This window comes from Flavobacterium maritimum (genome assembly GCF_040049085.1).
GTDB lineage: Bacteria > Bacteroidota > Bacteroidia > Flavobacteriales > Flavobacteriaceae > Flavobacterium > Flavobacterium maritimum.
The window spans coordinates 555,968-613,638 of the sequence record NZ_JBDLZY010000001.1 but is presented as its reverse complement, the minus strand read 5'-3'; the positions used below and the strand labels follow the sequence as shown (position 1 = coordinate 613,638).

The window sequence follows — 57,671 nt, the reverse complement described above, 5'->3', positions numbered from 1 at the left end:
TGCTGCTGCAGCCGTAGCTTGGGCTTTTAAAAACATCCATACTTTTGGTGGAGATGAATCCCTTATTTTTGTATCTGGACATTCCGCAGGAGGTTATTTAGCGAGCATGGTCGGCTTGGACAAAAAATGGCTGAAGGCAGAAGGAATCGATGCAAACAGAATCGCAGGACTGATTCCGTTCAGTGGACAGGCAATTACCCATTTTTTAGTTCGGAAAGAACGCGGTATTCCTGATACCCAACCGGTAGTAGATGAATTCGCTCCCCTTTTTCACGTTCGGGCAGATGCTCCTCCTTTATTACTCATAACCGGAGATCGAGAATTAGAAATGTTAGGGCGTTATGAAGAAAATGCTTATTTGATGCGCATGATGAAAATTGCTGGACACAAAGACACTAAATTATACGAATTAGACGGATTTGGCCACAACATGACAGAACCTGCTTTCCCTTTATTACTGAAGGAAGTGAGACGAATTATTAAGGAAAAGAAGAACTAAAACTAAATCAAATGACAGAACCAATCGTTAGTACTGCATGGCTTCATACTCATCTTGAAGATCCGAAGCTAGTTATACTGGATGCCAGTTTAAAAGACAATCAAGCAAGTTTGAAAACGGATTTAGAAAATATTCAAATTAAGGGTGCGCGCTTTTTTGACATAAAAAACACCTTTAGCGATACAACAAATCCATTACCAAATACCCTTCCGACTCCCCAACAATTCGAAGCTGAAGCTAAAAAATTAGGGATCAACAAGGATAGTACAATTGTCGTTTATGATACTTTAGGCATCTATTCAAGTCCCAGGGCATGGTGGTTGTTTAAAATAATGGGGCACGAAAATGTGGCTGTTTTAGACGGTGGATTACCCGAATGGATAAAAGAAGCCTATCCTACTGAAGAAATACCTCAAAATCAAAACTATACTGTCGGGAATTTTGAAGCCAAATTTATTCCGGAATTGGTAAAATCCAAAGAACAGATTTTAGAAAATATACAAACCAAAGAAGCGGTATTGGTCGATGCACGGGCAGAAAACCGATTCAAAGGAATAGGCGATGAACCCAGAGCCGGTTTAAGAAGCGGACATATTCCCGGTTCCATAAATGTTCCTTACACCCAAGTCCTGCAAAACGGAAAATTTTTACCGAAAGAAGAATTAATTAAAATCTTAAAAACAGAAGACAAACCTCAAATGTTCACTTGTGGATCTGGCATTACAGCCTGCATTGACCTAATTGCCTACGAATTGATTGCTAAAAATCCTAAATCAGTTTATGATGGTTCATGGACCGAATGGGGACAATTGGAAAATCTTCCTATAGAGAAAGCCTAAATTCCTTTTTTAAGTCTTTTTACAAAACTAGAAAAACAGTTATATTTACATCCGTTTAAGTCTACCAAGACGTTATCATACAAATCAGTACGAATGGAACCAAAATTATTAATCCTTCCGGGACTTGGAGACTCTGGAGAGGAGCACTGGCAAAGTTATTGGCTACGTAAATTTGAAAATTCAACCAAGCTTATTCAAGATAATTGGGATGAACCTATACTCAATGACTGGCTCCACAATCTAAATGAAGCAATCCTAAAGTTAGACTCTCCAACCATTTTAGTAGCACATAGTTTAGCAGTTTCGATGGTTATGCATTGGGCTTCCGCCAATAATAATCCGAATATTGTAGGCGCTTTATTAGTTGCCCCTGCCGACGTAGATTCATCTGAGCACGCACCAGAAGTAATTTGGAATTTTGCACCTATACCGACAATACCCTTCGCTTTTCCTTCGATCGTTATAAGTAGTGAAAACGATCCCTATATTTCGATTGAAAGAGCCGAATATTTAGCCCAACAATGGGGAAGTGATTTTGTAAATGTGGGTCAAAAGGGACATATCAACTCCGAATCAAATTTGGAATTTTGGGAAGAAGGACAATTAATCCTTGAACAACTGATTCAAAAAATCAATTCTTAGTTCGATATTGTTTTCAAAACGATTATCTTTTATACAAACCAATCAGATCTCCTGAGGAAATAATATGCCCTTTCATAGCATTTAAGAGTTCCTGTTGATCAGTATTTACCGGTAAATTAAGTTTAGCGTTTAAAGCATACACTTTAAAATGATAATGGTGTGTGCCACGTGGCGGACATGGGCCAAAATAATTATTTTCACGCATACTGTTTTTACCTTCCGTTCCAGGCCTGCTATCTTCTTTTATCGTATTTTTTGGTGGAATATCCCACATCAACCAATGGCAAAATGTTCCATTAGGTGCATCCGGGTCATCTACTATAAGGGCAAGACTTTTTGTTGAAGCAGGCAGGTCTTCTATTATGAGCTCCGGATTTATATTTAAGCCGTCACAAGTATATTTTGAAGGGATATATTCATTGTGCTTAAAAGCTGTACTTTTTACGGTTAAGGTAGTACTTATTATTGCAGACATGATATATAGTATAATAAGGTTCATAATCTTTTTCATTAATTGGATTGCTCTCAATTATTTAAAGGATTGCCATGAATCAAACGACAATCTTATTTAGAACAAAAAGATTAGTCGTTTGATTAAACAAGCAGTAAATTTACGAATATGTTTTTACATAAAAACCTTATTTGCAACACATTATGATTTTACTAACGTATTCCGAAATTCACAATTCAGCTATTGACTTTACCCAATACGCAAGCCATTTTCTATTTTGAAATCAGGAGCCAATAAAATCACATCGCCCACAGCGCCCACAGCGCCCAGCACAAGGCACTCACTCATGAATTTTCCAATCTGCTTTTTAGGAAAATTGACCACTGCAACAATTTGTCGGTTAACCAAATCTTCCTTCTGGTAGCGCTTAGTAATTTGAGCAGAGGTTTTTCTGATTCCGATTGCAGAACCAAAATCAATTGTAAGTTGGTAAGCAGGTTTTCTAGCTTCGGGAAAATCATTGACTTGCAGAATAGTCCCTACCCGCATTTCTACTTTTTCAAATTCTGTCCAGGTTAATTCCATAATTATATCTGATACTAATTTTGTTATTGTTTCACTGACTAATTTAGCATTTCCAGTCTAAAAAACAATCCTTTTTTCATAACTTTAAAGCTTCAACTGTAAACACAAAACTTCAATGTCAAGAACTCCCTCCAATATGTTACCACTTGGAACCGTTGCTCCGGAATTTTATTTAAAAGACACCAATTCCAATCATTGGTTTTCTTTTGCTGATTTAAAAGGGGAAAAGGGAACTTTGGTAATGTTCATTTGTAACCATTGTCCATTTGTGCGTCATGTTATCGAAGAGATTGTAATGATTGCCAATGATTATCGTGTTCAAGGATTAGGTATAATCGCTATTTCCAGTAATGATGTGGTAAAATATCCTCAGGATGCACCTGAATTGATGACAGAATTCGCTTTTGAAAACAAAATGGAGTTTCCCTATTTATATGATGAAACACAAGAGGTAGCCAAAGCTTATGATGCGGCTTGCACTCCAGACTTTTTCTTGTTTGACAATCAAAACAAATTAGTATATCGTGGTCAGTTAGACGACAGCCGACCAGGAAATGGGATTCCCCTTAGTGGTAATGATTTGCGTGGTGCCATTGATGGAGTGATTTATAATAGAAGCATTAATCCGGACCAAAAACCTAGTTTGGGTTGCAATATCAAATGGAAATAAAAAATAGTAAAGATTAAAATCTTTAACTAACTTTGTGTTTGTGGAAAAATCATCCCTATGATAACTATTACACTTTTTACGGCATTATACCTTTTGTTTTCTTTATCAAGAAGACCGAGTGTTGCTGTACTATTTTCACACAACAAGGCCTTTATCAATTAGGCCTCCGTCTATATAAACTTTTCTTCAGGGCGGAGGATTTCTTTTTTTAATTATGTACTTCATTTGATAGATTTTGTCTCATCAAATGTTTCTCGCTTTACCTATTTTTTTTAATCAGGTTGCTAAATAAAGTTTAGCACTATGGTCACGCATTAATTTACAGCATTCAATAGCAGAACAATAAACACTTTTAAATTCTTAATTTTATGAAACCAACTCCAGTTTTCACAATTACCGATTATACCATTCTTAGGGAATTAGCAAAAAATGCTAAAGACAGCACGAATATTACAGAGATTGCTTTGCTGACACAAGAATTAGACAGAGGTACAATAAGCAAAGAAGACTTTTTTGCTGAAACTATTATCCGAATTAATTCTCATGTAGTAATCGAAGACGTTGCAACCCATAAACAAATGAAAATTCAAATTGTGATGCCTTCACAATCTGATATAAAGGAAGGAAAAGTTTCTATTTTAGCTCCGCTATCGGTAGCTATAATTGGTTTTAAAGAAAATGATGAAGTCGAATGGAAATTGCCTGCAGGAATTAAAACACTAAAAATTATTGCTGTAATTAACACGACAAGTAACTAAGCTACAACTCTTTTAAACACCTCTTAGTGAAGGTGTTTTTTTATATCTAAATTACAGCCATAAAAAAATCCCAAAACTTTCGCTTTGGGATCCTAAATGAATTTGGTTGTTCAATACTGCAAACAGCAGAAAAACACTCAATATTATTTTACGTCCATTAATTCTACGTCAAAAATCAAAGTAGCATTTGGTGGAATTACCCCACCTGCACCACGAGATCCGTAACCTAAATGAGATGGAATCACGAAACGAGCTTTGTCACCTACTTGTAACAAGGCAATTCCTTCGTCCCATCCTTCAATAACATTTCCTCTTCCTAATGGAAATTCAATTGGTTTTTTTCTTGGATAAGAACTGTCAAAAACTTTTCCGTCAGGAAGTTGTCCTGTATAATGTACCGAAACTGTTTTACCGTTTTCAGCTTTTTTACCAGAACCTCTTTGGATGAACTGGTAACGCAATCCGCTTTCTGTTTTTTCGAAACCAGCTGCTAATTTTTCCATTTCAGCTTCTGCAGCTTCACGCTCAGCAGCTTCACGTTTTGCACGAGAACCTTCAAAAGTTCTGAAAGCCTCAACAGCATTCCATTTTTGAGCTTCTTCTCCTACTCTAATGATTTCTAAAGTTTCCAAAACATCTCCTTGAGCAACTGCATCAACAACATCCTGACCTTCGATTACATGTCCAAAAACAGTGTGCTTTCCGTCTAACCAAGGAGTTGGAACGTGCGTAATGTAAAATTGAGAACCGTTTGTACCAGGTCCTGCATTAGCCATAGCTAAAACTCCTGGTTTGTCGTGTTTCAAACTTGGGTGAAATTCATCATCAAATTTGTATCCTGGATCACCAGTTCCAGTTCCTTGAGGACATCCCCCTTGGATCATGAAATCAGGAATTACTCTGTGGAATTTTAATCCATCGTAGTATTTGTTTCCTTGTGGTTTTACTTTATTCTCTAGGTTTCCTTCAGCCAAAGCCACAAAGTTCCCAACTGTACCCGGTGTTAAATCGTGTGTTAGTTTTACTAAAATCGAACCTTTTGCTGTGTTGAATTTAGCGTATATTCCGTTTTCCATTGTTTTGAATTTTTATGAAGCGCAAAATTACGAAATTAATTTTAAAATGGTTATTCGGTTAAACGTTGATTTAGGAATTTGGAAAACAATATTTTAAATTTAGTTTTCTACTCAAAGTCTACACGGACACCAAGATAAATCTGTATCATAAATTTATTGTAAAATATTGATTTAAAGATAATTAAACCAATTTTAAGGCTTTTAAATTTTGTATATTTGACCCTATTAATTTTTAAATCAATCGCAATGAAAATGTTAGTTAACGTTATCTTTCCCATTGAACCTTTTAACTCTATGGTTAGAAATGGTTCCGCTGGAGAAATCATCGGTCGAGTAATTGATGATATCAAACCCGAGAGTATCTACTTTTCTGAACAAGAAGGAAATCGAGGTGCTATTATGATTGTTGAAGTTCCTGATGCTGCTGCTATCCCATCTATTGCAGAACCATGGTTTTTAAATTTTGAAGCGCATTGTGAATTTAGAATTGCAATGACTCCTGACGATTTGGTTCGAGCCAATCTCACTAAACTCGCCGCAAAATGGAATGATGTTCCTGTTTTGTGAAGATAAAAAATCCTTTAAAAAAAGATACGGATTGATTATCCAAAAAAGTATTTAAACAGTTGCCGGATTGCTCTTGCGACTGTTTTTTATTTTGCAAGGCAACAACTTGGTGCATTCCCCAATTAAACCATTTACTCTTTATCAAATATTTCAGCAAGAATTTGTTGCAACTCATTTTTGTTTTTTTCGCCACCGCCCTTCCACTTCCCTATTATCACCCCATTTTTATCTATTAAAACTTTGTGTGGAATTCCGGATACAAAATATTTTTTTTCGATAGAATCGTCATTTTCCAGAGTTGAAACCTGGCTCCAAGAATCTATTTTAAACTTCAAAATGCTTTTTTTCCAATTATCTAAGTTTTCGTCCCTTGATATGTTTATAATTTCAAAGCCATCTGCATTATATTTTTTGTACAAATCCTTTACATACGGAAACTCTTCAACGCATGGCCCACACCAACTTGCCCAAAAATCTAATAAAATATATTTCTTTCCTTTAAAATCGCTCAATGACAATTGTTTGCCATTACTATCTTTAACTGTGAATTCCGGCGCAATACTTCCAATCTTACTCTGCTTAAAGTAACTTAATTTTTCTGCCATTTCTTTAGCTTCTTCACTAGCTTTTACTTCATCTGAAAAATTTTGAAAAACCGATTCATACGTTTCATAAAACCCCATTCCTTCTTGTCTTGTTAACCTGCTGCGAATCAATTTCAAAGCAAGAAGTGAGTTTGGATGAAGTCTTGCAAAATCAAGGTCATTTTGGACCTGAGTCCTTAAATTGCTATCATAAATATTCCATAAATCATCCAATCTAGTATTCAATTTCTTTATTAAAACTGAATCATTACAAATTTTGATTTGCGCCTCACATTCTTTCATCAATTTTGAAACAGAATCATTTACAAATTGGGTAGGCTTATGAAGTTCATCTATTTCTCTCTGAATATGAGCTTCGTCTTGCGCGCAAATCATAAGTGGGAGAAACAGGAAAATTATACTAAGCAGGGTCTTTTTCATTCTACTATGATATTATGTTATGTTTCGTCCCTACGGGACTTTTTGGTACTGGGGTTTCTATTTTTTTTTGCTACCAACATTTAATTCCTAACGGAATAATTTATCTATTGCTCCTTTCAGGTTTAGAAAAAAGTTTTGCTAATTTATTCAAAAATAAATTAAAAGAAAGATTTATTTTACAAATAGTACTTTTAAATCCCTCTAAACCTAGTTCAGATAGTAAGACAAACTGACCAAAATAAATGGCTGCCAAAGAAGAACGTAATCATAGATTTGATTATACGTTGATTTAAGGAAAGCCAATTGAACTTTAGCTTAAAAATAATTCAAATATTTCTTCCTATTTCAAAACATCTAAGCCTAAAACACTATCCTTAATAATTTATTTTTAAGTATTTAACATAATTTATTCTATTTTCAGTAATAAAAGATATATTTGTCCTTTATTCGAATTTATCTATTGATAACTAACCAAATCAATACCTACAATCCGCCAAGATTGATGGGATTCAATAAATTATAAAAGTATAACCAAAAAAACATCAAAATCTATGAAGCCTACAGCAAAAACATCCGGTAGTATTAATTATATCATGAACACCAGAAATTGGTGGAAACCGCTAACATTCATTCTGATAATTAGCGTTCTCGGTGTTGGATTAATAGGATATCAGACTTATGTAGAGGCTCCCCCAATGACAGGATTTGTCAAGGAGGATAATTCTGTTATCATCAGTAATGAATCAATTTTAAAAGGACAAGAAGCATTTCATAAATATGCTTTAATGGAATACGGAAGTATGTTTGGTGACGGTGCACAAAGAGGACCCGATTTCACGGCCGAAGCCTTACATATGATATCCTTATATATGGCTGAGTACTATTCCCAATCGGCATTATTTGATATGAAAAATATAGATTCTGCCAGCAAAAAAAGTTTAATCACTGAAAAGGTCATTAAAGAATTAAAAACTAACAGATACGACACTGAACGAAATCAGATACAGCTTACTCCATCACAGACATATGCTTACTATGAATTGATTAAATACTACAAGGGTCAATTATCAGGACAAGGAAAATCATTACCTGAACATTATATCTCAAACACTGCAGACATAGAAAATCTTAGCTCTTTTTTCTTTTGGGGAGCATGGGTATGTGCAGCAGAAAGACCTGGTTCAAGTTATAGTTATACTCACAATTGGCCTTATGACCCAACTTCAGGAAACACACCAACATCGCCAGTAATCCTTTGGAGTGTCTTAGGTCTTTTAGCATTTGTACTAATGTGTGGAGTTGTTTTGTATTTTATTGGTCAATACAACCAAATTCCCAATAAGTTTTTCAAACCAGCATCTAAAGAATTATTTTCTTTAGAAAGGGTCAAAGACTTTTCTCCTACTAAATCCCAAAAGGCCACTTTCAAGTTTTTTTATGTTGGAATTCTGTTATTTTTCATACAGGTATCCAGTGGCTTGGTGACCATTAACGATTTTATCGATTGGATTGGATTCTTAGGTATTCCGATACAAGAAAGTGTACCTGTAACGATCTCCAGAAGTTGGCATTTGATGTTGTCCTTATACTGGATTTCAACTTGTTGGATTGCTTCCTCATTATTTATAATGCCAATACTTTCTAAAAAAGATGTGGCTGGTCAGATTCCGCTCATTAATACCTTGTTTGTTTTATTGTTTATACTTGTTGGAGGATCCCTAGCAGGAATGGTTTTGGGACCCTTAGGTTACTTAGGGGATAGGTGGCGATTTTTGGGTCATCAAGGATGGGAATTTGTTGATTTTGGCCGATTGTATCAGGTTTTATTGATGATTATATTTATTTTATGGGGAGTAATAATCTATCGTGGATTAAAGCCTGCATTCACTAAAAGTCAACCTTGGAATCTGCCAAATTGGATTGTTTATTCTGTTATTGGTATCCCATTTTTGTTCATATCTGGTTTTGTTGCTAAGCCTGAAACAAATTTTGTAATCGCCGATTTTTGGAGATGGATGGTTATCCATATGTGGGTAGAGGCATTTTTTGAAGTATTTATCACGGTTATTGTCAGTTATCTGATGGTATTAATGGGCTTAGTACGAAAACAAGCTGCTATACGTGTCGTCTACTTTGCCACTATTTTATTTTTAGGAACCGGTCTTTTAGGAATTTCACATAACTTTTATTGGAACGCTAAACCTGTGGCCACAATGGCACTGGGCAGTATCTTCTCGACACTACAATTTGTTCCTCTTATACTATTAACGGTAGAAGCCTGGCGCTTTAAAAACCTGCCTAAATTTGCTGTGAATGGAATTCAGAGCCATCAATTAGGGAATTTTGGATTTCAGGAAGTTTTTTTGTTTTTAGTTGCTGTCAATTTCTGGAATTTTTTCGGAGCAGGCGTTTTAGGAATCATCATCAATTTACCAATCATGAATTATTTCGAACATGGTACCTATTTAACTGTGAATCATGCCCATGCTGCCCTAATGGGAGTTTATGGAAATATTTCTTTGGGAGCATTAGTATTTGCTACCCGATTAATGATAAAGGATGAGAAATGGAATAAAAAAATGATTATCTTTTCCTTCTGGTCCATAAATATAGGACTTCTCCTGATGGTTATATTGGACTTGTTTCCAGCAGGATGCATCCAATTCAAAGCCGTGGTCGAAAAAGGACTGTGGTTTGGAAGATCCGCAGATTTTATTGATTATGGAACATTTCACTCCTTAACCTGGCTAAGAGGAATCGGTGCTACTATCTTTTTTTTGGGTGGAGTTGCGCCAATGACATGGTTTGTTGTCTCAAGATTTAAATCATTAAAGCCGGCGGCCAACAGTATTGATGAAATGGATAACTATCAAGATAACAAAACCGATGATGACGATACAGATGAAGATTACAAATACGCGTAATTACCTCAACTAAATTTGTTTTATTGAACCTCATAATTCCACTAAACCCTAGCCCAGATAGTAGTGAAAATCCTTTATATTTTTTTCTTTAAAAAATATAAAGATTGCAACGAATAGCTGGAAATAGCTCCTGAAAAAAAACTTTGTACCTTTGCAGCTTTGAAACTTTGTATCTTATTAAATATGCGCATAGATATTATTACCGTTCTCCCAGAATTATTAAGAAGTCCGTTTGAGGCTTCGATTATGAAACGTGCTATCGATAAAGGTTTGGTGGAAGTCCATATTCATAATTTACGGGATTACACCACCAACAGACAGAAAAGTGTGGATGATTATCCTTATGGCGGTGGTGCCGGAATGGTAATGACCGTACAACCAATTGATGCTTGTATTACGCATTTGAAAAGTGAAAGAACTTACGACGAAATCATTTATATGTCGCCTGACGGGGAAACCTTGAACCAGAAAATGGCCAATACCATGTCGATGTATGAAAATATCATTATTCTGTGTGGTCATTATAAAGGAGTGGATCAAAGAGTGCGCGACCATTTTATTACCAAAGAAATTTCGATTGGTGATTATGTGTTGTCTGGAGGTGAATTGGGTGCTTTGGTATTATCTGATGCTTTAATCCGATTGATTCCCGGGGTTTTGAGTGATGAAACCTCAGCCTTGACCGACAGTTTTCAGGACGGTTTGTTGTCAGGTCCCATTTATACTCGCCCGGCGGATTACAAAGGATGGAAAGTCCCTGAAGTTTTGACCAGTGGGAATTTTGCCAAAATCGACAAATGGAGGGAAGATAAAGCTTATGAACATACAAAAACCAGAAGACCGGATTTGTTGGAGGAATAAATTACGAATTTGAAATTATGAATTACGAGAAATAATTTATAATTCATAATTCATAATTCATAATTATTTTTTACTTTTGCGCCCACATTAGACCAACCTCTGGCGAGAACCGCGAATGTTGCCCTAATTTAAAACCATAATTAAAAAAATATCATGGCAGATTTATTGAAATTCGTTCAAGACGAGTTCGTAACAAGAAAAGATTTCCCTGTTTTCGGAGCTGGAGACACTATCACAGTTTACTACGAAATTAGAGAGGGTGAAAAAACTAGAACACAGTTTTTTAAAGGAGTTGTTATTCAAAGAAGAGGTTCTGGAAACACAGAAACTTTCACAATTCGTAAAATGTCAGGTGCTATTGGAGTTGAGCGTATCTTCCCAGTTAACTTGCCAGCTTTACAAAAAATTGAAATCAACAAGAAAGGTGCAGTTCGTAGAGCTAGAATTTTCTACTTTAGAGAACTTACTGGTAAAAAAGCTAAAATTAGAGACAAAAGAAGATAGTCTACTATTTCTTTACTATAAAAGTCCCAACAGTGTTGGGACTTTTTTTTTGACAATTAAACCCCTTCCGAATTCCCAATTTAGGATTTAAACCATGCTAAAAATCACAAATTCAGAATAACACGTTAGTAATCTCTAAATTCGCTTTTTTATACTCAAAACCCGACCACAATTACATCTGATTTTCATATATTTGTTCGCCTTATTTCAATTGGAACAATTATTAGGGCTCCTATTAACCGTGATTCGATTATAAAAATAAAAAAATGACACAAAAATCAAAAATTTTTTACACTCTTACAGATGAGGCGCCTTTATTGGCAACATATTCTTTTTTACCTATTGTCCAAGCTTTTACAGCTACTTCAGATATTGAAATTGAAACAAGAGACATCTCTCTTGCAGGAAGAATTTTAGCTAACTTCCCTGAGTTTTTGACTGAGGATCAAAAAACAGGTGATGCTTTATTAGAATTAGGCCAACTAGCCAACACTCCTGAAGCAAACATTATAAAATTACCAAATGTTTCTGCATCTGTTCCTCAATTAAAAGCAGCTATTGCAGAATTACAGTCTCACGGTTATAAATTACCAAACTTCCCTGAAGAACCACAAACTGACGAGGAGAAAGCGATCAAAGCTAAATACTCTAAAATCTTAGGTTCTGCCGTAAATCCGGTTTTACGTGAAGGAAACTCTGACCGTAGAGCTCCAAAAGCGGTTAAAAATTATGCTAAAGCAAACCCACATTCTATGGGTGCTTGGACTGCTGACTCAAAAACTCATGTTGCCTCTATGGAAAGCGGTGATTTTTACGGAAGTGAAAAATCAATCACAGTTTCGGATGCTACAGATGTTAAAATAGAATTCGCTGGTAAAGATGGTTCCACTACTGTTTTGAAAGCGAGTACCCCACTAAAAGCAGGTGAAATTATTGACAGTTCAGTAATGAACCTAAACGCTTTAAAAAGTTTTGTTGCCAAAACAATCAAAGAAGCTAAAGAACAAAATATATTACTTTCAGTGCACCTGAAAGCTACGATGATGAAAGTATCAGATCCTATTATTTTTGGTGCTATCGTAGAGGTTTACTTTAAAGATGTTTTCGAAAAATACGCTGCCTTATTTAATGAATTAAATATTGATACCCGAAACGGTTTAGGTGATGTGTATGCAAAAATTGCCGGTCATCCGATGCAAGCTGAAGTTGAAGCAGCATTAAACCAAGCAATCGAAAACGGACCAGCTTTGGCCATGGTAAATTCTGAAAAAGGAATTACCAATCTTCATGTTCCTTCAGATGTAATTGTAGATGCTTCTATGCCGGCTATGATTCGTACTTCAGGACAGATGTACAATAAAGAAGGAAAAAGACAAGATACTGTAGCTATGATACCAGACAGATGTTATGCTGGTGTGTATACTGCGACTATCGATTTTTGTAAAAAACACGGAGCTTTTGACCCAACGACAATGGGAAGTGTACCAAACGTAGGTTTGATGGCACAAAAAGCAGAAGAATATGGTTCTCACGATAAAACATTCCAAATAAAATCAGACGGTGTCGTTCGTGTAGTTGATACCAATGGAAATGTATTAATGGAACAGGCTGTAGAAGCTAATGACATTTTCAGAATGTGTCAGGCGAAAGATGCTCCGATTCAGGACTGGGTTAAATTGGCTGTAAACAGAGCACGTTTATCTAATACTCCTGCAATTTTCTGGTTGGATAACAACAGAGCGCACGATAGAGAATTAATCCAAAAAGTACAAAAATATTTAAAAGATCACGATACAACCGGTTTAGATATCAGAATCCTTAATCCAATTGAAGCGACAAACTTCACATTAGACAGAATCATCAAAGGATTAGATACTATTTCTGTAACAGGAAACGTATTGCGTGATTATTTAACTGATTTATTCCCAATTTTAGAAGTGGGAACATCTGCAAAAATGCTATCTATCGTTCCGTTAATGAATGGTGGTGGTTTGTTCGAAACAGGTGCAGGTGGATCAGCTCCAAAACACGTTGAGCAATTTTTAGAAGAAGGATACTTACGTTGGGATTCTCTTGGTGAATTCTTGGCTTTAGGTGCTTCATTAGAACATTTAGGACAAACTTTAAACAATTCTAAAGCAATTGTCCTAGCAGAAACTCTTGATGTAGCTACAGAAAAATTCTTAGCAACTGATAAATCACCAGCTCGTAAACTAGGAGAAATTGACAACCGTGGTTCTCATTTTTACTTAGCAATGTACTGGGCAGAAGCACTAGCAGCACAAGATAAAGATGCGACTTTGAAAGCTATCTTTACTCCTATCGCTAAGGCTTTCAATGAAAATGAAGCTAAGATCAATGCTGAATTAATTGGGTCTCAAGGAAAACCACAGAAAATTGGTGGATATTACCAGCCAAACTCGGAATTAACCAGCAAAGCGATGAGACCTAGCGAAACATTCAATGCTATCTTATCTCAAATTAACGTTCCTGCAAAAATAGCTTAACAAAGCATTTTAATATATCCAAAAAGACAACCGGAAACGGTTGTCTTTTTTTATTAGCAATATATTAACGTTTGTTGAACACCAATTTAGGCATATTTTAGTGAGATTTGCCTCTCTTTACAATAGAAAAAAATCAAGCAATGATTCCCAAGAAAATTAGCCTCTTATTTATAATTCTATTCGCTACCTTATCTTCTTTTTCCCAAGACAAATTTACACTTAGCGGAACTATTACCGATGCCAACAGCAACGAAACCCTGATCGGCGTGAACGTACTAATTCCCGAATTAAAAACCGGCGTTACAACCAATGAATACGGGTTTTACTCGATAACAATCCCCAAAGGAAATTACACGATACAAATTTCTTATCTGGGTTATCAAACTCTGGAAGAAAGTATTACTCTAAATCAGAACATCAAAAATAACTTCAAACTTTTCGGAAATGAAACAGCTTTACAAGAAGTAATCATTACCGATAACCGATCCAAAACCGACATTAAGAAACCCGAAATGAGTGTCAACAAACTCTCTATTTCAACCATCAAAAAAATGCCGGTTGTTCTGGGAGAAGTTGATGTCCTCAAATCTATTTTATTACTTCCCGGTGTGACCAATGCAGGCGAAGGTGCTTCAGGATTTAATGTTCGCGGTGGTGGTGCCGACCAGAATTTAATTTTACTGGACGAAGCAACGATATTCAACTCCTCACATGTCTTTGGTTTTTTCTCTGTCTTTAATCCGGATGCTATCAAAGATTTAAAATTGTATAAAGGTGGAATTCCCTCTCGTTACGGAGGACGAGCCTCTTCTGTTTTGGACATTTATCAAAAAGACGGTAGCAGTAAAGCTTTTCACATGAATGGCGGCATCGGACTCATATCAAGCAGACTTTTGGCCGAAGGACCATTAGTAAAAGATAAAGGCTCTTTCCTTATCGGAGGACGGGCTTCGTATGCCCATTTATTTTTAAAATTATCCGAAGAACAAAAAAACAATGCAGCTTATTTTTATGATTTAAACACCAAATTAAGTTACAAACTGAATGACAATAACAGTCTGTATTTATCCGGTTATTTTGGTCGTGACGTTTTCAGCCTGAACAAAAGTTTTACAAATACCTACGGAAATTCGACTTTAAACCTGCGCTGGAATCACTTATTCTCTGATAAACTATTTTCAAATCTGTCCCTCATTTACAGTGATTACTATTATGGCTTAGATTTGGATTTTGTGGGTTTCAAATGGGATTCCGGCATCAAGAATTACAACATCAAATACGATTTCAAAAATTACATTTCAGATACATTCAAATTGAATTATGGTGCGAATGCCATTTATTATGATTTTAATCCCGGAACCATCAAACCATCAGATACCGAATCAGGAATCAATTACGATCAATTGGATAAAAAATACGCTTTGGAGCCTGCAGTTTACCTCAATGTCGACCAAGAAATTTCCAAGAAAATCTCCATTTCATATGGACTCCGTTTCAGTTTATTTTACCGTTTAGGTGAATCGACCGTGAACATCTACCAAGACAACAATCCCGTGACTTTTAATACTGATATGCAGATTTATGAAAAAGCCACGCCTATAGACACTAAGTACTATGGAAAAAATGAGGTCATTGAAAGTTTCAATAACTTCGAACCCCGTTTTTCTTTTGCTTACCAACTGAATGAGGATCAATCAATAAAAGCAAGTTACAACCGTATGGTTCAGTACCTGCAATTGATTTCGAATACTTCTTCTCCAACTCCACTGGATGTTTGGACTCCGAGTGATAATTTTATCCAACCACAACTTGCCGATCAAGTGGCTCTGGGGTATTTCAGAAATTTTAAAGACGGAGCCTACTCGCTGGAAGTAGAAACCTATTACAAAGAAATTCAAAACCGATTGGATTATATTGACGGTGCTGACTTAATTGCCAATAAAGCCATTGAACAAGTAATTCTAAATGGCCAAATGCGATCGTATGGATTGGAACTGATGTTAAGGAAAAACGAAGGCCGATTAAACGGTTGGATTTCCTACACATTATCCAAATCAGAACAACAAACACCAGGAAGAACACCTCTAGAATCCGGAATCAACAACGGAGAATGGTACAATTCAGTCTATGATAAACTCCATAATATTGCCATAACCAGTTCCTATACCTTAAACGAAAAATGGTCTTTCGGAGCTAATTTTGCCCTACAGTCGGGGCAACCGGTAACCTATCCTAATGGACAATACGAATACCTTGGAATCAATGTTCCCAGTTACGGATTAAGAAACGAAAACCGACTACCAGCTTACCATCATCTCGATATTGCCGCGACTTTGACACCTAGAAAAAACAAGGACCGAAACTGGAAAGGCGAATGGGTTTTTAGTATTTACAACCTGTATAACCGTAAAAATGCCGCATCGATCAATTTCAGGCAAAACGTAGATACCGGATATAATGAAGCCGTTAAGACTTCTATTTTTGGTGTTGTACCAGCGGTTAGTTATAATTTTAAATTTTAATTGTGATGAAAAAGATAACACTCTATTTAGTATTCCTGATGACTGTTTTTTTTAGCAGTTGCGAAGAAGTTGTTGAAGTAGATTTAGATACTGCACCGCCAAAACTGGTGATAGAAGCCGCTATCAATTGGGACAAAGGAACAATCGGAAATCAGCAGAAAATTAAGTTGACAACTACAACAGCTTACTACAGCAATGTAATTCCAACTGTTTCAGGAGCCACCGTCTTCATTAAAAACAGTTCCAATGTGATTTTCACTTTTGTTGAAACAGCTAACTCTGGCGAATACGTCTGCAATGATTTCATACCAGTCATTGACGAAACCTATACCCTGACCGTCATCAGTGAAGGCAATACCTATACTGCCACAGAAACCTTAAAATCTGTTGCACCAATAACAGAAATTGTACAAAATAATGAAGGTGGTTTTACCGGAAAAGACATTGAAATCAAGACATTCTTCAATGATCCTGCCGGCGAACCCAATTATTACCTGTACAAATATGTTTATTCCAATCAAGTAAAATCAAATTATTATGTTGATGAAGATGAATTTTTTAACGGAAATGAATTCTTCAGCATATCCCAAAATGACGAACTGGAATCAGGTGATCAAATAGAAATCAGCCATTACGGAATTTCTAAAACCTATTACAATTACATGAGCGTTCTAGTAAGTATTGCCGGAAACAATGGTGGTGGCCCCTTTCAATCCCCACCAGCAACAGTAAGAGGAAATATCATAAACACTACAAACGCTACAAATTATCCTTTGGGTTATTTTTCGTTAAGCGAAGTAGACAACATTAGCTACACGGTAGAATAATCAGGAGCTGTTCCTGCTATCCATTGCAAGTCGTCCCTTAAAACACTATTTTTCTAAGTTCTGAAAGGAGCTTCCGAGAGTCGCTCTTTCAGGACAAGAAAAATTATTTTTTTACGGTCCGGGCTTTCCATTTTTATCAGGGCTAAAAAATTGGGAATTACAAATTACGAATTATGAATCACTATCTTTGTATTCGGAATTTCCAATTCGTAATTAATAATTAACTATGTCTTCACACCATATCGTTCGAGATGACCAAGAACCTGCATTAATCATTGCCAATGGGGCTGCCTGTAACCCTGAATTATTAGGGCAATTATTAGAATGGTCTCCTCTTGTTGTTGTCCTAGATTCGGCTATCGAAAGAGTCATGGAACTGGACATAAAAGTAGATGTTTTACTGGGTGATTTTGATCGTGGTTTTGATCCTGAAATCTATCAGACTTCACAATATCCTATTGAAATTATTCACACGCCCGATCAAAACAAAACCGACTTGGAAAAAGCCTTTGATTACCTGATTGAGAGAAAAATTCCATCTGTAAACGTGGTTTGGGCTACCGGAAAAAGAGCCGACCACACCATTACCAATCTGACCAATATCACGCGATACCGAAATTTATTGAAAATTGTCATTTTGGATGATCATTCTAAAGTATTTTTATTACCCAAAAAATTCGAAAAATGGTATCCCGCTAATACGCCGATATCATTAATCCCGATTGGACATGTCACCGGCATTCATTCTGATAATTTATTCTATCCCTTAAAAGACGACAGCCTGACCATTGGTTACAGAACCGGAAGCAGTAATCATGTTATCAAAGACGGCATCGTTACCATTGAGCATGACCAAGGTGATTTATTGATGATGGAATGCATGGATTAATTAGCAATCCCTAAATTTCTCATTTCCTTCCATTTATTTGACAACATTCATTTTGACAAAAACAGATTGCCTATCTTTGCGGCGAAATGAAAAAAATGAAACAGAAAACGATTACCGAAAAGACCAATTTACATCCCCGAAATCTAGATAGATTTGGATACGATTTTGACCAATTAATACAGATTACTCCAGAATTAGAACCTTTTGTTTCTATCAATGAGCATGGCATAAAAACGATTGATTTCAGTAACCCTGAAGCAGTAAAATCGTTAAACAAAGCTTTGTTAGCGCTCCATTTTGACATACAAAACTGGGATATTCCAACCAATTACCTTTGCCCACCAATTCCAGGAAGAGCAGACTATATTCATTCTATAGCCGATTTATTAGCTTCAACTAATAACGGAATCATCCCCGAAGGAGAAACCGTTCAAGGTCTGGATATAGGAATTGGTGCGAACTGTATTTATCCAATTATAGGAAATTCAACCTATGGCTGGAGTTTTGTAGGAACTGATATTGATGAAAAAGCGATTCAGAATTGTAAAAAAATTATAAAGGACAATCCTCGTTTAATGGATGCGATCAGCTTGCAATTACAAACTGAAAGTCGTTTTATTTTTAAAAACATTATCACGCCAGAAGATAAATTTGCATTCACCATTTGTAATCCACCTTTTCATAATTCGAAAGAAGAAGCTACAAAATCTTCGATACGAAAAATTAATAATTTAGAAAATACCCGAACCAAAAATCCAGTGTTGAACTTTGGAGGGCAAAATGCCGAATTATGGTGTGAGGGAGGCGAAATTGGTTTTGTAACCCAAATGATTTACGAAAGTGCCAAATACCCAATGCAGTGTTTGTGGTTTACGACTTTGGTTTCCAAAAAAGAAAACCTTTCCAGTATCTACAAGACGTTAAACAAAGTAAGTGCCGTTGATGTAAAAACAATTGATATGGCTCAAGGCCAAAAAACAAGCCGAATTGTAGCCTGGACTTTTTTGAGCGAAGCACAACAAAAAGCTTGGAAATTTTAAACAAAACTCCCCTATTCTTTCAAATAAGGGAGTTTTTTTTTAGAATCGATTCGCTTCTTAAATCATGGAATGATTAGTTTTTATTCCCAATTTTAAAACCATTGATATATTCAACAGGCTTTTTACCGTCGTATAACATATTATCAACAAAATCAGTAGTAGCAGGTTTATATCCATCCGTTTCTGGAATATCATTTTTGGCTATAAAACCTTCATCAAGCAATAGTTTAGCGGCCTTATTCCATATTTCCGGTTTGTATACTTCCCTGATTTTATAATCATACCATTCTGCCGACTTTGATTCCGCAATTTGTCCCCAACGTCTCATTTGTGTCAAAAACCAAACACCATCAGAATAATATGGATAAGTTGCATTGTATCTGAAGAAAACATTGAAATCCGGCAAAGAGTGAACATCTCCTTTTTCAAATTCAAAGGTACCCAACATCGAATTATCGATCACCCTTTTCTCTCCGTCAACATAAGCCGATTTTGATAATATTCGGGTAGCTTCTTTTCTATTTTCCGGATCATCCAACCATTTTCCAGCTTTAATTAATGCCTTGGTAATAGCGATTGCTGTATTGGGATTTTTCTCAACGAAAGCCTTGGTCATAACAAATACTTTCTCGGGATGATTTTTCCAAATGTCCTTACTGGCTATAATAGGCACTCCTATCGACTGATCGACCGCCTGTTGATTCCATGGTTCTCCCACACAATAAGCATTAATTGTTCCAGCCTCGAGTGAAGAAGGCATTTGTGGCGGAGCGATTACAGACAATGATACTTGCCCTACAGTAGTGCCTTGTACATTGACATTGTTATAAAATCCTGGATTTATTCCACCAGCGGCTAGCCAATATCGCAATTGATAATTATGGTTAGAATACGGCGAAACAATTCCCATCGTAAATGGTTTATTCATTTTTTTATATAAATTGATTGCCGGCATAAGCGCGCTTGCCGGTATTGGATGTACGGGTCTCCCGTACTCTCTCGGTAATGTACTTTCAATTTTTGTCCAAACATCATTAGAAACAGTGATGGCATTTCCGTTTAAATCCATAGAAAATGAAGTAACCAGCTCCGCTTGTCTGCCACATCCAATGGAGGCTGCAATAGGTTGACCCGCCAACATTTGAGCGCCATCAATTTGGCCGTCAATTACTTTATCCAAAATATCTCTCCAATTAGCCTGTACCTCCAAGGTGACATTTAAACCTTCATCCTCAAAAAAACCTTTATGTTTGGCAATTGCCAATGGAGCCATATCCGTCAGTTTTATAAAACCTAAAACCAAATTGGCTTTTTCTAAAACCAATCGTTTCGTTTTTGGAGGATCAGGTAATTCATTTTTTAAAACTGAATTGCTATTAGCTGCGTTTTTAAAACTTACCATAAAGAATGACGCTAGTACAACTAACGATAATTTGAATACTATTTTTTTCATATTAAAGACTTTTTGAATTATTACTTAGACGAAATTAAGTATTAATACTTAGTTAAAATCTGCCAAAAAACAGATTTTTTAGTATTTTTAATACATTTTATAAGATGATTCCTTTTACTTTTTAATCAAAAAAAGAAGACACAAATCCCGTAATGTAAATTGAAATCAGAAAATAAAACTCCGTCCGCTGATTTAATTCACTAGCAAACTTTCTTAAAAAATATTTATTCGAAGTATTTTTTTTTTAGATTTTCTTTATGTTTTTTGTAAAAACCAATCTTCGTATCTTTGCAATCGCCTAACTTTAAGGGCTTATCCATATAAACAAATGAATTTCCAAGTATCCTCCGATTACCAGCCCAAAGGCGACCAACCACAAGCGATTGAAAAATTAGCTCAAGGTATTATTGACGGAGAAAAATTCCAGACATTATTGGGTGTCACCGGTTCCGGAAAAACATTTACGGTGGCTAATGTGATTCAGGAAGTACAAAGACCTACCTTAGTTTTGGCACACAACAAAACTTTGGCGGCACAATTATACTCGGAATTCAAACAGTTTTTCCCCAATAATGCAGTTGAATATTTCGTTTCTTATTACGATTATTACCAACCGGAAGCTTTCATGCCTGTAACTGGTGTTTTTATTGAGAAGGATTTATCCATCAATGAAGAATTAGAAAAAATGCGTTTGAGCACCACCTCTTCCCTCCTTTCCGGAAGAAGAGACATATTGGTTGTAGCATCTGTTTCTTGCTTGTATGGTATTGGTAATCCCGTGGAATTTCAAAAGAATGTTATTGCGATAGAAAGAAATCAAACCATTTCCCGCACCAAATTATTGCACAGTCTGGTACAGAGTTTATATGCCCGAACCGAAGCTGACTTTAATCCGGGAACCTTTAGAATAAAAGGAGACACTGTTGAAGTATATCCAAGTTATGCTGATGATGCTTTTCGAATTCATTTCTTCGGAGATGAGATAGAAGAAATAGAAAGTTTCGATGTGAAAAATTCTCAGGTCATCGAAAAATTTGAAAAGTTGACTATCTATCCTGCCAATATGTTTGTGACTTCTCCCGATGTATTGCAAAATGCCATCTGGGAAATTCAGCAGGATTTGGTCAAACAAGTTGACTATTTTAAAGAAATCGGAAAACATCTCGAAGCCAAACGCTTAGAAGAACGCACCAATTTCGATTTAGAAATGATTCGGGAATTAGGCTATTGTTCGGGAATAGAAAATTACTCCCGCTATCTCGACGGACGGGAAGCCGGCACAAGACCATTCTGTTTATTAGATTATTTTCCGTCTGATTTTTTAATGGTAGTAGATGAAAGTCATGTCACCCTTTCGCAGGTTCATGCCATGTACGGTGGCGACCGGAGCCGTAAAGAGAACTTAGTGGAATATGGTTTCCGCTTACCGGCAGCCATGGATAACCGACCATTGAAATTTGAGGAATTTGAGGCTATGCAAAACCAAGTCATTTATGTTTCGGCCACACCTGCCGATTATGAATTACAAAAAACCGACGGCGTTTATGTGGAGCAAGTTATTCGACCAACGGGTCTACTGGATCCTATTATCGAAATTCGACCAAGCTTAAACCAAATTGATGATTTAATTGAAGAAATTCAAGTGCGTTGTGAGTTGGATGAACGAGTTTTAGTAACCACTTTAACCAAAAGAATGGCCGAAGAATTGGCTAAATATCTAACGAAAGTTTCCATTCGTTGTCGCTATATCCATTCGGATGTGGACACTTTGGAACGTATCGAAATCATGCAGGATTTACGAAAAGGACTGTTTGATGTATTGATTGGTGTCAACTTATTACGTGAAGGACTCGATTTACCAGAAGTGTCACTGGTAGCCATTTTGGATGCCGATAAAGAAGGATTTTTACGCAGCCACCGTTCGCTTACGCAAACCATTGGTCGTGCAGCGAGAAACCTAAACGGGAAAGCCATTATGTATGCAGACAAAATCACGGCCAGCATGCAAAAAACGATTGATGAAACCAATTACCGTCGTACTAAACAGATTAATTTCAACACGGAAAATAACCAGGTTCCGCAAGCATTGAACAAAAAAATAGATTCTGCTTTTACCAAAAATCCTTTGGTAGAATATGAACTCGGACATATTTTACCAGCCGCTGCAGAACCCGAAACCGCTTATATGTCCAAACCCGAGATTGAGAAAATCATTCGGGAAAAACGAAAATCAATGGAAAAAGCAGCAAAAGAACTTGACTTTATGCAGGCTGCCAAATTACGTGATGAGATAAAAGCCTTGCAAGGACAATTGGCTTAATTGTGTTGCTCATGAAACGTTTTCAATAAAGTTTCAGGATTAATGATGGCATTTGGTGCTTCATTCATCATTTTGAGAACACGCTTCGTAGCCGTAGGATTCAGTCCCATATTAATTGCAATTTGCCTGATCGCGTGACCTTCTTTTTTATGTAAAACACCATCACAATACATCAGCAGGGCCAATCTGTAAAAGTGCTGAATCCGTTGAAACTCAGATTTAATAGTCAGTTGTGGCAATTCCTGATGAAAAAAATCGTTAAAAACGTCTTGTTCAATATTCAACTCATTGGCCACAATTGCCAAAAACTCATATTCTCTTTTATGCAAATGTCCATCAACGGTAGAAAAGGCAATCATCTCCAAAAGTAAACTCCTTTTTTCTTCGAAAGTATTCATCAAATTAGTATTTTTAGCTAAAATATTATTTTTATAGTTAAAACACAAAAAACTGCTTAATGATTCATCGAATATTTCCCATCCTACTATTCTTACTATCAGTAACAACCATCAAAGCACAGGAGCCTAATACAGAAGCCGGATCGACAAACCAAAGCACAGCTTCCAAACAGGTTTCCACTTTTAACATTGAAGCGCCGCAACTGCAAACCAATAAAAAAATATGGGTGTACTTACCCAAAAATTATTCCGCTTCAAAGAAGAGATTCTCAGTAATCTATATGCATGATGCCCAAAATTTATTTGATACCAAAACTTCATATGCCGGAGAATGGAATATCGACGAAAAGCTCGACAGCCTTAGTGCACAGGTTATTGTTATTGGTATCGAACATGGAAACGACAAACGGATTGATGAATTGACTCCTTATAAAAACGAAAAATATGGTGGTGGAAAAACAGACAGTTATCTGGAATTCATTGTTAAAACGCTAAAACCACATATTGACGCAACCTACAGAACTAAACCGGAGAAAAAACACACTCTCATTATGGGAAGCTCTTTGGGCGGTTTGACTTCCTTTTATGCAACTCTAAAGTATCCCGAAGTATTTGGAAAAGCCGGTGTTTTTTCGCCCGCTTTTTGGATTAACAGAAAGGAAATTTTTGAATTTACAGAAAAAACAAAAAAAACAAAAACCAAATATTATTTCCTTTGTGGAGATAAAGAAGGAGATGATGATTCTATGATTAGTGACCTCAATAAAATGGAACACCTAATCAATACGAAACGATGTTATTGCCTCAATTTGAATGAAAAGAAAATCGTAAAAGAAGGACACCATAACGAAAAATTATGGCGTGACGGTTTCGTCGATGCTGTTTTATGGTTGGGTTATTAAACCTTTTTTTATATTTTTAAGCGACAAACACAATCTATTATGGAACTGATTTTAAGAGAATACAACCTTAAATTAAAACATACGTTTACTATTTCAAGGGAATCTATCGATTTTCAACCTTCTTTAATTGTAGAGTTAAAAAGTGGTGATTTTTCAGGATTTGGTGAAGCAACTTCCAATCCCTATTACCATACCACCGTTCCCATGATGGTTCAGGACTTGAAAAAAAATCGTTCCTTAATTGAATCCAGCGATACCGAAACACCTGAAGCTTTTTGGGCTAAAATATATCCTTATTTAAAAGACGACATGTTTGCTTTATGTGCGGTAGATATGGCTTATAATGATTTGTATGCCCGCAAGAAAGGAAAGAAATTATACGATTTATGGGGTTACACGACCGAACGAAATCCAATGACTGATTATACAATCGGAATTGCATCTATAGATAAAATGGTTTCAAAAATGAAGGAATTGCCTTGGCCGATTTATAAAATAAAATTGGGTACGAAAGAAGACATCGCCATCGTAAGAGAACTTCGAAAACATACCGATGCCATATTTAGAATTGATGCCAACTGTGGCTGGGGCGTAGAAGAAACCATTAATAATGCTGTTGAATTGCAAAAACTGGGAGTTGAATTTTTGGAACAACCCATGAAAGCAGACAATTGGGAAGCCCATAAAGAAGTTTTCAAATACTCTGTTTTACCTATAATAGCCGACGAAAGTTGTATTGTTGAGGAAGACGTAGCCAAATGTCTTCATCATTTTCACGGGGTGAATGTAAAACTGGTAAAATGTGGCGGATTAACTCCAGGAAAACGAATGATTGAGGAAGCTAAGAAATTAGGATTAAAAACCATGGTCGGCTGTATGACCGAATCCTCAGTAGGAATTTCTGCCATTGCACATTTATTGCCCGTTTTGGATTATGTGGATATGGACGGTGCTTTATTGTTAGAGGAAGATATTGCTGTTGGAGTCACTATCAATTACGGAAAAGTCAGCTATTCTAAACTAAACGGTACAGGAGTAACTTTAATTTAATTTTAAATGAAAGTCAACCAATTCCCGGACAGAATAATTGAAATCGATCATGATAAGTATTTGTATTTTGGAGGAACCTCCTATTTAGGATTACCCACCAATCCGGACTTCCAACAACTACTCATCAAAAATATAGTACAATGGGGAACCGCCTATGGAAGCTCCAGAAATGCCAATATTCAACTGACCGCTTATGAAGAAGGGGAACACTTTTTAGCCAGGTATATCAATGCTGATGCTGCGCTGACTGTTTCCTCAGGAATGCTGGCAGGAAAATTAGTTATTGAAGCATTAATCCCTCAAACCGATTGTTTTTTTCATTTTCCGGAAGCTCATCCTGCTATCAAAGCGCCAAATAGTTTGCCTTTTTTTATTGGAAAGCAAGTACATCCAAGATTATTAGATTCTATATCTGAAAAAATCACGATTCTAACCGATGCCGTTCCTTCGCTACATATAGCACCAATTGATCTTTCCTTTCTGAATTCCATTCCGTCGCACAAAGAAATTACATTAATTATCGACGAATCTCATTCTCTTGGTATTCTGGGAGCCAATGGTTCTGGACTGTTTTCGACTATACATATGCCTCATATCAAAAGAAAAATTATGGTGGCATCTTTAGGAAAAGCTTTTGGATTGACAGGCGGAGTGATTGCCAGTGATTACTCCTTTCTCAATCAAATGAGAGAATTAGACACCTTTGTTTCCAGTGCCGGAATGAATGCTGCTTTTGTCCAAACCCTGAGCGATGCAGAAGAACTCTATTACACTCAGCATCAAAAACTGAAAGACAATCTTCAGTACATCGACCTTCATTTGGTTAAAAACAAAGCAGTTGCTTTCAATCCCGATTATCCCGTAATATACCCTGAGACAGAAGGAATAAATGAAATTTTCGAAGCAAATAAAATCATCGTAACCAATTTTAAATACCCGACCGACATTAAAAATTTAAATAGAATTGTAATTACTGCCAATCATACAAAAGAAGATCTGAACACTCTGATTAGCGTTCTGAACTCCTATCAATTCTAAATTTAAAATAGCAGTCTAATTGCTTTTTAAATGTACCTTTGTAAAAAATAAAAACATGACAAACAACGATATCTTCAAAAAATTACGTGTTGCCTTAATGCTACGTGACGATCAAATAGTTGAAATTTTAGAATTAGTTGATTTTAGAATTTCAAAATCTGAATTAGGTGCCTTTTTTCGTGACGAAAAGCATGAAAATTACATGGAATGCGGTGACCAGGTGTTGCGTAATTTCCTAAATGGTTTGGTAATTCACCTTCGCGGCACCAAAGAAAATCCGAAAAATCCAAAAGATGTTTTGGCTAAACATAAAGCAGAAATCCCAGTAAAAGAAGGATCTAAAGAAAAAACAGATTTTAAAGCGAAGCCAAAAACTGACTTTAAAAAGAAGCCTTCTTCAAATCCAAATGCGAGAAAACAAGCTCCAAAAGTACAAGTTGTTGAAAAAGTAAAATTCAATAACGGTAAAAACAAGAAGTCCTAAATAAATGAAAACGGCTTTACTTATAGGAAGTACGGGCTTAATCGGCTCTCAACTATTACAGCTTCTTTTAGAAAGTAAGGAGTATGAAAAGGTAATCACTTTCGTTAAAAGAGATACTGGAATCACCCATCCAAAATTAACACAGCATTGTATTGATTTTGACAAACCCGAAACCTATAAAGAATTAGTTATTGGCGATGATTTCTTTTGTACTATTGGCACAACTATAAATAAAGCCGGAACCAAAGAAGCCTTCAGAAGAGTAGACTTTGAATACCCCAAACAGTTTGCCGCTTCTGCTTTGCAAAATAAAGTCAAACAATTTCTGATTATCTCCTCACTTGGAGCCGATGCAACTTCTTCTAATTTCTATTTGAAAACCAAAGGAGAAATGGAAGATTTTCTTAAAAATTGTAATTTCGAAGGTGTTGCCGTATTACGACCATCTCTTCTTTTAGGAAACCGGACAGAATTCAGATTCGGAGAGAAAATAGGCGCCCTTTTTATGAAAACATTCTCCTTTCTATTGATTGGGAATTTAAAAAAATACAAAGCAATTGAAAGTAAAACAGTTGCTAAAGCACTTGTGACAATAGCGCAACAAAACAACAGGGGATTTACTGTTTACGAATCAGATAAAATTCAAGAAATTGGAAATCAATAAAAGAAAATCCTGAATGTCGAGTTCAGGATTTTTTGATTTTTATAAGTTTATTTAGCAAATCTAAATTAAGAGCTGCAACTTAACATAGAACAACCTACTTTATCTCTGGCCCAATCGGGTCTTTTGGCAAACCATTTTTGACTTTCGGCTTGTTCGTCGTAGGGCTTTTTAAGCAATTCAAACAATTCATTTAGTAACGAATAATCTCCTTTATCAGCAGCATCTATACTCAATTGCGCCATATAATTTCGCAATACATATTTGGGATTTACGGTATTCATCTGCTCTTTTCTTTCAGCATCCGAAAGCACCTCTAGATTGATTCGGTTATGATATTGCTCAAACCAGGCATACCATTTATTCAGAATAGCACCGCCAAGCTCTTTTTCATTGTAGAAAGCCTCTTTAATTGCATTCAAAGCATCGACAGCTGAATTCTCTTTTTGAACATTACTCAGATTTCTAAAGAAAATAGTCATATCGGTTTCAACCAATTGAAGCAGCTCGGTTAGACTTTCAATTAAAGCAGCATCTTCTTCCTTTATTATTTTGAAACCGAGTTTATTTCGCATCATATTCAAATACCTCTTTTCATAATCACTGCTAAAAGCGTTTAAGATAGTTTCTAACGGTTTGGCATCATTAATCAGAGGATATAAGGCGTTGGCCAATTGGTATAAATTCCACAAAGCGATTTGAGGTTGATTACCAAAACGGTATCTTTTATGTTCCCTGTCAGTTGTATTAGGAGTCCAATTGGGGTTATAATCGTCCAGCCATCCATATGGACCATAATCTATAGTAATCCCGTGAATAGACATATTATCGGTATTCATAACGCCGTGAACAAAACCTACCCGTTGCCAATGCACAATCATTTCGAGGGTCGTTTGAGTTACCGTCTGAAAAAAGGCCAGATATTTATCTACTCCTTCACTTTTTATTTCCGGAAAATGATGTTTAATAGTGTAATCTGTTAATAATTGCAGCGTAGCATGATCTTTTCGGGAAGCGAACAATTCAAAACTACCAAAACGGATAAATGAAGGCGCCACTCGGCAAACGATGGCTCCCTTTTCATAAGCAGGATTTCCATTATACAATATATCACGCAGTACCTGATCTCCTGAAAGCATTAGCGAAAGCGAACGAGTTGTGGGAACACCGAGATAATGCATCGCTTCGGCACACAAATGCTCTCGTATAGAAGAACGCAATACTGCAAAACCATCGGCTGTACGAGAATACGGTGTCGGTCCCGCACCCTTTAATTGCAATGTATAGGACTTTCCATCATGAACCACTTCGGTTAAATTGATGGCACGTCCATCTCCCAATTGACCCGCCCAATTTCCAAATTGATGCCCAGCATAACTCAAAGCATAAGGTTTTGTCCCCGGATAAATGGTATTCCCTGAAAAGGTATTTAAAAAATCAATCGAAAGAATATCTTCCTGAGACAATCCTATAAAATTAGCCACTTCCACTGAAGCATGGATCAAAGATGGATTGGAAGGTTTCTTTGGCGCTACATACGAAAAACAAGCTTGCTGTACCTGTCTCGGAGTATTGATTTCACTTGGGTCAGCAGGCAATTCGACAGTAAAATTATTTTGTATCTGAAGTTTCATTTGGTAACAGATTAAGATAAACCAGTACATTAACACTAGTAAAGTGTAAAGGTATTCTATAGATTACACATAATTAAATTATTATGATAAGTTTATATTATAATCAAAGTCGTTTTATTTATAAAAACCCAAAAAGAACATTTACCGTGCTAAAAAATATAAAGCAAAAAAAATCCTGAGCATTCACTCAGGATTTTTCAATATATAACTATTTTCTAATTAAGAAAGAGCCGCTTGTACTTGATCTGCAGCTTCTTGAAATTCAACAGCAGATAAAATTGGCATTCCTGAATTATCGATTAATTCTTTTGCAATAGCTGCATTAGTACCTTGTAAACGAACAATGATTGGCACTTTTATAGCATCACCCATATTTTTGTAAGCATCAACAACTCCTTGTGCCACACGGTCACAACGAACGATACCTCCAAAAATATTAATCAAAATTGCTTTTACGTTTTGATCTTTTAAGATAATACGGAAAGCAGTTTCAACACGTTTTGCATCAGCAGTTCCACCTACGTCAAGGAAGTTTGCAGGTTCAAAACCAGCGTACTTAATTAAATCCATAGTTGCCATCGCTAGACCTGCACCATTTACCATACATCCTACAGTACCGTCAAGATCTACATAGTTCAAACCTACTTCTTTCGCTTCTACTTCGATTGGATTTTCCTCACGAATGTCACGCATATCAGCATAAGTCTTTTGTCTGTACAAAGCATTATCATCGATATTAACTTTAGCATCTACAGCTAAAATTTTATTATCAGATGTTTTCAAAACAGGGTTGATTTCAAACATTGATGCATCAGAACCAATATACGCATTGTACAAAGCAGTAATGAATTGTGTCATTTCTTTGAAAGCATTTCCAGAAACACCTAAGTTAAAAGCAATTCTTCTTGCTTGAAAACCTTGCAATCCAACAGCTGGATCGATTTCTTCTGTAAAGATTAAGTGAGGAGTGTGCTCAGCAACTTCTTCAATATCCATTCCACCTTCAGTAGAATACATAATCATGTTACGACCTGTAGCTCTATTCAACAATACAGAAACATAAAACTCTGAAGTTTCACTTTCACCTGGATAATATACATCTTCAGCTATTAAAACTTTGTGTACTTTTTTACCTTCAGCCGAAGTTTGTGGTGTGATCAATTGCATTCCAATAATTTGTTCTGCAATTTCTTCAACTTGTTGTAAATTTTTGGCCAATTTTACTCCGCCTCCTTTTCCACGTCCACCTGCATGAACTTGGGCTTTAACAACATACCAACTTGTACCTGTTTCGGTAGTTAATTGTTTTGCAGCAGCAACCGCTTCTACTGGACTGTTAGCCACAATTCCGCGTTGAATGCGAACTCCGTAGCTAGCTAGAATCTCTTTTCCTTGATATTCGTGTATGTTCATAATATAGAATTTGTCTGGATTCTGAATTTATTTCAGAATAAAAGTGGCACAAAAATAGCAAAATTAAACATAACTGTTATTTTTTTTTTACATATTATTAAGGTCTCATTTTGTTTGATTAAAACCTGTAATAAACAAGGCTTGGATTTAAAAATTTAAAAAATAGCGACTAATTTGTTACAAATATAAAATCGAGTTTAAAATTGACTTTTTTTGTTAAAAATCACAACTTTTAATGCCTTTTTAAGTTTCGCCATTATTGAAATGTCAATTCCTCTGTCTTAAAATAATAATATTATCATTAATCAAACCTTTTTCTACTATTATTGCAAAAATAAGCCTGAAACCTCATTTCTATTCGTTATATGTCATGAAATCTTTAATTTTGTAAAAAAAATATCAAGCATGAAAGTTAAAGAACAAGGCCTTTATTTGCCTGAATTTGAACACGACAACTGTGGCGCAGGATTTATTTGTAATTTGAATGGAATTAAGTCTAATGACATTATCCATAAAGCACTCGATATCTTAATAAAATTAGAGCACCGTGGTGCTGTGAGTGCCGATGGAAGAACTGGAGATGGAGCAGGAATTTTGTTTGACATTCCTCATGATTTTTTTAAGAAAGTATGTGATTTTGAAATTCCTGAAACCAGGGAATATGCAGTAGGAATGGTTTTTATGCCAAAGAGCAAAAATCAAGTTGCTTTTTGTAAAACGACTTTTGAAACTACTATCAAAGAACAAAATTTAAAAATTTTAGGATGGAGAGATGTCCCTGTGGATGTTTCAAATCTAGGACAAATTGCGGCCGAAAAAGAACCAACCGTAAAACAAGTTTTTGTTTCCAAAAACGGATTAGACCTGACAGAACAACAATTTAACGCTAAATTGTTTGCTGCCAGAAAAATAGCAGAACACACAATCAGAAATTCAAGAACTTCTGAAAGTCACATGTTCTATTTTTCAAGTTTATCTACTACTACTATTATTTATAAAGGTTTGTTAATGCCGGAAGACATTAGCAGATACTATACTGACTTATTGGATGATGACTTGGTGACCAGACTAGCTTTAGTACACCAACGTTTCTCAACTAATACTTTCCCTTCATGGGAATTGGCACAACCATTTAGATACATGTGTCACAATGGAGAGATTAATACTCTTCGTGGAAACATCAGCAGAATGCGTGCTCGTGAAGAGCTAATGAAAAGCGATGTTTTTGGTGATGACATCAAAAAATTATTCCCTATTATATTAGAAGGAAAATCAGATTCAGCTTCTATGGATATGGTAGTCGAGTTATTATTGATGACTGGACGTTCTTTACCGGAAGCGATGATGATGGTGGTTCCTGAAGCTTGGGAAAAACACCAAACCATGTCTGAGGACAAAAAAGCGTTTTATGAGTACAACTCTTGTATTATGGAACCTTGGGATGGTCCTGCTTCTATTCCGTTTACTGACGGTAATGTAATTGGAGCTTTATTAGATAGAAATGGATTACGTCCTTCTCGTTATACATTAACAAAAAGTGGTTTCGTAATTATGTCATCTGAAATTGGTGTTCTTGACATCAATCCGGAAGATGTAGTACAACACGGAAGATTAGAACCGGGAAAAATGTTCCTTGTGGACATGAATGAAGGTCGTATCATTGAAGATGATGAAGTAAAAAATGCAATCGTTACCAAACGTCCTTACAAAAAATGGTTAGACGAGAACTTGTTGCAATTGGCAAAAATTCCTTATACGAACAATCCAATTCCAACTGAGACTATCGATTTCTCAACCAGACAACGTTTGTTCGGTTATACTATCGAGGATTTAAAAACAATCATTAACCCAATGGGAGCACAAGGTGCAGAAGCCATTAGTTCTATGGGTAATGATACTCCTTTGGCAGTTTTATCAGAGCAACCGCAATTGTTGTACAACTATTTCAAACAATTATTCGCTCAAGTTACCAATCCTCCTTTGGATGGTATTCGTGAAGAAATCATTACTGATATCAGTTTAGCAATCGGAGGCGATTTCAATATTTTTGATATCGAACCAAAACAATGTAAAAAATTAAAAATCCAAAATCCGGTTATCTCTAACGAGGATTTAGATAAAATAAGAAACATTGATCACGTAGATTTTAAATCAGTAACTATTTCTACTTTATATAAAATAGAAAAAGGGGTAAATGGTTTAGAACGTTCTTTAGAGAAATGCGTTCAGGCTACTTTCAAAGCTGTATCTGAAGGATGCAACATCGTTATTCTTTCTGATAGAGGTGTAACGGAGAAATTAGCTCCAATTCCTATGTTATTGGCTTGTTCTTACATACACCATTCCCTTAACATTTTAGGAGTGCGTTCAAAATTCGGTATCATCATCGAATCAGCTGAACCTCGTGAACCACACCATTTCGCCTTATTATTTGGATACGGTGCCAGTGCGATAAACCCTTACATGGTAAATGAAATTATTCATGACCAAGTAAATGAAGGTTTTATTACAGGTGTAAAAGCAGATTATGCAATTACCAATTACAATAAAGCGATTGCAAAAGGTATTCTTAAAATCATGAACAAAATTGGTATCTCTACTTTACATTCGTATAGAGCGGCACAAATTTTTGAGATTTTAGGTTTAAATAAAACATTCACTTCTAAATATTTCCCATACACTCCTTCAAGAATAGAAGGAATTGGTTTGATGGAAGTTGAAAAAGAAGTTAAGAAAAGACACCAAAAGGCGTTCCCTAATTCAAAAATCGCAAACTTATTGCCTTTAGAAATTGGAGGAATCTACAGATGGAGAAGATCTGGTGAAAAACACATGTTTAACCCAACTACAATTGCAAAATTACAACAAGCGGTTCGTTTAAACAGTCCAGAAAGCTATAAGGAATATTCTGATATGGTTAACAATCAGAGCGAAAACCTAATGACTATCAGAGGGTTATTTGAATTCAATAATTTAGATCCGATTTCTATTGACGAAGTAGAGCCTTGGACAGAAATTGTAAAAAAATTCAAAACTGGTGCGATGTCTTATGGATCTATCAGTCAGGAAGCCCATGAGAATTTGGCTATTGCCATGAACAGAATTGGTGGAAAAAGTAACTCTGGAGAAGGTGGAGAAGATTCAAGACGTTTCCAAAAAGAGCTTAACGGAGATTCCAGAAACAGTGCTATCAAACAAGTGGCGTCAGGAAGATTTGGTGTTTCTATCAATTATTTGACTAATGCCAAAGAGATTCAAATCAAAATGGCTCAAGGTGCTAAACCTGGAGAAGGTGGACAATTACCCGGAGAAAAAGTAGTGCCTTGGATTGCTGCAACAAGAAATTCAACTCCTTACGTTGGACTTATATCTCCTCCTCCACACCACGACATTTATTCTATTGAGGATTTATCACAATTGATCTTTGATTTAAAAAATGCCAACCGTGAGGCCCGTGTTAACGTTAAATTGGTTTCTGAGGTAGGTGTTGGAACAATTGCTGCCGGTGTTGCCAAAGCAAAAGCTGACGTAATCTTGATTTCAGGATATGATGGAGGAACTGGTGCTGCACCATTAACTTCACTACAACATACAGGTATTCCATGGGAACTTGGACTTGCTGAAGCACAACAGACATTAATATTAAATGATCTAAGAAGCCGTGTAGTATTAGAATGTGACGGACAATTGAAAACAGGACGTGACGTAGCTATCGCTGCTTTACTTGGAGCCGAAGAATTTGGTTTTGCCACTGCTCCTTTGGTAGCTTCCGGTTGTATCATGATGAGAGCTTGTCACTTGAATACTTGTCCAGTTGGTATTGCTACACAAGATCCAGAATTGAGAAAAAATTTCAAAGGAACACCAGAGCACGTAATCAACTTTATGTATTTCATTGCTGAAGAGTTGAGACAAATTATGGCACAATTAGGATTCAGAACGCTTAAAGAAATGGTAGGACAGTCACAAAAACTGAATGTCAATAAAGCTATCAAGCATTATAAAGCAAATGGCTTAGATTTATCTTCTATTCTTTATAAACCAGAAAAAGCTAAAACAGTTCCAAATCATAATACAACTACACAAGATCACGCATTAGAGCATGTACTTGACTTTGATATTATAAAAGCGGCTATTCCTTCTATTTATAGAAAAGAAAAAACAAGAGTTACTTTTAATATCAAAAACACAGACCGTTCAGTTGGTGCGATTTTGAGTAATGAGATTTCAAAAATATACGGTGCTCAAGGTTTACCTGAAGATACCATATTAGTTGACTTTACAGGTTCTGCAGGACAAAGTTTTGGTGCATTTGCTACCAATGGATTGTCTTTCAAAATTCATGGAAACTGTAATGACTATTTAGGAAAAGGTCTTTCCGGAGGAAAATTAATTATCAAAGTACCTCCTACTGCTACATTCAAACCTGAAGAGAATATCATCATTGGTAACGTTGCCCTTTACGGAGCAATCACCGGTGAAGCGTATATCAACGGTATGGCTGGAGAACGTTTTTGTGTGAGAAATTCTGGAGCAACTGCTGTTGTTGAAGGAATTGGAGATCACGGATGTGAGTATATGACTGGTGGTACTGTAGTCGTTTTGGGTAAAACAGGAAGAAATTTCGCAGCTGGTATGAGCGGTGGTATTGCTTATGTTTATGATCCAAATAATAAATTTGACGCTACAGTATGTAACATGGAAATGGTTGCTTTTGAACCAACAGAAGATGAAGACATAATCAAATTGAAACACTTGATTAAAAATCACTCTATGTACACTAACAGTCCATTGGCAAAAAGAATTTTGGGAGATTGGGAAAATCAACAAAAACACTTTATCAAAGTGATGCCAACAGATTACAAGAAAGCATTACAAAGATTAGCAGAAGAAAAACAAATAGAAGCACTAATAGCATAGTTATGGGTAAGATAGGCGGATTTAAAGAATATAATAGAGCTGACGAAAGTAATATAGCTGTTGCAGAACGTATATCAAATTATAATGAGTTTACGATTCCGTTAGCAAAAGATAAAATAAAAGAACAAGGTTCAAGATGCATGGATTGTGGAATTCCTTTTTGCCACAGTGCCTGTCCGTTAGGAAATTTAATTCCTGACTTTAATGACATGGTACATCAAGAAGAATGGGAAAGTGCTTTGGCAATTTTACAATCAACAAATAATTTCCCAGAGTTTACAGGTAGATTATGCCCTGCTCCATGTGAAAAATCATGTGTGTTAGGTATTATTAAAGAACCTGTAGCGATCGAAAATATTGAAAAAAGTATTATCGAAAGAGGTTTTGCTGAAGGTTGGATTAAACCTCAAACTCCAGAAACAAGAACTGGTAAAACAGTAGCTGTCATAGGTTCAGGCCCTGCTGGTTTAGCGGCTGCACAACAATTAAACCGTGCAGGACACACTGTTACTGTTTTTGAAAGAGACAATGCGATCGGTGGATTACTTCGTTATGGAATTCCAAACTTTAAATTAGAGAAAGGAATTATCGACAGACGAGTAGCTATTTTAGAAGCAGAAGGAATTGTTTTCAAAACTAACGTAAATGTTGGGGTGAATTATAGTGTTGAAGAATTGAATGCTTTTGATTCTATCGTTCTATGTGGAGGAGCTACAGAAAGAAGAGGTTTACCAACAAAAGGTGCTGATAGCAAAGGTGTTGTTCAAGCCATGGATTTCTTAACGCAACAAACAAAAGTTTTATACGGAGAAAAAATTGAGAATCAAGTTAAAGCAACTGGTAAAGATGTAATCGTTATTGGTGGTGGAGATACAGGTTCTGACTGTGTGGGAACTTCAAACAGACATGGTGCTAAATCTGTTACTAACTTTGAGATTATGCCAAAACCTCCGGTAGGAAGAAGTGAAAGTACTCCTTGGCCATTTTGGCCGTTGCAACTTAAAACTTCTTCTTCACACGAAGAAGGTTGTAACAGAAACTGGTTAATCAATACCAAAGAATTCATTAGTAATGAAAAAGGGGAATTGACAGGTTTGAAAACCGTTGAAGTAGAATGGAAAATGACTCCTGGCCAAAGACCTGAACTAATTGAAAAAGAAGGTAGTGAAAAAATATGGCCTTGTGACTTAGCATTACTGGCACTTGGTTTTACAGGTCCTGAAAAAACTTTGAGCGAGCAATTAGGATTAGAAGTTGATATGAGAAGCAATTATAAAGCAACTAATTATCAAACTAATGTGCCCCATATTTTTACAGCCGGCGATATGAGAAGAGGACAATCGTTAATCGTTTGGGCTATCTCTGAAGGTCGTGAAGCGGCAAGAGAAGTAGATTTATTCTTAATGGGTTGCACCAACTTGCCAACAAAAGGCAATGGTGATTTACCAAGTTTATAATAAAAATGATTTTTCAGAAATCCCTTGATAAAAATAATTATCAAGGGATTTCTTTTTAAAACCTGTTATAAAAACGCCAACAACAATGACAATTGTTTATATTATAACAATTTGTTATAATTTGTTATAATCTGTGTATTAATTTGTTTGTATTGATAAAGAATAATAAATTTGCTCAAAAATAGAATCAAAATGCAAGGAAAAGACTTATTACAGTTAGCAGAACAATTTGGTACGCCCATATATGTTTATGATGCAGAGAAAATACAATCTCAATACAACAGATTAACAAAAGCATTCTCTAAGGTTGATAAGTTGCGTATCAATTATGCTATGAAAGCCTTGTCTAATGTGGCCATACTTAAATTATTAAAAGAAATGGGATCTGGATTGGATACCGTTTCTATTCAGGAAGTATTATTAGGTCTTCATGCTGGATATGAACCTGATAAAATATTTTATACTCCCAATGGAGTTTCCCTTGAAGAGATTGAAGAAGTTGCCGCAATGGGTGTTCAAATCAATATTGATAATCTGTCGATTTTAGAACAATTTGGAACTAAATACCCAAATGTACCTGTTTGCATCCGTATCAATCCTCACGTAATGGCTGGTGGAAATGCCAATATTTCAGTAGGACATATCGATAGTAAATTTGGTATCTCTGTACATCAATTACCCCATTTGGTTCGTATTGTCGAAAATACTCATATGAATATTGTTGGTATTCACATGCATACCGGTTCAGACATATTAGATATTGAAGTGTTTTTATATGCTGCCGAAATATTATTTGATGCCGCGAGAAATTTCAAAAATCTTGAATTTTTGGACTTCGGAAGTGGTTTTAAAGTTCCTTACAAAAAAGATGATATCGAAACGGATATTGAAGAACTAGGAAAAAAATTATCAAAAAGATTCAACTCTTTCTGTGCTGAATATGGTAAAGATTTGACTTTAATTTTTGAACCAGGAAAATTTTTAGTGAGTGAAGCCGGTTTCTTTTTGGCAAAAGTGAATGTAGTAAAACAAACTACTTCTACTGTATTTGCAGGAATAGACAGTGGATTTAACCATTTGATCCGACCAATGTTTTATGGTTCACAACACTATATCGAGAACATTTCTCACCCAAAAGGAAAAGAGCGTTTCTATTCTGTAGTAGGATACATTTGCGAAACGGATACTTTTGCCAACAACAGAAAAATTGCCGAAATAAAAGAAGGTGATATTTTATGTTTTAGAAATGCAGGTGCGTATTGTTTCTCAATGTCTTCAAATTATAATTCCAGATACAAACCAGCTGAAGTATTATGGATACATGGCGAAGGACATTTAATCCGAGCGCATGAAACCTTTGAAGATTTGTTAAGAAATCAGATTCCTTTGCCTGAAACAGTGGCAACAGTTTAAAATATAAATCCCGTCTATAAAATTAGACGGGATTTTTTTTTACAAAACCCCAGTTAAGTGTACACTTCTTCTTTTTTATGAAAAATTAAACAGTCCTTAACACCTACAATGCCTCAGTTTATTTACTTTTGGAATTCCTACAAAAATTAACATTCAATGGATAGACGGAAATTTTTCAGAAACGGTTCTTTATTCGCTCTTGGAGCGTCTTTATTAAATCCTTTTGAAGGTAATAGTGCTGAACTGGATTTTGATACTATAAAAAAGAATAAAAAAGCTAAAAATATTATCGTAATAGTCAGTGACGGGATGAGCATTGGTACCTTAAACATGACTGATATTTATTTGAACCGAAAAACAGGAAAAGGCAGTAATTGGCTTCAACTGTACAAAGACAAAAAAGTCAGTCGTGCCATGATGGATATGGCTTCCGCCTCCTCAATAGTAACCGATTCCGCTGCAGCAAGCTCCTCTTGGGGAGGTGGTTTCCGTGTTAAAAATGGCTCGTTAAATATTGGTGTAAACGGTGAAGAATACCTTCCTATTTGGCAAAAATTTAAAAAAGCAGGAAAAATGGCAGGCTGTGTAACTACAGTTCCGATTACCCATGCCACTCCAGCAGGTTTTTGCATTGCTTCCAAAAGTAGAAACAGTCAGGAAAGTATTGCTGAAATGTATTTGGACCTAAAATTTGATATCATGATGGGAGGAGGAAATAATTATTTCTCAGCCGAAAGCCGAAAAGACAAACGAGACATGTACCAAGAATTTACTACAAAAGGATTTACTGTAGTAAAAAATAAAAGCGAAATGTTAGCCTGTGATAACAATAAACCTATACTGGGTGTATTTCACAACGACGGTCTTCCCTATTCTAAGGACAGAGAAAGCAGTAAGGAATTAACCGAATCAATTCCGACATTGGCAGAAATGACAGAGCGCGCCATCGCTAAAATGAAAAATCATCCTAATGGCTTCGTACTTCAGGTTGAAGCGGGAAAAGTTGATTGGGCTGCGCATGGAAATGATATTACCGGTTTAATTTATGATCAGGCCGCACATGACGAAGCTGTAAAAGTAGCGATTGATTTTGCCGAAAAAGACAAGAATACCTTGGTTATTATAACTACTGATCATGGTAACGCCAATCCAGGAATAATATACGGAAAGGACGCCAACGATAATTTTGATACCATTCAAAATTACAAGCAAACCAATGACTGGATTTTAAACGGAATGGGAAAAGAAACTTCTGTCGCTCAAGCAATAGAAAGAATTGAATATGCCACTAAAACTGTCTTCAAAGAAGAGGAAGCCAAAGAAATTTTGAATTATTATTCGAATATTAAAATGGAAGACGGATTGTACAACCCAAAACATTTGCCTTTCAAGATGCTGGCAGATTTGCAAAAGAAACACAATTCTGTAGGATGGATTAGTATGGATCATTCTGCTGATTACACAGAACTAGCGATGTACGGTCCCGGAAGTGATTTATTGAGTCCGTTTATCAAAAATACCGACTTACATTATCTGATGCTGGAGGCCGCTGAAGTAGAAAATAAATTTTAGATCAAAAGGCTGAAAGCAGTTCTGAAAAACAAAAAAACTCCTGTCTTATACTATCTGACAGGAGTTTTTTTTATAATACGTTTGTCTTTAAAACTTCACAACATTATTTTTAATAGGTTTAACCGTTTTCAAATAAGCAAAAATAGCTTTCAAATCCTCTGCGTTCATCTTGCTGTACATTGTCCAGGGCATCGTTGTATTAAAATTCCCTTTCCCAACTGTATTAGGAACATAGGAACTATCGGCATACACTTTAAAACGTTCAACAAAGTCCTTTTCTGTCCATTTCCCAATTCCGGTTTCACGATCTTGTGTAATATTAGCAGACCGGGCAATTCCTCCTGTTGGCATTCTAAATTCGAAGCCACCTGCTAATTCCATTCCTGCAATTGGTTTCCCTTTTTCCTGTTTTGAATGACACTCTGAACAAGAAGCAGCATTAAATAAATAGGCCCCATACGCTACTGTATCACTTTTACTAGGTATTTTGGAAAATTCTGCCTTTTGAGGAATGGTATTGATAATAAAATTCATCGGGAAATCAGGTTTTGAATCAGAAACTATGTTTTCAATAGGCTTTAAAGATCGCAAATAGACGATAATCGAATATACATCTTCCCTGTCCATTTTTCCAAAATGAGCGTGAGGCATTACGGGAAACAAAGCCTTTCCGTCCCTGTTCACACCACTGGTAATGGCACGTAATACTTCGCCATCTGTCCAATTACCAATTCCTGCAGGAGTAATATTTTTGGAATAAAAAGTGCCTGGAAAACCAAATTTCTGATCAAAAACTTCTCCTCCTTTACCAAGAGTTCCATCCACTAAAGGTCCTGAAAATTTATTCCAGTCTCGTGTAGAATGGCAGTCCATACAAACAGAAACACTGGTTGCCAAATATTTTCCTCTTTCAAGGCGTTTCGCAGTGGGTTCAATTTTAATTTCTTCAGGTTTACCAACATTTGGCAATGCCAATTTTACATAAAGCAATACCGCAACAAGTCCGACAATCAGAAGCACCAGCACTTTTTTTAGGATGTTTTTCATTTGCAAGGTTTTTTAGGTTTAGCTAATTATTTAAATTTCTCAACACTCTTTCTAATTTCTTTTTGAATCATCCGAATTGCAATTCTAATTCTAAATTAATGATTATTTTATATTAACCCAAAAAATCGGAATAAAAATAAATTTAAAAACATTGAATATCAACAAATTAAACAAAACTAAAAAATATTTTATTTCAAACACCAAATAAAAAATCCCATTCTGTTCTTCAACAAAATGGGATTATTTCAAACTTTAAGTTAACTTCTATTTATCTAAAAGTGTCTCTAGTACTTCGGATTCTGTTCCATTCGAAAATGGAATTTTTAACAGTTGGGAAAGTGTAGGTGCAATCTGTGTAATGTATTTTTTGGCATGCAGCTCACCTTTTGGCACTTGCCATCCATAAAAAAGTAAAGGTACGTGGGTATCATAACTGTTAGGAGTTCCATGCGTAGTTCCCGTGGCATGATACTCCATGTAACCAGCCTTATCCAAGACAACGATATCACCATTTTGTTTAGGATCATATCCTTTTGCTATAAAACTTAGAAAATAATCATCTCCTGAGGATGCCAAAATTTCTTCTTCGGTGTAAACTCGTTTCACTTGTTCCTGAGTCATCAAAAAATCTTTGAAACCCTGTTTCACTTTACCCAATTCTAATCCTTTCTCTTTCAAAAGTGTTTTATTGAAAAAAAGATTAAAATTAGAATAATCCAAGACCAAATCAGCCCCAAAGGCTTCAGTAGAATACTTCCTCAAAGCATCCACAATATCTTTTGAAGGGATATTTTTCACATTGTATTTATTGTCTTTCAAATAGTTTGGATTCTCTGCTCCTGCATGGTCAGCTGTCAGAAAAAGTAAATAATTATCCTTACCAACCGTTTTGTCCAAATAGCCCAACAAATTAGCTAAGGTTTGGTCCAGACGTAAATAGGTGTCCTGCAACTCCATAGAACGAGGACCAAAAGTGTGTCCAATATAATCTGTTGAAGAAAAACTAACCGCAAGAAAATCGGTAATATCATCTTTTCCTAATGCTTCTTTTTCTATTGCTCTTATCGCTAAATCAGCCAAAAGATCATTTCCGAAAGGAGTCGTTCTCAATACATCACCGCCTTTTTCTTTATAGATTTTACTCAAATCATACGGAAATACAGGACCTGTTGTTTTGTCTATCTTACCTTCGTAGGGATTATCATCCGGAAGACTTTCGTTATAAGTAGCTAAAGGCTTCAATAAATCCCAACCTTTATTGATGTAGTCCATGTGTTTTTTCTCCTGATTGAATTGTGTTACCCAATCCGGTAATGCTGCACCATAAAAAGTGCTCGAAATAAAAGCTCCTGTTTTACTGTACCAAAATGCCCAATTGGCAAAATGACCTGCCGGTAAAATAGCTCCACGGTCTTTGATACTCATCCCAATCACTTTCCCTTTAAAATTGGTTGCCATTCGCAACTCATCAGTAATAGTGGTCGTTAATAAATTCTTAGGAGACATCGCGCCTTCTTTGTCTGTACCGTCACCAAGTGTTTTTACAGAAGCATCGTCCGTACAATACATGTCTTTTCCTATTTCTTTATTAAACCAATCATTACCAACAATTCCGTGAGTAGAAGGAGTGGTACCAGTATAAATAGAGGCATGCCCTGGCGCAGTGTAAGTCGGTACATAATTGTAATGCATATTATGGAAAGTGTACCCGTTATTCATTATTCTTTTAAACCCATTGGGAGTGAAATCATCTGAGAAACGATACAGATATTCCATCTTCATTTGGTCTACCACAATTCCGACCACAAGTTTTGGTCGTTGTTGCGCCTGAAGATTGATAGCTACACTCAAAACAAAAAACAAAATTATTTTTTTCATAAGATACTTTTATAACAGACAAAAATACAGATTAAACTTCGGAAATAGCGCTAAAAAAACCAATCCAAATAAGAGTTGACTTTAAAAAAAATAGCCCTTACACTCAATTATTTACTATTTTCTAAATAATACCTAGCTTCAATTCTTTTGATATCGTTAATTGAATTTTTAGCCCAAGCCAGTCGTTTTATCAAAATTTCTTCTTCGGATAAATGCCAATCAACATCTGAATTTCGCAGTCGATTCGTCAGATTTTGAATGATGATGGCTGCCGAAACAGAAATATTCAGGCTTTCGGTAAAACCTACCATTGGAATTTTTAAGAAACCATCGGCTTTTTGTAAAATTTCTTCTGATAATCCGTCACGTTCCGTTCCAAAAAATAAAGCACTTGGTTTCGAAATATCAAAATCATCCAAAAGACAATCATTTTCGTGGGGTGTGGTAGCAATAATTTGATAGCCTTTATTTTTCAAGGTATCCACACAATTAGTCACATTGTCAAATTTGTTAATATCAACCCATTTTTGTGCTCCCATTGCAATTTCCTTGTCGATACTCTTCCCATATCGTTGCTCAATTACATTCAATTCCTGAATCCCAAAAACCTCGCAACTACGCATTACTGCACTTGTATTGTGCATCTGAAAAACATCTTCAACAGCTATTGTAAAATGGTTGGTTCTGTTTTGCAATACTTTCAGGAATTTCTCTTTTCTGTTTTCGGTTAGGATATTTTCGAGAAAATTAAGGTAATCGATATCGATCATTGTAGTTTATTTTTTTGGCAAAAATACTAAAAAAGAGTAGTTTTATATACTAATGAATTTTACACCAATGAAAAAGAAACTAGTGATTTTGACCGGTGCCGGAATTAGCGCCGAAAGCGGTATAAAAACCTTCCGGGATAGCGACGGACTTTGGGAAGGCCATAATGTTATGGATGTTGCAACTCCTGAAGGCTGGCGTAAAAATCCTAAACTGGTTCTTGATTTTTATAATCAGAGACGAAAACAACTGAAAGAAGTGCAGCCCAATCTGGGACATCAGATTTTGGCCGAATTAGAAAATGATTTTGATGTTTTCATCATCACTCAAAATGTTGATGATTTGCATGAGCGTGCCGGAAGCACAAACGTATTGCACTTGCATGGCGAATTATTGAAAGTACGAAGCAGTACAGACCTCAATTATATTTTGGACTGGCAAGAGGATTTGAATTTTGGTGATTTAGATACTAGAGGAACGCAGCTTCGCCCCCATATCGTTTGGTTTGGTGAAGAAGTCCCTGCGCTTGAAGAAGCAGTTGAGATTACTCAAAGTGCCGATTATTTTGCGGTTATAGGCACTTCGTTGCAAGTGTACCCGGCAGCAGGATTAATCGATTTTACTAAACCACAAATACCCATTTTTTATATTGATCCCAAACCTGTTAAGATTCCAAATTTGAGAAATCCTTTAGAAGTTATTCCAGAAGTAGCGTCTGAAGGAATGAAAATACTAAAAAAGAAACTTATCCCACTTATTTAAAAAGTAATCCTTTTCTAAATTGTTTCTAAAGGTTTATATTTGTGCCTTTCGAACAAACAACACGACAATGACAACTTTAAACGAATTGAATGCCATCTCCCCGATTGACGGAAGATATAGAAATAAGACCTATTCATTGGCTCCTTTTTTCTCTGAAGAAGCTTTAATCAAATACCGCGTATTGGTTGAAATTGAATATTTCATTGCCTTATGCGAATTACCTTTGCCACAACTAAAAGACGTTGACTCTTCTTTATTTGAAAGTTTACGTGACATTTATAGAAATTTCTCTACCGAAGATGCTCTTTGGATAAAAGAAACTGAAAAAGTAACCAATCATGATGTAAAAGCAGTAGAATATTTCATCAAGGATGCTTTTGAAAAATTAGGATTGTCTGCTCACAAAGAATTTATCCACTTTGGTTTGACATCACAAGACATCAACAATACAGCAATTCCTCTTTCGACAAAAGATGCTTTTGAAAAAGTGTACATGCCTTCTTTGATTACTTTGACTTCAAAATTAAAAGAGTTGAGTGTAGAATGGAGAGATATTCCAATGCTTGCGCGTACACACGGACAACCGGCTTCACCAACTCGTTTGGGTAAAGAAATTGGTGTTTTTGTAGAACGTTTGGAAGAACAAATGCGTTTGTTGTTTAATGTTCCCTTTGCAGCCAAATTTGGTGGTGCAACCGGAAATTACAATGCACATCATGTGGCATATCCACAAATTGACTGGAGAAAATTCGGAGGTAAATTTGTAGAAGAAAATCTGGGATTACACCACTCCTTCCCAACAACACAAATTGAACATTACGATCATTTCGCTGCATTTTTTGATGCTTTGAAAAGAATCAACACAATAATTATTGATTTGGACAGAGATATTTGGACGTATGTTTCCATGGAATATTTCAAGCAAAAAATCAAAGCGGGAGAAATTGGTTCATCGGCTATGCCACACAAAGTGAATCCAATTGATTTTGAAAATTCAGAAGGAAATTTAGGAATTGCCAATGCTATTTTCGAGCATTTATCTGCCAAATTACCTGTTTCAAGACTGCAACGTGATTTGACCGACAGTACTGTTTTGAGAAACATTGGTGTACCAATGGGACATACCATCATCGCTTTTGAAGCTACTTTAAAAGGTTTGAACAAACTGTTATTAAATGAATCTAAATTTCACGAAGATTTAGAAAAAAACTGGGCAGTTGTTGCCGAAGCGATTCAAACTATTTTGCGTCGTGAAGCTTATCCTAACCCTTATGAAGCTTTGAAAGGTTTAACCAGAACAAATGAAGCGATTGATAAAAACGCCATTCATGGCTTTATTGCTACCTTAGATGTTTCAGATGAAATCAAAGCTGAATTGCTGCAAATCACTCCAAGTAATTTCTTGGGGATTTAAATAGATACCGAATTCTACAAAAAAGCCATCCTTACCGATGGCTTTTTTTATAAATTGAAGTTAAAAATCCTTTTTAAGAATGGAAAAGTCCCTTAGAATTTAAAGGTTTTTTGTAATTTAGCCCAGACAGTCCCGAAACTTGGGCAGAAAGTCTCGAAGGAAAAAAGCTATTTTTTCTTGCACTGACAGAGCGACCAACGGAAGCTCCTTTCAGTATTTAGAAAAAAACTTTTTGACCATGAGATTGGAACGAAGAGCTGAAATAGCTCCTGAAAAAAAGACTAATTTATGAGTGCATCAGAAAAAGTAGCAGAAGTTTCCCATCATTTAGAACCACTGATCAGCGACTTAGGTCTGATACTCCTCACCGCGGGAATTGCCGTTTTATTGTTTAAAAGACTGAAGCAACCCTTAGTTTTGGGTTATTTGATTGCTGGTTTTTTGGCTGGAAATCATTTTGATTTTTTCCCCTCAGTAAAAGATATCAAAAGTGTAGAAGTTTGGGCAGAAATTGGCGTTATCTTCCTATTGTTCAGTTTAGGACTGGAATTCAGTTTTAAAAAGTTGATGAAAGTGGGTGGAACGGCTTCAATTACTGCGGTCACCCAAATTATAACAATGGTTTTTGTTGGTTTTCTCGCAGGACAATGGATGGATTGGTCAAAAATGGACAGTTTGTTTCTTGGAGTAATCCTTTCTATCTCATCGACGACTATTATCCTCAAAACATTTGATGAATTAGGTGTAAAAGCGCAAAAGTTTGCCGGAATTGTTATTGGTTCCCTTATTGTGCAGGACATTGTCGCAATTTTAATGATGGTATTGCTGTCGACAATTGCAGTGAGTCAGCAATTTTCGGGAATGGAATTAATGCAATCCGTATTAAAATTGATTTTTTTCTTAACGATTTGGTTTGTAAGCGGAATCTTTTTTATTCCCACCTTACTCAAAAGAGCAAAACATTTATTGACTGATGAAATGTTGCTTATCATTTCATTGGCCTTGTGTCTGATGATGGTAGGCTTGGCTGCCAATGTTGGTTTTTCTCCCGCCCTTGGTGCTTTTATCATGGGTTCCATTATTGCTGAAACCACACAAGCAGAACATATAGAACACCTGGTAAAACCAGTAAAAGATTTATTTGGCGCCGTTTTCTTTGTATCGGTAGGAATGTTAATCGATCCCGAAACCTTATACACGCATACCCTTCCGGTTGCGATTTTGACTTTCGTTACCATTTTCGGACAGTCCATCAGTTCGACAATTGGTGCCTTACTTTCGGGACAACCTTTAAAGCAGTCTGTACAAACCGGAATGAGTTTGTCGCAAATTGGTGAATTCTCTTTTATCATTGCCTCACTGGGAATGACACTAAATGTTACCAGTAATTTTTTATATCCAATTGTAGTGGCCGTTTCTGCAGTAACGACTTTTACTACCCCATTTATGGTGAAATTTTCCACTCCTTTTTCGGAATTTCTGGCAAGAAAATTACCTCGAAGATGGATTAAAAGCATCGAACGATATAGTGCCAATACCCAGGCCATAAAATCCGTAAGCAACTGGCAAATTGTAATGAACAGTTACCTGACCCAATTGGTTTTACTGTCGGTTATTATTTTTGCGGTCATCTTGCTTTCTTCCAAATATCTTTTACCATTGGTAACTGATTTTCAATTTGGAAATGCTTTAGGTGCTTTGATCACTTTAATTGTTGTATCTCCTTTTTTATGGGCACTGTCGTTACGCCGTTTTGCCACACATGAACTCTCCATTTTGTTGGAGGAACGAAAATATCAAGGACCAATAATCATGATGTTTTTATTTCGATTAGTGCTTTCCATCTTTTTTATTGGTTTTTTATTGAATATCTTTTTCTCGCCTGTAATTGCTTTGATTACACTGGTTGGGGCTGTGATAGTCTATTTTGTTTTTCAAAAAAAATTGAATGCACAATACCATAAAATTGAAAGTCATTTTTTAAGAAACCTAAATGACCGCGAGATTACCAAAATAAAAAGAACACGAAGCAGCTTATCACCTTGGGACGAGCATATGGCTTTTTTTGATATTGCCCCAGCCTCAAATATTGCAGGAAAAACTTTGGAAGAGTTACAGATTCGGGAACAATTGGGAATCAACATTGCCACTATCCGAAGAGGGGAAATCATGATTAACATTCCAAATAAAAACGAACGCTTATTTCCGGGAGACGAGATTTGTGTAATTGGAACCGATAAACAAGTAAAGGAATTTAAATCCTATCTGGACAAACATGAAATGGATGCACCGGATGTTTCAAACGAACCTGAAATAGTATTACGTCAGATCGAATTAAAAAACGAAGCTTTTATCGGAAAAAGTATCAAAGATTCAAAATTACGGGAAAAGACAAACGGACTGATTGTAGGTCTGGAGAAAAAAGGAAAACGTATCCTGAATCCAGAATCCTATATAATTTTGGAAAAAGAGGATATCCTTTGGATTGTGGGCGATAAGAAATTATTGTCTGACTTGGTTCATAATTAATATATGAGTCTAAAGTCGGATGTTATAAAGTTTTAAAGTCTCTCAAAACTTAATTTGTATTTGTGTAACTGCACTTGTTTTTTATAAAAAAAAAGGTGCACTTTAAAAGTACACCTTATGATTTTATGATTTTTGACAATTATCTTGAATAATTTGGAGCTTCTTTAGTAATAGTCACATTGTGAGGATGACTTTCGTTGATACCACTTGCAGTAATACGAACAAAACGTCCTGTTTCCTGTAATGTTGGAATATCTTTAGAACCACAATACCCCATTCCGGCACGAAGACCACCAATGAATTGTTGCATACTTTCGTTTAATTCTCCTTTGTAAGGAACACGACCCACAATTCCTTCCGGAACAAGTTTCTTAACATCGTCTTCAACATCTTGGAAATAACGGTCTTTTGAACCTTCTTGCATTGCTTCCACAGAACCCATTCCACGGTATGATTTGAATTTTCTTCCTTCGAAAATAATAGTTTCTCCAGGAGATTCTTTGGTTCCAGCTAAAAGCGATCCTAACATCACACAATCAGCTCCTGCAGCAATAGCTTTAGGAATATCACCTGTATAACGAATTCCACCATCAGCAATTACAGGTACTCCGGTTCCTTTGATAGCCGCAGCCACTTCAAGTACTGCAGAAAATTGAGGAAAACCAACTCCGGCAACAATACGTGTGGTACAAATAGAACCTGGACCAATTCCTACTTTTACACCATCAGCACCGTTTTCTACTAAATATTTAGCTGCTTCAGGAGTAGCAATATTTCCAACGATAACATCAATTTTCGGGAATTTAGCTTTTACTTCTTTCAACACATTAACTACTCCTTGCGTGTGTCCGTGAGCAGTATCAATAATGATAGCATCAACACCAGCGTTAACTAATGCTTCAGCTCTTTGAACTGCATCACCGGTTACTCCAATAGCAGCCGCTACACGCAAACGTCCGTAAACATCTTTATTAGCAATTGGTTTTTGGGTTAGTTTTGTTATGTCTCTAAAAGTGATTAATCCAACTAATTCATAGTTATCATTTACCACCGGAAGTTTCTCAATTTTATGTCCTTGTAAAACTACTTCGGCTTGCTCCAAGGAAGTTCCCTCGGCAACAGTAATTAAATTATTAGAAGTCATTACTTCAACAATCGGTCTTAGGCTGTTTTTTTCAAAACGCAAATCACGATTGGTAACGATTCCCTTTAATATTTTGTTTTCATCAACAATTGGAATACCTCCGATTCCGAATTCCTTCATCGCGCTTTTAGCATCAGCAACAGTAGAAGTCAAAGGCAAAGTAACCGGATCGATAATCATTCCTGACTCTGCACGTTTTACTTTACGTACTTTGCCAGCTTGTTGCTCGATAGTCATGTTTTTATGCAGAACACCAATTCCTCCTTCTTGCGCCATAGCAATTGCCATTGCACTTTCGGTTACAGTATCCATAGCAGCGGATACAATAGGAACATTAAGTGTTATATTTCTTGAGAATTTGGATTGGATACTCACTTCGCGAGGAAGCACATTCGAATAGTTAGGTACTAATAGGACATCATCGTAAGTTAATCCTTCACCGATAATCTTAGAGTTGTGTGCGATCATTGCAATTTGTAGTTGTAGTTAAATTGCGTGCAAATATAGAAAATCTTAAGCAAAAAACCATCCTAATTTTATAATAAATGATTAAATTGCAGTTCACAGGTATTTCTAATACGATTATTGCCCCCGATTTTTGCAATCGATAAAATCCTATTTTTTTTGATATGACAGAAGCAAACCAACAAATAAAAGGGCTTTCTAATGATGAAGCTATACAATCCCGAATTCAAAATGGTTCTAATTCTCTAACCTATCAGAATAAAAATACTTTCCTTTCATCTGTGATTGAAATGGTTAAAGAGCCTATGTTTTTACTTCTTGTCACAGCCACAAGCATTTATTTTATCACCGGAGATTATGGAAATGGCATCTTTATGACCTTCGCCATAGCACTCGTATCAACCATATCTCTTTATCAGGAATCAAAAAGCAGAAATGCCATCGAAGCCTTAGAAAAATTGTCCCAACCCAAAAGCAAAGTAATTCGTGATGGTGTCGTTATCGAAATTCCCAGTGAAGAAATAGTTTTAGGTGATTTTATTCAAGTGGAGGAAGGTACTTTTATTCCAACAGACGGAATCATCATACAATCAAATGATTTTTCTGTAAATGAGTCTGTCCTCACCGGCGAATCCCTCACCGTTTTCAAAAATGAGAAATCAGAAGACAATAAGGTATATCAAGGTACTATTGCCTCCAGCGGATTAGCAATTTGTAAAGTTAGCGCGATTGGAAACCAAACCCAATTGGGAAAAATAGGAAAAAGTCTAAATACAATTGTAGAGGAAAAAACGCCTTTGCAAAAGCAAATGGAAAATTTTGTAAAGAAAATGTCTTTTGTTGGTTTAGTGATTTTTACGTTTGTCTGGATCATTAATTTCTATAATTCCAAAGATATTTTAGACAGTTTACTGAAAGCCTTGACTTTGGCAATGAGTATCATCCCGGAGGAAATTCCGGTTGCGTTTACCACTTTTATGGCTTTAGGTGCTTGGCGTCTAATGAAAATGGGAGTAATTGTCAAACAGATCAGAACAGTTGAAACATTGGGAAGCGCCACCGTAATCTGCACGGATAAAACAGGGACTATTACCGAAAACAAAATGAGTCTGGCGCAATGGTATACGCTTTCCTCGAATACTATTTCTGATTCAATTGAAACTATTAATAAAGAAGAAGAAGAATTACTATGCCTTTCTATGTGGGCGAGTGAACCCATTCCGTTTGACGCCATGGAAATAGCGCTTCACGAAACCTATGGAGCATTAAAATTAGAAGACGAACGCTGTGATTTTAAATTAATTCACGAATATCCTTTGAGTGGAAAGCCACCCATGATGACCCATGTCTTTGAGAACCGCAATAAAACCCGAATTATTGCCGCCAAGGGAGCACCAGAAGCTTTGATTGCCTGTTCCGATTTATCCGAAAAGGAAACCCAACAGATACTTAACGCAATGGAAACCATGTCCTATAAAGGGTTTCGGGTGCTGGGAGTTGGGGTTACACAATTTCACGGTAACAATTATCCTAAAACACAACAGGAATTTTCCTTTCAATTTAAAGGCCTGATAGCTTTTTACGATCCTCCTAAAGAAAATATAAAAAGTGTTTTTGAAACCTTTTATAATGCCGGAATCGAAGTAAAAATAATAACAGGTGATAATGCTGCCACCACCTCGACAATTGCAAAGCAAATTTGTTTTAAAAACCCGGAAAAAGTATTAAATGGTGATGATCTGATGGCTATGGATGATGCCACTTTAAAAACAAAAGTAATGGAAACCACCATATTCACAAGAATGTTTCCTGATGCCAAACTCAAAATCATCAAAGCCTTAAAAGATAACAATCAAATCGTAGCGATGACCGGTGATGGCGTGAACGACGGTCCGGCACTAAAATCAGCACATATAGGGATTGCAATGGGCAAAAAAGGAACTGAAATTGCCAAACAAGCCGCTAATCTTGTTCTTGTCGACGATGATTTTGCCAGAATGACTGATGCAATTGCGATGGGAAGAAAAATTTATATCAACCTAAAAAAGGCCATTCAATACATCATATCCATTCATATTCCGATAATATTGATTGTTTTTATTCCGCTGGCTTTGGGATGGATCTATCCAAATATTTTTTCTCCGGTTCATGTCATTTTTCTCGAAATAATAATGGGCCCCACCTGTTCTATTATTTATGAAAATGAACCGATGGAAGATAATTTAATGCTCCAAAAACCACGACCATTAACCAATACTTTTTTTAATCTAAGAGAAATAACGATCAGTATTCTGCAAGGGCTCGCCATCACTCTCGGTTTATTATTTGTCTACCAATATTGTGTCAATCAAAACTGTGTGGAAAGCGAGACCAGAACCGTTGTTTTCTTAACATTGATAGCTTCCAATATCTTCCTAACTCTCACTAATCGCTCTTTTTACTATTCCCTATTTACAACTTTGAAATACAAAAATAATCTAGTGCTGATGATTATCGGAGTCACCATTTTCATTACCGCTTTACTATTGTCTGTTCCAAGTTTTTCTCAATTTTTCATGTTTCATAGTGTAACGGGACATCAAATAGGATTAAGTATTTTGGTGGGAGGAATTTCCGTTTTTTGGATAGAAATCTACAAGGGACTGAAACGCTTAAGAAAGTAAAAAATACCTAATTCCAATTATTTGTCTTTAAAGATTAAATTAAAACCAAGCTGGAACGAAAGACTATTGGCTTTGGTAACATCTTTATACTCCAAAAGATTATCGGCAAGCACATAAAAATTAACAGGCCCGAGTTGACTGGACACTCCTAAACCAATGTTACTATACGAATAGGAATCTACCGTATAAGTAGCCTTCATCTGTAATCCATTCAAAATTTTTCTTCTGTAATACGCTGTAAGGGCAGCCAAAGGTGCTCTTGGTGTCGTCATAACAAACAATTGGGCTCCAAGAGAACTTTTATAAGAGGTTTCAGAATCAAATCCCTGGCAATCACAATCTTCAGACCTTTCCTCTTCAAATGAATATTGGAAAGAAGAATTAAATTTAACAGGTCTCCAAGTGGTGTACTTGGTATACAAAGTATCCAATGGAATAGCATCCTTGAATTCCTGATAGGCATCGGCTGGTTCGTCTGTTCCACTAAAATTGGGCAATACACCCTCAAATTTATAAGTCCCTTTATAGCGGAGACTTTCCACTTCCTTGGTGTGTTTTATAAAGCCAATATCTAGTACACTTGCCGTTAACTGGATATCTTTTTGAGGATAATACGTCAATCCTAAATCTACTCCTAAACCTAAATTTCCTCCCAAAAATGCTTTTTTTCTAATATCCTTTGCAAGATCAGCTTCATAATTATCATCATCATATTTGGCTATACCAGATGTATTGACTTGCATATCAGAATAAATAACCTGCTCGTAAACGGAATTATTAGACGGAATGGTATAGATATAACCGTCGTTTTTTGTCGAACTGGCGTTAAAAATACTCGAATAGATTTTTCCTCTAACTCCCAATATCAAATTCTCATTTACATTTTTATGATAGCCAACATGAAACACGGAAAGCAATTCGGCTTTAGCAGTCAAATCACCCAAATTAAACACTTTACCCATATAATCTTTATTTCCGTCTATGGCCAAAATAGCAATATCTTTAGGAACATAAGAAAACAAATCAAATTCCTGATACATCCCAAAAGACAGATACGCTTTCTCTTCTTCCGTTCCAATTCTTAAACCTCCGCTAAATATTTCGGCTTGTTCATTAGCCACAACCTTGTCGTTTCTTGAGGTTGAGAACAACACTTCACGTAATTTGATATTAAAATCAACTCCGTTATCGGCAAATAAATCATAAGCTGAAAATCCACTGGACCCAACATTAGTAGAAATCCCTGATAATAACGGAACTCCAAAATACCATTTGTATTTAACATCAGAACCCGGATTAGTCATTAAAGACTGGGGAACTGCGGTAAAATTATATACAATTTGCTTGTTCTGGGAAAAGCAATACGATGTTATAAATAAAACAAAAAGCAAGACTATTTTTCTCATTCAACAACCAAATAAGCGGTTAAACCAGAACGAAGTTTTATGCTTCCTAAACTGCTTTCGCTTAATACCGGACCAGGAAGCAGCCTTAGAACAAAAGCCATTTTAACGGTATTTTTTAACAAATCAAGTTTAGCACCTTCAAACACCTCAGTTTTGGTTACCAAATTATCCACTCCTGTGTAAGCCGGCACATCAAAATGCATCGTATACAAAGGAGCATCATTGGCGTTAAACAAAATTATATCTACTGCATAGGCTCTATTTATTGTATTATTAAACTCAAAAAAGAACTCCGTTTTGACTAAATTATCCCTGAAGAAATCATCATTAAATAGATCGACGGTTTGCTCATCAAAAGTTAGCGTTTGTTCTGTTCCTCCTGTAACAAAATCATTGGCAGGAACATCAAAATAAGCCAAGTTCGTAACATAGGCTGGTTCTAATTTCACATCATTGACCTGATCAAAATCTAAATCACTGGCACATGAAAAAGAAACTAGTGTGAGAAACAGTGTAGCTATAATTTTATTTGGAAAGGAGTATTTCATAAGGGTATTCAAAATCTAAAAAGGGCTATTCTATTAATCAAAACGCTTTATCATTACTATTATTACCCTTTAGTGAAATTCTCCAAACAATTTGGATGCTTCGTTATAAGCGCTTTCAAAACTCATTGGACTTAAATTTGTATTTTCTTTTTTTGAAGTAAAATACGATAACAATTTTTCAGTAGGCATATTTCCCGTTAATTGGTCTGTCGCCATTGGACAACCTCCAAAACCTTGAATCGCTCCATCAAAGCGACGACAACCGGCATTGTAAGCTGCGTCTATTTTCTCAAACCATTTATCAGGGGTGGTGTGCAAATGAGCTCCAAACTCTATTTGTGGGTATTTTGGAATCAGATTCGAAAACAAATACGAAATAACATCAGGCGTTGAACTGCCCACAGTATCCGAAAGTGATAAAATCTTTACCCCCATATCGGATAATTTCTGAGTCCACTCCCCGACTATTTCCGTACTCCAGGGATCTCCATACGGATTACCAAAACCCATAGAAAGGTAGGCTACCACTTCTTTATTGCTTTTGTCTGCCACTTCCAGAATCTCCTGTAAAGTAACTAATGATTCCGCAATAGTTTTGTGGGTATTACGCATTTGAAAATTCTCTGAAATTGAAAAAGGAAACCCTAAATATTGGATCTCCTTAAAAGCAGATGCTGCTATTGCTCCTTGCGTATTGGCAATAATAGCCAATAATTTACTTCTCGTTTGAGACAAATCAAGCTGAGCCAGCACTTCGGCGGTATCCTGCATTTGAGGAATCGCTTTAGCCGAAACAAAACTGCCAAAATCTATGGTATTAAAACCAACCCGAAGCAAAGACTGAATGTAAGCCACTTTCCTTTTGGTAGGAATAAATGTCTTTATGCCTTGCATAGCATCGCGTGGGCATTCTATAATTTTTACTGTTTCCATAGAAATTCAAAGATAGGAAAAGTTGCAAATTCGCAAAGGTTCTTCCTCGCAAAGTTTTTATAAAAAAAAAACATCATTCTAAACATTCCCAAATATCTGGTAATGTTCAGAATGACGCATTAATTTTGACAGTATCGAAAATTAAAAAACTATAATCGATCTAAAATCTTTTTATTTATGGCTTTCACCAAAGCAGGACCTTCATATATAAACCCTGTGTAAATCTGAACCAAACTTGCTCCGGCTTCCAGTTTCTCTAGGGCATCTTCAGCAGAATGAATTCCTCCCACTCCAATGATTGGAAATGCTTTATTGCTTTTTTCAGATAAAAATCTGATGACTTCAGTAGAACGTTTGGCTAATGGTTTTCCGGAAAGACCACCAGTTTCAATTTTATTTTCAGATTGCAATCCTTCTCTCGAAAGTGTTGTATTAGTAGCAATTACCCCGGCAATTTTAGTTTCATTTACGATATCTATTATATCCAGTAATTGCTCGTCAGTCAAATCGGGAGCGATTTTCAGTAAAATTGGTTTTTGTTTTGGCCTTGCCAAATTCTTATTTTGTAAGGTTTGTAACAATTGTGTCAACGGCTCTTTGTCCTGCAAAGCTCTTAAATTAGGTGTATTTGGCGAACTAACATTCACTACAAAATAATCCACATAATCAAACAGAGCATCAAAACAGATTTCATAATCCGATGTAGCTTCTTCGTTTGGTGTCAATTTATTTTTCCCAATATTACCTCCTATAAGAACCCCTTTATTTTTCTTTAAATGTTCCACTGCTTCAAGAACACCTCCGTTATTGAACCCCATTCTATTAATAATGGCATTGTCTGCTTTCAATCGGAATAAACGTTTTTTTGGATTTCCTTCTTGTCCTTTTGGCGTAAGCGTTCCAATTTCAATAAAACCAAAGCCAAAATTAGAAAACTCCTGATATAAAGTGGCGTCTTTATCAAATCCTGCGGCTAAACCAACTGGGTTTTTGAATTTTAAACCGAAAACTTCTCTTTCCAGTCGGCTATCCTTTACTTCAAAAAGTGCTCTGAAAAGAGATGGAAAACCTGGTATTTTAGATACAAAACGAATCAATGAAAAGGTAAAATAATGTACTTTTTCCGGATCAAAACAAAAAAGTATTGGGCGAACGAACAGTTTATACATGGTGATTTTTTTGTGTGGTGCAAAAGTAAAGAATTGTTTTCAGTCCCGAAACTTCGAAAGCAGGTTTTACTAATAAAATGCATTACAAAATTTAAATCTGAACAAAATTTTAATACTAATATCCTATGATTAGTAAGTATTTTAACAGAAAACACATTTCCCCATTACAAACCTTCTTTATATTTTGTATGTGTTTTTGCAATGACCTATATTTGCATTCCTAAAAATATAAAAAATGATTAAGATTACTTTGCCCGACGGGTCAGTTAAAGAGTTTGCTCCTGGGATTACTCCCATGGATGTTGCCAAAAGCATTAGCGAAGGATTTGCCAGAAATGTAATTTCGGCTTCTTTTGATGGTACCATTGTTGAAACAACCACTCCTTTAACAACGGACGGCAGTCTTATTTTATATACATGGAATGACGAAGGCGGAAAAAAAGCGTTTTGGCATTCTACTTCACACGTAATGGCTCAGGTTCTCGAGGAAATGTATCCTGGTATCAAATTAACTCTTGGACCAGCAATTGCCAACGGATTTTATTATGATGTGGATTTTGAAGATCATAAAATTACTGATGCCGATTTCAAAAAAATTGAGGATCGCGTTTTAGAAATCTCAAGAGAAAAACATGAATTCAAATTGCGCCCGGTTTCTAAAGCTGAAGCTCTGGAAGTATACAAAGACAATGTATACAAAACAGAATTAATTTCGAACCTTGAAGATGGAACCATCACTTTTTGTGACCATTCAACTTTTACTGATTTATGTCGTGGTGGACATATTCCGAATACTGGAATTATCAAAGCGATGAAAATCATGAGTGTGGCCGGTGCTTACTGGAGAGGCGATGAAAAAAACAAACAGTTAACTCGTGTTTACGGTATTTCGTTTCCTAAACAGAAAGACCTAACTGAATACTTAGAATTATTAGAGGAGGCAAAACGTCGCGACCATAGAAAACTAGGTAAAGAATTGGAATTGTTTGCTTTTTCGTCTAAAGTTGGTCAAGGTTTACCATTGTGGTTGCCAAAAGGTGCCGC

General features: G+C 36.0%; 45 protein-coding genes (2 of these 45 running past the window's edge). 29 read left to right on the top strand and 16 right to left on the bottom strand.

Annotation, left to right across the window (positions count from 1 at the left end):
• From ABEB23_RS02685 to ABEB23_RS02675, 3 genes are all read left to right on the top strand, one after another.
• Positions 1-499, top strand: the 3' portion of a protein-coding gene (locus ABEB23_RS02685; protein WP_348810831.1) for an alpha/beta hydrolase. 326 nt of this gene lie to the left of the window's left edge; the window shows 499 of its 825 coding nt (coding positions 327-825); its start codon lies beyond the left edge, outside the window; the stop codon is at positions 497-499.
• An 11-nt stretch (positions 500-510) separates the two neighbouring features.
• Positions 511-1,338, top strand: a complete 828-nt coding sequence (locus ABEB23_RS02680; RefSeq protein WP_348810830.1) for a sulfurtransferase — start codon at positions 511-513, stop codon at positions 1,336-1,338.
• Positions 1,339-1,431: 93 nt separating this feature from the next.
• Positions 1,432-1,980 (top strand): RBBP9/YdeN family alpha/beta hydrolase, encoded by a 549-nt coding sequence (locus ABEB23_RS02675; RefSeq protein WP_348810829.1) that lies wholly within the window; start codon positions 1,432-1,434, stop codon positions 1,978-1,980.
• 22 nt (positions 1,981-2,002) lie between these two features.
• On the opposite strand, the gene ABEB23_RS02670 is transcribed toward ABEB23_RS02675, so the two are convergent.
• A complete protein-coding gene (locus ABEB23_RS02670; RefSeq protein WP_348810828.1) occupies positions 2,003-2,455 on the bottom strand; it encodes a YbhB/YbcL family Raf kinase inhibitor-like protein in 453 nt (150 codons plus the stop codon).
• A 225-nt stretch (positions 2,456-2,680) separates the two neighbouring features.
• The gene (locus tag ABEB23_RS02665; RefSeq protein WP_348810827.1) at positions 2,681-3,016 is read right to left on the bottom strand and encodes a tRNA-binding protein; all 336 of its coding nucleotides are present in this window, start codon (positions 3,014-3,016) and stop codon (positions 2,681-2,683) included.
• Positions 3,017-3,131: 115 nt separating this feature from the next.
• On the opposite strand from ABEB23_RS02665, the gene ABEB23_RS02660 reads away from it, so the two are divergent.
• Together ABEB23_RS02660 and ABEB23_RS02655 are read left to right on the top strand one after the other, a co-directional pair.
• Positions 3,132-3,686, top strand: coding sequence for a thioredoxin family protein (locus ABEB23_RS02660; protein ID WP_348810826.1), 555 nt, complete (start codon positions 3,132-3,134; stop codon positions 3,684-3,686).
• Between the two features lie 368 nt (positions 3,687-4,054).
• Complete coding sequence (locus ABEB23_RS02655) at positions 4,055-4,444, top strand: GreA/GreB family elongation factor (protein ID WP_348810825.1); 390 nt, start codon at positions 4,055-4,057, stop codon at positions 4,442-4,444.
• Between the two features lie 143 nt (positions 4,445-4,587).
• On the opposite strand, the gene ABEB23_RS02650 is transcribed toward ABEB23_RS02655, so the two are convergent.
• Complete coding sequence (locus ABEB23_RS02650) at positions 4,588-5,520, bottom strand: peptidylprolyl isomerase (RefSeq protein WP_348810824.1); 933 nt, start codon at positions 5,518-5,520, stop codon at positions 4,588-4,590.
• Between the two features lie 246 nt (positions 5,521-5,766).
• On the opposite strand from ABEB23_RS02650, the gene ABEB23_RS02645 reads away from it, so the two are divergent.
• Entirely contained in the window at positions 5,767-6,087 is a 321-nt protein-coding gene (locus ABEB23_RS02645) for a panthothenate synthetase (RefSeq protein ID WP_348810823.1), read from the top strand.
• Between the two features lie 131 nt (positions 6,088-6,218).
• Here the strand turns inward: ABEB23_RS02645 and ABEB23_RS02640 are convergent, their stop codons facing one another.
• Positions 6,219-7,112: a TlpA family protein disulfide reductase gene (locus ABEB23_RS02640; protein WP_348810822.1), complete on the bottom strand. Its 894-nt coding sequence runs from the start codon at positions 7,110-7,112 to the stop codon at positions 6,219-6,221.
• Between the two features lie 551 nt (positions 7,113-7,663).
• On the opposite strand from ABEB23_RS02640, the gene ABEB23_RS02635 reads away from it, so the two are divergent.
• The 8 genes from ABEB23_RS02635 (at position 7,664) to rlmF (ending at position 19,186) form a co-directional block, all read left to right on the top strand.
• The gene (locus ABEB23_RS02635; protein ID WP_348810821.1) at positions 7,664-10,036 is read left to right on the top strand and encodes a nitric-oxide reductase large subunit; all 2,373 of its coding nucleotides are present in this window, start codon (positions 7,664-7,666) and stop codon (positions 10,034-10,036) included.
• A gap of 183 nt (positions 10,037-10,219) precedes the next feature.
• Positions 10,220-10,897 carry a tRNA (guanosine(37)-N1)-methyltransferase TrmD gene (trmD, locus tag ABEB23_RS02630; RefSeq protein ID WP_348810820.1) on the top strand — a complete coding sequence of 226 codons (678 nt, stop codon included), beginning with the start codon at positions 10,220-10,222 and terminating at the stop codon, positions 10,895-10,897.
• 153 nt (positions 10,898-11,050) lie between these two features.
• Complete coding sequence (gene rplS, locus ABEB23_RS02625) at positions 11,051-11,401, top strand: 50S ribosomal protein L19 (RefSeq protein WP_348810819.1); 351 nt, start codon at positions 11,051-11,053, stop codon at positions 11,399-11,401.
• Between the two features lie 266 nt (positions 11,402-11,667).
• Entirely contained in the window at positions 11,668-13,908 is a 2,241-nt protein-coding gene (locus tag ABEB23_RS02620; protein WP_348810818.1) for an NADP-dependent isocitrate dehydrogenase, read from the top strand.
• Positions 13,909-14,048: 140 nt separating this feature from the next.
• Positions 14,049-16,430 carry a TonB-dependent receptor gene (locus tag ABEB23_RS02615; RefSeq protein ID WP_348810817.1) on the top strand — a complete coding sequence of 794 codons (2,382 nt, stop codon included), beginning with the start codon at positions 14,049-14,051 and terminating at the stop codon, positions 16,428-16,430.
• A gap of 5 nt (positions 16,431-16,435) precedes the next feature.
• On the top strand, positions 16,436-17,257 hold the full coding sequence (locus tag ABEB23_RS02610; RefSeq protein WP_348810816.1) for a DUF4249 domain-containing protein: 822 nt from the start codon (positions 16,436-16,438) through the stop codon (positions 17,255-17,257).
• A 226-nt stretch (positions 17,258-17,483) separates the two neighbouring features.
• Positions 17,484-18,146, top strand: coding sequence for a thiamine diphosphokinase (locus ABEB23_RS02605; RefSeq protein ID WP_348810815.1), 663 nt, complete (start codon positions 17,484-17,486; stop codon positions 18,144-18,146).
• A gap of 95 nt (positions 18,147-18,241) precedes the next feature.
• Positions 18,242-19,186, top strand: a complete 945-nt coding sequence (gene rlmF / locus ABEB23_RS02600) for a 23S rRNA (adenine(1618)-N(6))-methyltransferase RlmF (RefSeq protein WP_348810814.1) — start codon at positions 18,242-18,244, stop codon at positions 19,184-19,186.
• 73 nt (positions 19,187-19,259) lie between these two features.
• Here rlmF and ABEB23_RS02595 read toward each other — a convergent pair whose 3' ends face one another.
• Positions 19,260-20,639, bottom strand: a complete 1,380-nt coding sequence (locus ABEB23_RS02595; RefSeq protein ID WP_348810813.1) for a CmpA/NrtA family ABC transporter substrate-binding protein — start codon at positions 20,637-20,639, stop codon at positions 19,260-19,262.
• A 328-nt stretch (positions 20,640-20,967) separates the two neighbouring features.
• On the opposite strand from ABEB23_RS02595, the gene uvrB reads away from it, so the two are divergent.
• The gene (gene uvrB / locus ABEB23_RS02590) at positions 20,968-22,959 is read left to right on the top strand and encodes an excinuclease ABC subunit UvrB (protein ID WP_348810812.1); all 1,992 of its coding nucleotides are present in this window, start codon (positions 20,968-20,970) and stop codon (positions 22,957-22,959) included.
• Here uvrB and ABEB23_RS02585 read toward each other — a convergent pair.
• Positions 22,956-23,357 (bottom strand): excinuclease ABC subunit B, encoded by a 402-nt coding sequence (locus ABEB23_RS02585; RefSeq protein WP_348810811.1) that lies wholly within the window; start codon positions 23,355-23,357, stop codon positions 22,956-22,958. The two genes, uvrB and ABEB23_RS02585, sit on opposite strands and share 4 nt — an antisense overlap.
• 59 nt (positions 23,358-23,416) lie before the next feature.
• Here ABEB23_RS02585 and ABEB23_RS02580 point away from each other — a divergent pair, with 59 nt between their 5' ends.
• From ABEB23_RS02580 to ABEB23_RS02560, 5 genes are read left to right on the top strand one after another with little or no spacing between them, the layout of a single operon-like run.
• Positions 23,417-24,259 carry an alpha/beta hydrolase gene (locus tag ABEB23_RS02580; RefSeq protein WP_348810810.1) on the top strand — a complete coding sequence of 281 codons (843 nt, stop codon included), beginning with the start codon at positions 23,417-23,419 and terminating at the stop codon, positions 24,257-24,259.
• A gap of 39 nt (positions 24,260-24,298) precedes the next feature.
• A complete protein-coding gene (locus ABEB23_RS02575; RefSeq protein ID WP_348810809.1) occupies positions 24,299-25,309 on the top strand; it encodes a dipeptide epimerase in 1,011 nt (336 codons plus the stop codon).
• 6 nt (positions 25,310-25,315) lie between these two features.
• Positions 25,316-26,347 (top strand): aminotransferase class I/II-fold pyridoxal phosphate-dependent enzyme, encoded by a 1,032-nt coding sequence (locus tag ABEB23_RS02570; protein ID WP_348810808.1) that lies wholly within the window; start codon positions 25,316-25,318, stop codon positions 26,345-26,347.
• 55 nt (positions 26,348-26,402) lie between these two features.
• Positions 26,403-26,831: a DUF1456 family protein gene (locus tag ABEB23_RS02565; RefSeq protein WP_348810807.1), complete on the top strand. Its 429-nt coding sequence runs from the start codon at positions 26,403-26,405 to the stop codon at positions 26,829-26,831.
• Positions 26,832-26,835: 4 nt separating this feature from the next.
• On the top strand, positions 26,836-27,495 hold the full coding sequence (locus ABEB23_RS02560; protein WP_348810806.1) for an NAD(P)H-binding protein: 660 nt from the start codon (positions 26,836-26,838) through the stop codon (positions 27,493-27,495).
• Positions 27,496-27,560: 65 nt separating this feature from the next.
• Here the strand turns inward: ABEB23_RS02560 and ABEB23_RS02555 are convergent, their stop codons facing one another.
• Both ABEB23_RS02555 and sucC read right to left on the bottom strand, forming a co-directional pair.
• On the bottom strand, positions 27,561-29,126 hold the full coding sequence (locus ABEB23_RS02555) for a protein adenylyltransferase SelO (RefSeq protein ID WP_348810805.1): 1,566 nt from the start codon (positions 29,124-29,126) through the stop codon (positions 27,561-27,563).
• Between the two features lie 219 nt (positions 29,127-29,345).
• Positions 29,346-30,539, bottom strand: coding sequence for an ADP-forming succinate--CoA ligase subunit beta (gene sucC, locus ABEB23_RS02550; protein ID WP_348810804.1), 1,194 nt, complete (start codon positions 30,537-30,539; stop codon positions 29,346-29,348).
• A gap of 405 nt (positions 30,540-30,944) precedes the next feature.
• Between sucC and gltB the strand changes: the two genes are divergently transcribed.
• The 4 genes from gltB (at position 30,945) to ABEB23_RS02530 (ending at position 39,901) form a co-directional block, all read left to right on the top strand.
• Positions 30,945-35,459, top strand: coding sequence for a glutamate synthase large subunit (gltB, locus tag ABEB23_RS02545; protein ID WP_348810803.1), 4,515 nt, complete (start codon positions 30,945-30,947; stop codon positions 35,457-35,459).
• 2 nt (positions 35,460-35,461) lie between these two features.
• Entirely contained in the window at positions 35,462-36,916 is a 1,455-nt protein-coding gene (locus ABEB23_RS02540; RefSeq protein WP_348810802.1) for a glutamate synthase subunit beta, read from the top strand.
• A 192-nt stretch (positions 36,917-37,108) separates the two neighbouring features.
• The gene (gene lysA, locus ABEB23_RS02535; protein ID WP_348810801.1) at positions 37,109-38,329 is read left to right on the top strand and encodes a diaminopimelate decarboxylase; all 1,221 of its coding nucleotides are present in this window, start codon (positions 37,109-37,111) and stop codon (positions 38,327-38,329) included.
• Positions 38,330-38,485: 156 nt separating this feature from the next.
• Positions 38,486-39,901 carry an alkaline phosphatase gene (locus ABEB23_RS02530; protein WP_348810800.1) on the top strand — a complete coding sequence of 472 codons (1,416 nt, stop codon included), beginning with the start codon at positions 38,486-38,488 and terminating at the stop codon, positions 39,899-39,901.
• Between the two features lie 87 nt (positions 39,902-39,988).
• On the opposite strand, the gene ABEB23_RS02525 is transcribed toward ABEB23_RS02530, so the two are convergent.
• The 3 genes from ABEB23_RS02525 to ABEB23_RS02515 form a co-directional block, all read right to left on the bottom strand.
• The gene (locus tag ABEB23_RS02525; RefSeq protein ID WP_348810799.1) at positions 39,989-40,948 is read right to left on the bottom strand and encodes a c-type cytochrome; all 960 of its coding nucleotides are present in this window, start codon (positions 40,946-40,948) and stop codon (positions 39,989-39,991) included.
• 264 nt (positions 40,949-41,212) lie between these two features.
• Positions 41,213-42,826: an alkaline phosphatase PafA gene (gene pafA / locus ABEB23_RS02520; RefSeq protein WP_348810798.1), complete on the bottom strand. Its 1,614-nt coding sequence runs from the start codon at positions 42,824-42,826 to the stop codon at positions 41,213-41,215.
• 107 nt (positions 42,827-42,933) lie between these two features.
• Positions 42,934-43,596 (bottom strand): TrmH family RNA methyltransferase, encoded by a 663-nt coding sequence (locus tag ABEB23_RS02515; protein ID WP_348810797.1) that lies wholly within the window; start codon positions 43,594-43,596, stop codon positions 42,934-42,936.
• Between the two features lie 67 nt (positions 43,597-43,663).
• On the opposite strand from ABEB23_RS02515, the gene ABEB23_RS02510 reads away from it, so the two are divergent.
• The 3 genes from ABEB23_RS02510 to ABEB23_RS02500 all read left to right on the top strand — a co-directional run bounded on the left by ABEB23_RS02510 (position 43,664) and on the right by ABEB23_RS02500 (position 48,299).
• Complete coding sequence (locus ABEB23_RS02510; protein ID WP_348810796.1) at positions 43,664-44,356, top strand: SIR2 family NAD-dependent protein deacylase; 693 nt, start codon at positions 43,664-43,666, stop codon at positions 44,354-44,356.
• A gap of 67 nt (positions 44,357-44,423) precedes the next feature.
• On the top strand, positions 44,424-45,770 hold the full coding sequence (purB, locus tag ABEB23_RS02505; RefSeq protein WP_348810795.1) for an adenylosuccinate lyase: 1,347 nt from the start codon (positions 44,424-44,426) through the stop codon (positions 45,768-45,770).
• A gap of 288 nt (positions 45,771-46,058) precedes the next feature.
• Positions 46,059-48,299 carry a cation:proton antiporter domain-containing protein gene (locus tag ABEB23_RS02500; protein ID WP_348810794.1) on the top strand — a complete coding sequence of 747 codons (2,241 nt, stop codon included), beginning with the start codon at positions 46,059-46,061 and terminating at the stop codon, positions 48,297-48,299.
• Between the two features lie 139 nt (positions 48,300-48,438).
• Here ABEB23_RS02500 and guaB read toward each other — a convergent pair whose 3' ends face one another.
• A complete protein-coding gene (gene guaB / locus ABEB23_RS02495; RefSeq protein WP_348810793.1) occupies positions 48,439-49,911 on the bottom strand; it encodes an IMP dehydrogenase in 1,473 nt (490 codons plus the stop codon).
• A gap of 161 nt (positions 49,912-50,072) precedes the next feature.
• On the opposite strand from guaB, the gene ABEB23_RS02490 reads away from it, so the two are divergent.
• On the top strand, positions 50,073-52,571 hold the full coding sequence (locus ABEB23_RS02490; RefSeq protein ID WP_348810792.1) for a cation-translocating P-type ATPase: 2,499 nt from the start codon (positions 50,073-50,075) through the stop codon (positions 52,569-52,571).
• Between the two features lie 17 nt (positions 52,572-52,588).
• Here ABEB23_RS02490 and ABEB23_RS02485 read toward each other — a convergent pair whose 3' ends face one another.
• The 4 genes from ABEB23_RS02485 to ABEB23_RS02470 form a co-directional block, all read right to left on the bottom strand.
• Entirely contained in the window at positions 52,589-53,977 is a 1,389-nt protein-coding gene (locus ABEB23_RS02485) for a DUF5723 family protein (RefSeq protein ID WP_348810791.1), read from the bottom strand.
• The gene (locus ABEB23_RS02480) at positions 53,974-54,525 is read right to left on the bottom strand and encodes a hypothetical protein (protein ID WP_348810790.1); all 552 of its coding nucleotides are present in this window, start codon (positions 54,523-54,525) and stop codon (positions 53,974-53,976) included. The genes ABEB23_RS02485 and ABEB23_RS02480 overlap by 4 nt, the downstream gene beginning before the upstream one ends.
• A gap of 69 nt (positions 54,526-54,594) precedes the next feature.
• The gene (locus ABEB23_RS02475; RefSeq protein WP_348810789.1) at positions 54,595-55,458 is read right to left on the bottom strand and encodes a hydroxymethylglutaryl-CoA lyase; all 864 of its coding nucleotides are present in this window, start codon (positions 55,456-55,458) and stop codon (positions 54,595-54,597) included.
• A 149-nt stretch (positions 55,459-55,607) separates the two neighbouring features.
• Complete coding sequence (locus ABEB23_RS02470; protein WP_348810788.1) at positions 55,608-56,627, bottom strand: quinone-dependent dihydroorotate dehydrogenase; 1,020 nt, start codon at positions 56,625-56,627, stop codon at positions 55,608-55,610.
• A 235-nt stretch (positions 56,628-56,862) separates the two neighbouring features.
• Between ABEB23_RS02470 and thrS the strand changes: the two genes are divergently transcribed.
• Positions 56,863-57,671, top strand: the beginning of a protein-coding gene (thrS, locus tag ABEB23_RS02465) for a threonine--tRNA ligase (protein WP_348810787.1). The gene runs 1,138 nt beyond the window's last position; the window shows 809 of its 1,947 coding nt (coding positions 1-809); the start codon lies at positions 56,863-56,865; the stop codon falls past the right edge of the window.

Excerpts from the sequence above, each read along its gene's own strand:
- ABEB23_RS02680 (WP_348810830.1), top strand. The coding sequence starts at position 511 with ATGACAGAACCAATCGTTAGTACTGCATGGCTTCATACTCATCTTGAA.
- ABEB23_RS02675 (WP_348810829.1), top strand. The coding sequence starts at position 1,432 with ATGGAACCAAAATTATTAATCCTTCCGGGACTTGGAGACTCTGGAGAG.
- ABEB23_RS02670 (WP_348810828.1), bottom strand. The coding sequence starts at position 2,455 with ATGTCTGCAATAATAAGTACTACCTTAACCGTAAAAAGTACAGCTTTT.
- ABEB23_RS02665 (WP_348810827.1), bottom strand. The coding sequence starts at position 3,016 with ATGGAATTAACCTGGACAGAATTTGAAAAAGTAGAAATGCGGGTAGGG.
- ABEB23_RS02660 (WP_348810826.1), top strand. The coding sequence starts at position 3,132 with ATGTCAAGAACTCCCTCCAATATGTTACCACTTGGAACCGTTGCTCCG.
- ABEB23_RS02655 (WP_348810825.1), top strand. The coding sequence starts at position 4,055 with ATGAAACCAACTCCAGTTTTCACAATTACCGATTATACCATTCTTAGG.
- ABEB23_RS02650 (WP_348810824.1), bottom strand. The coding sequence starts at position 5,520 with ATGGAAAACGGAATATACGCTAAATTCAACACAGCAAAAGGTTCGATT.
- ABEB23_RS02645 (WP_348810823.1), top strand. The coding sequence starts at position 5,767 with ATGAAAATGTTAGTTAACGTTATCTTTCCCATTGAACCTTTTAACTCT.
- ABEB23_RS02640 (WP_348810822.1), bottom strand. The coding sequence starts at position 7,112 with ATGAAAAAGACCCTGCTTAGTATAATTTTCCTGTTTCTCCCACTTATG.
- ABEB23_RS02635 (WP_348810821.1), top strand. The coding sequence starts at position 7,664 with ATGAAGCCTACAGCAAAAACATCCGGTAGTATTAATTATATCATGAAC.
- trmD (WP_348810820.1), top strand. The coding sequence starts at position 10,220 with ATGCGCATAGATATTATTACCGTTCTCCCAGAATTATTAAGAAGTCCG.
- rplS (WP_348810819.1), top strand. The coding sequence starts at position 11,051 with ATGGCAGATTTATTGAAATTCGTTCAAGACGAGTTCGTAACAAGAAAA.
- ABEB23_RS02620 (WP_348810818.1), top strand. The coding sequence starts at position 11,668 with ATGACACAAAAATCAAAAATTTTTTACACTCTTACAGATGAGGCGCCT.
- ABEB23_RS02615 (WP_348810817.1), top strand. The coding sequence starts at position 14,049 with ATGATTCCCAAGAAAATTAGCCTCTTATTTATAATTCTATTCGCTACC.
- ABEB23_RS02610 (WP_348810816.1), top strand. The coding sequence starts at position 16,436 with ATGAAAAAGATAACACTCTATTTAGTATTCCTGATGACTGTTTTTTTT.
- ABEB23_RS02605 (WP_348810815.1), top strand. The coding sequence starts at position 17,484 with ATGTCTTCACACCATATCGTTCGAGATGACCAAGAACCTGCATTAATC.
- rlmF (WP_348810814.1), top strand. The coding sequence starts at position 18,242 with ATGAAACAGAAAACGATTACCGAAAAGACCAATTTACATCCCCGAAAT.
- ABEB23_RS02595 (WP_348810813.1), bottom strand. The coding sequence starts at position 20,639 with ATGAAAAAAATAGTATTCAAATTATCGTTAGTTGTACTAGCGTCATTC.
- uvrB (WP_348810812.1), top strand. The coding sequence starts at position 20,968 with ATGAATTTCCAAGTATCCTCCGATTACCAGCCCAAAGGCGACCAACCA.
- ABEB23_RS02585 (WP_348810811.1), bottom strand. The coding sequence starts at position 23,357 with ATGAATACTTTCGAAGAAAAAAGGAGTTTACTTTTGGAGATGATTGCC.
- ABEB23_RS02580 (WP_348810810.1), top strand. The coding sequence starts at position 23,417 with ATGATTCATCGAATATTTCCCATCCTACTATTCTTACTATCAGTAACA.
- ABEB23_RS02575 (WP_348810809.1), top strand. The coding sequence starts at position 24,299 with ATGGAACTGATTTTAAGAGAATACAACCTTAAATTAAAACATACGTTT.
- ABEB23_RS02570 (WP_348810808.1), top strand. The coding sequence starts at position 25,316 with ATGAAAGTCAACCAATTCCCGGACAGAATAATTGAAATCGATCATGAT.
- ABEB23_RS02565 (WP_348810807.1), top strand. The coding sequence starts at position 26,403 with ATGACAAACAACGATATCTTCAAAAAATTACGTGTTGCCTTAATGCTA.
- ABEB23_RS02560 (WP_348810806.1), top strand. The coding sequence starts at position 26,836 with ATGAAAACGGCTTTACTTATAGGAAGTACGGGCTTAATCGGCTCTCAA.
- ABEB23_RS02555 (WP_348810805.1), bottom strand. The coding sequence starts at position 29,126 with ATGAAACTTCAGATACAAAATAATTTTACTGTCGAATTGCCTGCTGAC.
- sucC (WP_348810804.1), bottom strand. The coding sequence starts at position 30,539 with ATGAACATACACGAATATCAAGGAAAAGAGATTCTAGCTAGCTACGGA.
- gltB (WP_348810803.1), top strand. The coding sequence starts at position 30,945 with ATGAAAGTTAAAGAACAAGGCCTTTATTTGCCTGAATTTGAACACGAC.
- ABEB23_RS02540 (WP_348810802.1), top strand. The coding sequence starts at position 35,462 with ATGGGTAAGATAGGCGGATTTAAAGAATATAATAGAGCTGACGAAAGT.
- lysA (WP_348810801.1), top strand. The coding sequence starts at position 37,109 with ATGCAAGGAAAAGACTTATTACAGTTAGCAGAACAATTTGGTACGCCC.
- ABEB23_RS02530 (WP_348810800.1), top strand. The coding sequence starts at position 38,486 with ATGGATAGACGGAAATTTTTCAGAAACGGTTCTTTATTCGCTCTTGGA.
- ABEB23_RS02525 (WP_348810799.1), bottom strand. The coding sequence starts at position 40,948 with ATGAAAAACATCCTAAAAAAAGTGCTGGTGCTTCTGATTGTCGGACTT.
- pafA (WP_348810798.1), bottom strand. The coding sequence starts at position 42,826 with ATGAAAAAAATAATTTTGTTTTTTGTTTTGAGTGTAGCTATCAATCTT.
- ABEB23_RS02515 (WP_348810797.1), bottom strand. The coding sequence starts at position 43,596 with ATGATCGATATCGATTACCTTAATTTTCTCGAAAATATCCTAACCGAA.
- ABEB23_RS02510 (WP_348810796.1), top strand. The coding sequence starts at position 43,664 with ATGAAAAAGAAACTAGTGATTTTGACCGGTGCCGGAATTAGCGCCGAA.
- purB (WP_348810795.1), top strand. The coding sequence starts at position 44,424 with ATGACAACTTTAAACGAATTGAATGCCATCTCCCCGATTGACGGAAGA.
- ABEB23_RS02500 (WP_348810794.1), top strand. The coding sequence starts at position 46,059 with ATGAGTGCATCAGAAAAAGTAGCAGAAGTTTCCCATCATTTAGAACCA.
- guaB (WP_348810793.1), bottom strand. The coding sequence starts at position 49,911 with ATGATCGCACACAACTCTAAGATTATCGGTGAAGGATTAACTTACGAT.
- ABEB23_RS02490 (WP_348810792.1), top strand. The coding sequence starts at position 50,073 with ATGACAGAAGCAAACCAACAAATAAAAGGGCTTTCTAATGATGAAGCT.
- ABEB23_RS02485 (WP_348810791.1), bottom strand. The coding sequence starts at position 53,977 with ATGAGAAAAATAGTCTTGCTTTTTGTTTTATTTATAACATCGTATTGC.
- ABEB23_RS02480 (WP_348810790.1), bottom strand. The coding sequence starts at position 54,525 with ATGAAATACTCCTTTCCAAATAAAATTATAGCTACACTGTTTCTCACA.
- ABEB23_RS02475 (WP_348810789.1), bottom strand. The coding sequence starts at position 55,458 with ATGGAAACAGTAAAAATTATAGAATGCCCACGCGATGCTATGCAAGGC.
- ABEB23_RS02470 (WP_348810788.1), bottom strand. The coding sequence starts at position 56,627 with ATGTATAAACTGTTCGTTCGCCCAATACTTTTTTGTTTTGATCCGGAA.